Here is a 57372-nt window from a genome sequence, read left to right on the forward strand (position 1 = left end):
GCTTCACGAGCAGCTCCAGCACCGCCGTCGCCTCCGCCTTCACCCGCGCGGCTGCACCTGCAGGCGCTGGAGCGGATTGAAGAGGGCAACGTGGCCGGGGCGACGGCGGTGCTGGAGCTGCTCGTGAAGCAGGCGCCGGACTACCTGCCGGGCCTGTTGGAGCTGGCGTTGTTGCGCGAGCGCGCGGGGGCCCGGGACGCGGCCTTCCCGCTGATGCGCGCCTTGCGCACGCGGGCGGGGCAATTGCCGCCGGACACACTGGTGGATGGACCGGAGGCGCTGCCCGCGCGCTTCTATCTGGCGTCCGCTGACGCCTACCTGAATCTGGGGGCGCTGGAATGAAGGGGACGCCGCGGATGGTGGACGAGGCCCTGGAGGAGGAGACGCGTGAGCTGCTCGCGCGCCGGGCCGCGCGCCTGCGCGAGCAGGGCGAGTCCACCGTGGAGGAGGCGGTCCACTGGATCGCCGAGTTCCCGCTGGGCGAGGAGCGCTACGCGCTGCCGCTGGAGTCGCTGCGCGCGGCGCTGCCTTTGCGCATGGTGACGCCGGTGCCGCTGTCGGCGCCCGCGGTGATTGGCGTGCTGCGCTTCCAGGGGCAGGTGCTGTCCGCGCTGAGCCTGGCGTCGCTGTTGGGTGGCCACGGGTGGCGGCAGGACCCGGCCGTGCTGCTGGTGGTGGACCGGGGCGACGGCGAGCTGTGCGCGCTCGACTGTGAAGCGATTCCGCGCCCCACCACGCTGCCGCTCGCGTTCGTGGAGGCCGCGCGCGCGCGGGCGGAAGGGCCGGTGGTGGAGGTGTTCACCCAGGACCGGCAGCTCATCCACCTCATCGACCCACGGCGCCTGTTCGCCCAGTCCGACGTGGGAGCACGCCATGCCCGTTGATCCGATGTTGCAGCCGCTGGTGGCGGGCTTCGCGGTGGAGGCCCAGGAGGTCATCCAGAAGGTCACCATGGACCTGCTGGAGCTGGAGCGCGAGGGGCTGGAGAACGACGCGCTCGCGAAAATCTATACGCGGCTGGGCCGGCACCTGCACACGCTGAAGGGCAGTGCCTCGTCGCTGGGCCTCCAGGACCTGGGCGACATCGCCCACAAGCTGGAGGACGCGCTGGCGCCGCTCAAGGCGCACACGCAGAAGATGCCGCGCCCGGTGGTGGACGTGCTGCTGCACGGGTTGGACCTGTTCATGCTGCGCGCCCAGGCGCACGCGGACGGGCGCGGGGACCACCTGCCGGACCCCGCCGCCGCGCTGGCCCAGCTGGTCGCCGCCGCCCCTCCGCCGGAGGAATCCGCCGTGCTGCCGGGGGGCGCCTTCGCGCAGGTGCCGCCCACCGTGGCCAGCCCTCCGCCCGTGTCCACCAGCGCCGCGCCTGAAGTGCTGCCTTCACTGGAGCCCGCGGGCGAGTCCTCAGACGCCGGGTGGCGGGTGAGCGCCAACCAGGTGACGTCGCTGATGCGCGAGGTGGAGCGCCTGCGCGAGGTGCGCCTGCGGGTGGAGGAGCGCAGCCGCGAATTGGAGCGGGTGTCCACGCTGCTCGCGAAGCAGGGCCTGCTGGCGGAGACGGCGGAGGCTCGCACGCTCCTGTCCGGCACGGGCCGCTCGCTGCGCACCGACGGCGAGGAGACGAGCGACGTCGTGGACGCGCTGGAGGAAGGCCTCAAGGCCATCACCACGCGCCCCACGCGCACCATCCTGGATCCGCTGCAGCGCATGGTGCGCGACCTGTCGCGCCAGCTGGGCAAGGAGGCGCGGCTGTCGGTGGTGGGCGCGGAGGTGTCGCTGGACCGGCGCCTGCTGGAGAAGCTCCAGGGCGCGCTCGTGCACATCCTGCGCAACGCGGTGGACCACGGCCTGGAGATGCCCACCGAGCGCGAGAAGGCCGGCAAGCACCACGAGGGCGCGCTCACGCTGCGCGTGGAGCAGCAGGGCAACCTCCTGTACCTGGAGGCGAGCGACGACGGGCGCGGCATCGACCTCAACCAGGTGCGCAAGGCCGCGGAGAAGCGCGGGCTGGTGACGGCGGAGGAGGCGGCGCGGCTCAACGACAACCAGGTGCGCGACCTCATCTTCAGCGCGGGCTTCAGCACGCGCTCGGACGTGACGGACACCTCCGGGCGCGGCGTGGGCCTGGACGCGGTGCGCGCCACGGTGGAGTCCCTGCAGGGCCGCATTGAAGTCTCGAGCACGCGCGGGCAGGGCACGCGCTTCGTGCTGACCCTGCCGGTGGACCTGGGCAGCTCTCCGGTGCTGATGGTGCGCGCGCTGGAGCAGTTCGTGGGCCTGCCCATGCTGGCGGTGGAGTCCACGCAGCTGGCGCGCCCGGACATGCTGCGCGTGGGCAAGCGCCGGGCGCACCTGGAATACCAGGGGCAGCTGCTGCCGGTGGTGGACCTGGGCGCGCGGCTGGGGCTGCGCGCGTCGTCTCCGCCCGCGGAGGGGCAGCCGCTGCTCATCGTGCAGAGCGGCGGCAAGCGCGTGGCGCTGGGCGTGGACGCGGTGGTGGGGGACCGGGACCTGGTCATCCGCCCGCTGCCGTCGGAGGTGCGCGACGTGGCGTCCTGGCAGGGCGCGGCGACGCTCAGCCGCGGCGAGCTCCTGCTCATCCTCCGGCCGGACTGGGTGGTGACGGACACGGAGAAGGTGACGGTGTCCGCGGTGAGCCGGCGGGCGCTGGTGGTGGATGACTCGCTCACCGCGCGCGCGCTGCACCGGGCCATGCTGGAGGCGGGTGGCTTCCAGGTGCACCTGGCGGCCAGCGGGGCGAGGGCCCTGGAGCGGCTGCAAGCGGACACCTACGACGTCGTCATCTGCGACCTGGACATGGAAGAGATGGACGGCATCGAACTCATCGCGCGGGTGCGCGAGCGCAAGGACACGCGCACGCTGCCCGTCATCCTGGTCTCCGCGCACGACAGCGCCGTGGCGCGTGAGCGCGGCCTGTCGTCCGGGGCGGACGGCTTCCTCAGCAAGCGCGAGTGCGCCGCGGGCCGGCTGCTCGCGGAAGTGCTGGACGTGATGAGCCGCCGCGGGAGCCGCGCTTGAGTTCGAAGAAGTCCATTCGCGTGCTCGTGGTGGATGACTCGCCCACCATGGCCAACACCCTCACCGCGCTGCTCACGGAAGAGCCGCGCATCGAGGTCGTGGGCCGGGCGGGAGACGGCAACCGCGCCGTGCAGCTGGCGCGCCTGCTGCGTCCGGACGTCATCACCATGGACCTGCTGCTGCCCGGCCTGGACGGTCCGGCGGCCATCGGGCACATCATGTCCCAGGCGCCCGCGCGCATCCTGGTGGTGAGCGCGGTGGCGGAGCAGCGCGGCGTGGACCTGGGCTTCCAGGCGATGAGCGCCGGAGCGCTGGAGCTCATCGGCAAGCCCAACGTCACCAACGCGGAGGAGCTGCGCCGCTGGGGCCGGGAGCTGGCCCACTCCGTGTGCCTGATGGCGGAGGTGCCCGTCATCTCCCGCCGCCCGCGCGCCGTCGCGCCGCCGCCCATGCCCAGCGGGGCGCGGGTGGACGTGTTCGGCCTGGTGGCCTCCACCGGTGGGCCGCCCGCGCTGGCGGAGGTGCTGTCCAAGCTGCCCCGCGACCTGCCGGTGCCCATGCTGGTCGCGCAGCACATCACCGTGGGCTTCACGCAGGGGATGGTGCGCTGGCTGTCCCAGGTGTGCGAGCTGCAGGTGGGCATGGCGCGCGACGGCGAGCGGCTGGAGCCGGGCCGCGTGTACTTCCCGCTGGATGGCCATGACCTGCTGGTGGACAGCATCGGGCTGGCCCGTCTGCAGCGCAGCACCGGTGGGCCGTGCCCCAACGGGGACGTGCTCCTGAGCTCGCTGGCCATGGCGTACGGCCGGCGCAGCGGCGGCGGCGTCCTCACCGGCATGGGCGAGGACGGCGCGCGGGGCCTGCTGGCCATCCGTCAGGCCGGGGGCGTCACCCTGGCCCAGGACGAGGCCTCCAGCGTCGTCTACGGCATGCCGCGCGCCGCCGTGGAGTTGAAGGCCACCGACGGGGGCACGCCCCTGGCGCTGGTGGCGGACCTCATCCTTCAGAGCTGTCAGCGACCGTCGTTCCGACCGACTCGTGGCCCGGAGGGGGGGGCCCGGTGAGCCGTTTCCCACCAACAAACCGCAGCCGCCTGCGTTGTCCCTGGCGTCGGATGGCCGACGGTCGGCCGCCCGAGGACGCCACCCCGGGAGTGTTCCCTTGAAGCCCTCCGCCACGCTCCCTGTCTCCTTCCTGCGTGGGCTCGGGCTCGCGCCGAAGTTCGTGCTCGTCACGGCGCTCATCAGCGCCTCCGTGGCCCTCCTCCTCACCCTCATCGCCACCCGCCAGCTGGAGTCCAACCTGGAGGAGCGCCACGCCAGCGAGGGCGAGGCCGTGGCGCTGAGCCTGGCCATCGCGGCGGAGCAGGGCGTGTCCGCGGGCATGAGCTCGCTCCAGCCGCTGCTGGAGACGTTCCGCGAGCGCGAGGACCTGGCCTACATCTTCATCCAGGACCCCACCGGCTTCGTGCTGGTGCACTCGTTCCAGGGGGGCTTCCCGGAGAACCTGAAGGCCGCGCTCGACGCGCAGCCCGCCGTGGGCACGGGCCGCACCCGCGTGGTGCCGGAGGTCCGGCTGTCGCGCGGTGGCAGGACGCTGCGCGCGCTGGACGTGTCCGCGGCCGTGGCGGAGAAGGGGCGGCTGGGCACCGTGCACGTGGGCATGGCGCGCGAGTTCATCGACGCGAAGGTGGATACGCTGCGCTGGGCCATGCTGCGCTTCGCGCTCCTGCTGGTGGCGGGCGGCGTGGTGCTGGCGGCGCTGTTCGGCCGGAGCATCGTGCGGCCCCTGGCGGAGCTCACGTCCGTGGCGGGCGACATCGTGTCGTCCGGCGACCTCACCCGCACCATCCGGGCGCGGGGCAATGACGAGGTGGGGCGGCTGTCCAACTCGTTCTCGCTGATGGTGGGCAAGCTGCGCGAGGTGACGGTCAACCTCCAGCACGCCGCCTCCGCGCTCACCCAGTCCACCGACCACCTCAACGCGTCCTCCACCGAGCAGGCGCAGACCATCTCCCGGCAGGCCGCCGCGCTGCAGGAGACGCAGGTGACGGCGCAGGAGATCAAACAGACCTCCACGCTGGCCGCCCAGAAGGCGGAGAGCGTGCTCAGCGTCGCCGAGCGCGCGGACACCCTGGCCAAGGCGGGCGAGGCCTCCATCGAGCAGACGATGGCGGGCCTCAACGACATCCGCGCGCAGGTGGGGGAGATCGCGGAGAAGATTTTGGAGCTGGGCGAGCGCACCCGTCAGATTGGCGGCATCACCCAGACGGTGAAGGACCTGGCGGACCAGTCCAACATGCTCGCGCTCAACGCGGCCATCGAAGCCGTGCGCTCCGGCGAGCACGGCAAGGGCTTCAGCGTGGTGGCGCGCGAAATCCGGGCCCTGGCGGACCAGTCCATCCAGGCGACCACGCGGGTGCGGGAGCTGCTGGACGACATCGCCAGCTCCGTCACCGCCGCGGTGCGCATCACCGAGCGCGGCGCGGAGCGGATGGAGGCGGGCCTGGCGCAGGTGCGAGACAGCGGGCAGAACCTGCGCGAGCTGTCCTCCATCGTCCAGGACAACGCCGCCGCCGTCCGGCAGATCGCCGCCGCGGTGAACCAGCAGAACGTGGGCATCAATCAGATCACCCTGGCGGTGAACGATTTGTCCAAGATGATGGACGACACCGTGGCCCGCATCGGGTCCACGGGCGAGGCGGCCACCACGCTTCAAATCATCTCCGAGCAGCTCGCCAGCGCCGTGGGCGCGTACAAGGTCGTGGCCAAGCCGGAGTAGGAAACACGAAGGCCCCAGGTCCCCATGAAGGGGGCCCGGGGCCTCGGGTGTTTCAAACCGTCGCCGTGCCTACGCCGGCACGGCCTCGGTGGGCTCGGACTGGAGCTTCAGCGCGTCGTCCACGACGTCGAAGCGGGCCACGCCTCCGCTCTTGAGGGAGCCGAACAGCAGCGCCTCCGCGAGCGGCTTCTTGAGGACGTTGTCCACGAGCCGCGCCATGGGGCGCGCGCCGAAGGCCGGGTCGTAGCCGTGCTCCGCGAGCCACGCGCGGGCGGCGGGCGTGAGCGACAGGGTGACCTTCTTCTCGTCGAGCACCTTCTGGAGCAGGCGCACTTCCTTGTCCACGACCTTGAGGATGACCTCGGGGGGCAGGCCGGAGAAGAGAATCCACCCGTCCAGCCGGTTGCGGAACTCCGGCGTGAAGGTGCGCTCGATGGCCTTCTTCGCCCGCGAGCCATCCACCACCACCTGGGTGTCACCGAAGCCCATGGCCTTGGTGCTCATCTCCTGCGCACCCGCGTTGGTGGTCAGGATGAGGATGATGTTGCGGAAGTCCGCCTTGCGGCCGTTGTTGTCCGTGAGCGTCGCGTGGTCCATCACCTGGAGCAGGATGTTGAAGAGGTCCGGGTGGGCCTTCTCAATCTCATCCAGCACCAGCACCGCGTACGGGTGCTTGCGCACGGCGTCCGTGAGCAGGCCGCCCTGGTCGAAGCCCACGTAGCCCGGAGGCGCGCCAATGAGGCGGCTCACCGTGTGCTTCTCGGAGTACTCGCTCATGTCGAAGCGCAGGAACTCCACGCCCAGGCTCTGCGCCAGCTGCTTCGCCAGCTCCGTCTTGCCCACGCCCGTGGGGCCGGAGAAGAGGAAGCTGCCAATGGGCTTCTCCGGCGCGCGCAGGCCGGAGCGCGACAGCTTGATGGCGCCCACCATCTCTTCAATGGCCTTGTCCTGCCCGTAGATGACGCCCTTGAGCTCCTTGTCCAGGTTTTGAATCTGGACGCCTTCGCTCGCGGACACGCTCTTGGCCGGAATCTTGGCCATCTTGGAGACGACCTGCTCCACGTCGTGCGCGCTGACGACGCCCGTGCGCACGCCCTCCGGCTTGAGCCGCTCCGCGGCGCCGGCCTCGTCGATGACGTCGATGGCCTTGTCCGGCAGGAACCGGTCGTTGATGTGCTTGGCAGCCAGCTCCGCCGCCGCCTGGAGCGCACCCTCGCCGTACTTCACGTGGTGGTGGTCCTCGTAGCGGCTGCGCAGGCCCTCCAGCACCTTGACGGTGTCCTCCACGCTGGGCTCGTCCACTTCAATCTTCTGGAAGCGGCGGGACAGCGCGCGGTCGCGCTCGAACGACGCCTTGAACTCCTGGAACGTCGTGGAGCCGATGCAGCGCAGCCGGCCCGACGCCAGCGCGGGCTTGAGCAGGTTGGACGCGTCCATGGACCCGCCGCTCGTGGCCCCCGCACCGACGATGGTGTGGATCTCGTCGATGAAGAGGATGGCGTCCGGCAGCTCCTGCAGCGCCTTGAGCACGCCCTTCAGGCGCTCCTCGAACTGGCCGCGGAACTTGGTGCCCGCGAGCAGCGCGCCCATGTCCAGCGAGTAGACGACCGCGTCCTTGAGCGCGGCCGGCACGCGGCCCTCGGTGATGTGGAGCGCCAGGCCTTCCGCGATGGCCGTCTTGCCCACGCCGGCCTCACCCACGTAGAGCGGGTTGTTCTTGCGGCGGCGGCAGAGCACCTGGATGGTGCGCTCCAGCTCCTTGTCACGGCCGATGAGCGGGTCGATGCGGCCCGCCTTGGCCTCGACGTTGAGCTGCACGGCGTACGCCTCCAGCGGGCTCTTCTTCTGCGACTCGCCGTCGTCGTCGTCACCGGCGGGCGTGGGGCGCGACTCGCCCTCCGACTCGCCGTCCTTGCTGACGCCGTGGGAGATGAAGTTGAGCAGGTCCAGGCGGGTGACACCCTCCTGCTGCAACAGGTAGAGCGCGTGGCTCTCCTCTTCCCGGAACATGGCGACCAGCACGTCGCCACCGTCGATGTACTTCTGCTCCGCGGACAGCGCGTGCATGGCGGCGCGGTGGAGCACGCGCTCCACGCCGATGGTCTGCTGCGGCTCGGCGTCCACGTCGTCGGGCAGCCGCTCGACCGTCTCCTCCAGGAAGGAGGTCAGGTTCTCCTGCAGGCGCTTGACGTTCGCGCCGCAGGCCTTGAGCACCTCGCGGGTGCGCGACTCACGGGTGAGGGCCAGGAGCAGGTGCTCCAGCGTCAGGTACTCGTGACGCATCTTCCGCGCCTCGTCGAGCGCGGTGCGGAAGCTGGCCTGCAATTCTTTGGCAATCGATGGTCCCGCCACGGTTCAGCCTTCCTCGGGTTCCATGGACAGCCGCAGGGGGAACCCGTTGTCCCTCGCCGCGGCCTCCACTGTCTTGAGCTTCGTCTCGGCGACGTCGTAGGTATAAACGCCCGCCACACCGATGCCGTTGTAATGAACGTGCATCATGATCTGCACGGCATCCGTCTCCGACTTGTGGAAGATCTCCTTGAGCACGGCCACCACGAACTCCCGCGTGGTGTAGTTGTCGTTGTGCAGGAGGACCTTGTAGAGCGTCGGCCTCTTCAGCTTCTGCTTGGGGACGGCCTCCGTGACGACCTGGCCGTCATCGTGTTGGTGCTTCTGCGCCATGGGCTTGCGGACTCCCTTGCCTTCGCTTCGCGAACCTCTGGCGGGCCTGCGTGAAACCGCTCAGACCCGCTCCTTGAAACCCGTCTCCGCCCACCACAGTGGCAGGCCGCTCTCGACGGCTGCCCGCTCGTGCGCCAGGAAGCCGCGCACCGCCCGGTCCAGGCCGGGGTGGAGGAACAAATGCGCACTGTACGTGAGGTGCGGCTCGAAACCCCGGGTGAGCTTGTGCTCGCCACCCGCTCCCGGCTCGAAGCGCTCGCGGCCCTGCGCGATGCAGTCCTCCACCGGGTGGTAGAGGCACACGTTGAAGTGCAGGAACGGATGGTCCTCCAGCGCTCCCCAATAACGGCCGTACAGCGTGCTCGGCCCGGTGAAGTTGAACGCGCCGGCCACCCTGCGGCCTTCCCGCCGGGCCTCCACGAACTCACACCGGTGGCGGAAGCCAGCGAGCAGGCGGGCGAAGAAGTCCTGCGTCAGCGACCGCACACCCCACGGGTAGCGGTCCACGGTGGAGACGTAGAGCTGGTGGGCCCAGGCCGCGTCCACCTCCTCCAACGCGTCGCCCCGGAGCGTCCGCAGGGTGATGCCCTGGGGCTCCAACGCACGGCGCTCGCGCTGGAGCTGGTGCCGGCGCTTGGAGCGGAAGCGGTCGAGGAAGTCCTCGAACGTCCGGTAGCCCGCGTTGCGCCACAGGTACTGCACGCCCAGGCGCAAGGCATAGCCCTGCGCCTCCAGCACCGGCAGCTCCTCCGGAGTGGGGAAGAGGACGTGGACGCTGGAGAGCCCCTCCGCGCGCGCGTACTCCAGCGCGGCGTTGTAGAGCTCCGTCTCGCGGCAGGGGAGGTCCTCGCCGGGGGCCACCAGCACGCGGCGGCCGGTGGCGGGGGTGAAGGGCACGCCCAGGACGAGCTTGGGGTAGTAGCGCAGGCCCGCGCGCTCGGCGGCGGTGGCCCAGGCGGCGTCGAAGACGAACTCGCCGTGGCTGTCGTCCTTGAGGTACGCGGGCGCGGCGGCGATGAGGCGCGAGCCCCGCCACAGGGTGAGGTGGCGCGGGTGCCAGCCGCGCTCGGGCACCACGCAGCCGCTCTCCTCCAGGGCGGCGAGGAAGCCCCACTCCAGGAACGGCGCCGACGCCGGGTCCACGAGCGCGTCCCAGGCCGACGCGGGAACGTCGGTGATGGACGTGAGCAGGCGCAGCGTGGTGGGGAGCGGGGCGGACATGGACGTGGCGAGCGCCAGCCTATAACGGCGCGTGGCGGCTGCCGCCACGGCAGCCAGGACGCCGTCTACTTGCCGCGCGTCAGCTCCTGGGCCAGGAAGCCGGCCACTTCCGTGAGCCCCGCGGCGGCGCGCTTGCGGCCCTCGTCGGACTCCATGACGCGGCGGGCGGCGTCGCTGGCGGTGCCCACCTCCAGGTCCACCAGGACGAGGAAGGCGCTCCAGCCGGGCGTCACGTTGGCGACCTTGCCCGGCCGCTGGGGCCGGTCGCTCAGGGTGGCGGCCACCTTCTCCAGGAGGCCTTCTTCCTTGAGACGTTTCGTGCTCCCGAGCATCTGGGTCCAGGTGGCCTCCAGCAGGGAGGTCAGCAGGCGGCCGGAGAGGGCGGTGGAGAGGCGCTGGGCGGCCTCCTCGGTGTCCACGCGGTGGGCGTCCGCGTAGGTGGGGCCCAGCTTGGCCACCACCACGGCCTTCGTGGCGAGGTGGGCGAGGCGCGGCGGGAAGGGCATGGGGGAGGGTCCTCGCCAGCAGGGCAGGCAAATGGGGGGCCCGGGCCGGAATTGGACGGGGCCCCATGTCTTACATCGGTGACGGGCCGGGCTCCATCCGGAGTGAATGAACGGCGCGGGGCGTTTGCCTGACAGCCGGACAGGTTGCTATGGGGCCCGGCGCCCTTTAGAGGAAGCGGACTTTCGTAGGGAGAACAGAATGTCAGTGAACATCCAGCTCGAGTGGACCCCCAACCCCAGCACGTTGAAGTACGTGGTGGACCGCAAGCTGCTGGGCGGTGGCGCGGTGAACTTCACCAACCGGGACGAAGCGCAGGCCAAGTCGCCCCTGGCGCTCCGGCTCATGGACATCCAGGGCGTGACGGCGGTGATGCTGGGCACGAACTTCGTCACCGTGACGAAGGGCGAGTCCGGTGAATGGGACGAGCTCAACGACTCCGTGATGTCCACGCTGGACACGCACCTGTCGGAAAACCTGCCGGTGGTGGACGAGGCGGCGGTCGCGGCGGCGCGTCAGGCGACGAGCGCGGACGGCACGGTGGAGCAGCGCATCCAGTTCATCCTGGACGAGGAGATCCGCCCGGCCGTGGCGCAGGACGGCGGTGACATCACGCTGGACCGCTTCGAGGACGGCATCGTGTACCTGCACATGAAGGGTTCGTGCGCGGGCTGCCCGTCGTCCACGGCGACGCTGAAGATGGGCATCGAAGGCCGGCTCCGGGAGATGATCCCGGAGGTCACCGAAGTGGTGTCCGTCTGAGACGCAACGTCAAGGCGCCGCAGGTCCGCAAGGAGCTCTTGCCGGACCAGTCCCAAGCGCTCCTGCGTGAGCTGCACCTGCTCACGCGCGAGGGCCACCTCAACGCGGATGCGCTGCGCAAGCTCAAGCAGGTGAACCACCTGGTGGGCCTGTTGCGCCCCGCCATGGAGGACGTGCAGTCGCGCCACGCGAACCCGCTGGTGGTGGACGCGGGCAGCGGCAACGCGTACCTGGGCTTCGTCGTCTACGAGCTGTTCCTCAAGGACGCGGCGGGCGGCGAGCTGTTGTCCATCGAAGGGCGGCCGGAGCTGACGGAGCGCGCGAAGGGCCGCGCCGAGCGGCTGCACTTCGACCGGATGCGCTTCCAGACGGCGCACATCGACGCGGCGGAGTACCCGGAGCGCATCCACGTGCTCATGGCGCTGCACGCGTGCGACACGGCCACGGACGACGCGCTGGTGGCGGCCATCAAGCACGGCGCGGACCACGTGGCGGTGGTGCCGTGCTGCCAGGCGGAGGTGGCCGCGCAGCTGAAGGAGAAGAAGGCGAAGGCGGCGGGCTCCATGTCGCTGCTCTTCCAGCACCCGTGGCACCGGCGCGAGTTCGGCTCGCACCTGACGAACGTCATCCGCGCGCTGACGCTGGAGGCGTTCGGCTATCAGGTGACGGTGACGGAGCTGACCGGGTGGGAGCACTCGTTGAAGAACGAGCTCATCCTCGGGCGGCGGGTGCATGGGGACAACCGGCGCGCGCGGCTCCAGCTCCAGGCGCTGCTGGCGGAGACGGGCGTGCAGCCCCGGCTGACGCGGCTCCTGGGCATCACGCCCGCGGGCGCGGACAGCGCGAAGTCCACGGCGGCGCCGGAGCCCGCGACGGAAGCGGAGCCCACGCCGGACGCAGCGCCCGCGCCGGAGTCCTGAGCGCAATCCGGGCTTCGCCGCACCGTAGGGCCGGGCAGGCGACCTCACGGGCGGGGGACACGTGTCCCCCGTACCGGGGAGGCCGTGGCCCCGGCCGTGCGCGGCGGCCGGGCAGGCGTTACATGCCGGGCGGCCGTGCGATGCGCACGGGACGACACTCCAGGGGGCTGAATCCCTTGAGGGCGCGCCTTCGCGCGTGTCGGAGGACGTGGGCACGTCAGGGGTCCCGGTCAGGATGACGTCGATGCGGGAGGTCGGGCTCGACGAGGGGACCCAGGACGGCGTTCGCGGTGTCTGAATGCCGGGGTACGGAGTTTCGTCCCGGGTTGGGGCCGGCTCCGGTGGCCGTCAGGGCACCGGATGCGTGTGGGGCGAGCCGTGAAGGGCCTCCGCCGTGACGCGGTGGGAGTGTCGATGGGAAGGGGCATGGCCTTGGAGCTGGATGACTGGGGCGGAAGCGGGCCACTGCTGCACTTCGCCTGCGCGAACGGTTTCCCTCCGGAGACGTACCGGAAGCTCTTCACGCGGCTGGCGACGCGCTACCACGTGGTGTCGCTGCGCACGCGGCCGCTGACGCCGGACCAGGACCCGAAGGCGCTCACGACGTGGACGCAGCTGGGCGAGGACCTCGCGCGCGAACTGAAGGCGCGGGGGCGCTCCGGCGTGCTGGGCGTGGGGCACAGCGTGGGCGGCACGAGCACGTTGATGGCGTCCGCCGCGAACCCGGGGCTGTTCCGCGCGGTGGTGGCGTTGGATCCGGTGCTCGTCACCGGGTCCCGGTTGTGGGCGCTGCGCCTGTTGAAGCTGCTGGGCCGCATGGACCGCACCGCCATCGTGAGGGGCGCGCTGCGGCGGCGGGACCGGTGGACGACGCGCGAGGATGCCGCCGCCGCGTACCGTCCGCGCAAGCTGTTCAAGGACTGGGACGCGGACTGCTTCAGCGACTACGTCACGCACGGGCTGGTGCCCACGGACGAAGGCGACTTCAAGCTGCGCTTCCCTCGCGAGTGGGAGGCCCGCATCTTCGAGACGTTCCCCGCGGATCCGTGGACGCTCATCCGCGCCAACGCGGCGCCCACGCTGGTGCTGCGGGGCGAGCGCTCCGACACGCTCTTGCCGGACGCGCTGGCGCGGGCGGAGCAGGAGATGAAGCGCACGCGGGTGGAGACGCTGCCGCTCGCCTCGCACCTGTTCCCGATGGAGAAGCCCCGCGAGACGGCCGATCGGGTGTTGACGTTCCTGGACCAGCTGCCGCCCGTGGACGTCACCGGCTCCACGCCCTGAGCGGCGGTCCCGCGTCAGCCGTACGCCTCGCGCTTGATGCGTTTGTCCGGAATGCCCATCTCGTGCAGGTGGCCGAGCACCGCCTCCATGAAGCGCGGCGTGGCGGGCGTGCGCGTCTCCAGCGCCTTGCGCCGGTCCCACGGGGTGATGGCGGGTCCGCACACGTAGACGAGGCAGGTGTCGCGGTCCGGGAGCAGCTCGTGCAACAGCGCCTCCGCGACGCGGCCCTTGCGCACCCGCGGGCCGTACTTCGCTTCATCCGTCTCGCGCGTGAGCGTGTGCACCACCCGCACGCGGTCCGGCGCCGCCCGCTCCAGCGCGGCCAGCTCCTCGCGGTAGAGGACGTCCCCCCAGGTCTTGTTGGACGCGAGGAACGTGTGGCGCAGCTTCAGCCCCCGGTGCAGCGCGTCCTTCACGATGGCGAAGTTGGGCACCGCGCCGGAGCCCGCCACCACGTGCAGCACGTGGTCCGTCCGCTCCGTCACGTCGTCCGGCAGCACGTACGGCCCCATGAAGCCCGTCACCTTCAGCTTCGCCCCCACCAGCCGACCGTGCACCAGCAGCGGCGACAGCAGCGGCGGATAGCGGGTGACGCCGGAGATGAACTCCTCGTCCTTCACCGTGATGGCCACGTGCCGCTCATGCGGCGCGGAGGCGAGCGAGTACGAGCGCGGCGGCTCCTTGCGCCCCTTCTGTTCCTGGAGGTACGCGCACTGGTGCGCGAGCGCCCGGAACTGGTGCGGGTCGATGTTGATGAACTGGCCGGCCTTGTAGTCGAGCGGCGCGGCCCCTGAATCCAGCTCCAGCAGGAGGGTCGCCGTGTCGTGCGTCTCCATCCGCAGGTCGGTGACGGTGGCCTCGTACTCGACGGGCCGCTTCGCTCGGGAGGGCGTGGCTTCGGCGCTCATGCGCTTCCCCATAACACGCAGGGTGCGGGGCCGCGCGGACCGGCTCGCCCCCTTCCGCTCCCCGGGCCGGGACCCCAGGGCAGGCACATCGTTGGCTGGATGACGGAAGGGCAGGCGGGCGGCCCATCGCTCCAGGAGGGCCGCTGACCCGCCCCACCGGGCAGGACTACATCTTCCAGGAGGACGTCCAGCCATCGCACCCCCTGTTGTCCAGGGGCATCCGGAAAGGACGTGGGCCGGCCCGTGCTTCGAATTCTCTTCGCCTTGATGTCACTGCTCCCCCGAGGGCTCCGCCGCCACGTCGTGCGCGGGCTGATGCACGGCGTGTGGGGCCGGCTGTCCCACGCGAGGGTGTACGGCCTGAAGGACCTGCCGGCCGGCCCCTGCCTCTTCATCTGCAACCACCTGTCCAACGCGGACGGCTTCACGCTCTACCGGGCGCTCCGTCCACGGCACGTCGTCTTCCTCGCGGGCGTGAAGCTGCACGGCACCGTGATGACGCGGCTGGCGGCGGAGACGATGGACACCATCGACATCACGCCCAACTCGCCGGACATCGAAGCGCTGCGCCGCTGCGTGGAGCTGCTCAAGGGCGGCCAGTCCGTCCTCATCTTCCCGGAGGGCGGCCGCAGCCGTGCCGCGGGCCTGCTCCAGGCGAAGAAGGGCGTGGGGCTCATCGCCAAGCGCGCCGGGGTGCCCATCGTGCCGGTGGCGCTGACGGGCACGGAGAAGCTCATGCCCATCAACGACTCCGACATGGGCGGCGAGCGGCTCTTCCACGCCGACGTCACCGTGACCTTCGGGCCCGCCTTCCGCATGGAGGACCTGGAGCCGGAGGTGGCGGGGGCTTCCGACGCGCGGCAGGCGCTGGTGGACGCGATGATGCGCCGGGTGGCCGCGCTGCTGCCGCCGGCCTACCAGGGCGTCTACGCCGGAGGGCTCGACCCGGTGGCTCCCGCCGCGCCGCCCTCCGCCGTGCCGCCTTCCGCGTAGCGGCCGGCAGGCCCCGCGAACGAAAACGGCCGCGCGGGCATGTGCCCACGCGGCCGTTTCCCTTCAGGCGGTCCCGGTTACTGGAGGAACGCCTTCTTGACCTCGGTGAGGAGCGGGTTGGCGCCCGTCGCGGGGTCGGTGCAGCCCTGGTTGATGGTCCAGATGATGGTGCCGCCGTAGCCGTTCGCCTTGGCGTACTGCCCCTTGGCCTGGATGGCCTCCGGACCGTCGTACGTAATCCAGCGCACCGTGCCGTCCTCCACCGGCGTGCTGAAGGTGACGTAGTTGGCCTGCGCCGCCGCGTCCCACTGGAGCGTGCCCGTCTTGGAGAGCGCGAGGATCTTCTTGTACGTGAAGGAGTTGTCCCCGCCCACGTAGTCGGACCAGTCCGTGAAGGGCTGGCGCGGGCCGGTGATGTGCCGCCACGCGAGGCCGTAGAACGGGATGCCCATGCCCAGCTTCTGCTTGGGGATGCCCGCGCTCACCCAGGCATTGAGGCTGGACTCCACGGAGGTCGGGTGGGTGCCGGACTCGCCCTTGAGCGCGGACGTGAACCACGAATCCCATCCGCCCCAGACGCCAATCATCTCGTAGGACATGACGTTCACCTGGTCCAGGTACTGGGCCAGCTGCGGGTACCACTTGAGCGCCGCGTCGGTGCTGAAGTTGTTGTTCACCCAGCCAATGGGGAAGGTGAGCAGCATGTTGGGCCGCGCCTGACGCAGGCGCTGCACCAGCGCGAGCAGGTTCGGCTTGTCCACCTCCTCCACCGGCTCCCAGTCGATGTCGAGCCCGTCGTAGCCGTGGTCGTCCATCGTCTTGAGCAGGTTCTGCACGAACTTCTCGCGGTTCGCGGAGGTGGCCGCGCCCACCCAGTTCTCGTGCTCGCCCGCGCCGCCCACCATGATGATGGCCTTGCGCCCCGCCGCGTGCGCGCGCGTGGAGAGCGTCTTCGCCATGGCGGAGCCGTTCGAGTTGTCGAAGATGGCGTCCACCGTGCCGTCCGTGTTCGGCGTCACGCGGCCCACGATGATGTGCGTGAGCGCGCTGAAGTCCACCTTCTCCGGCGGGTAGTCATCCGCGTTCCAGCCCGTGTAGTAGCCGGACACCCACTTGTTGGTGCTGCCCACCGGGCCCGTCACCACGACGTCCGCCGTGGCCTTCTTCGTCGCGTCCGCGCTGCTCGTGGCCACGACGTGGTACGTGCCCGCCGTCCGGGGCGCGGTGTACGTGCCGCTGGACGTCACGGTGCCGCCGGTGGCGCCCTCCAGGACGCTCCAGGTGACGGCCGTGTTGCTGCTGCCCGTCACCAGCGCGGTGAAGGTCTGCACGCCGCCCAGGGACAGCGTCGCGCTGACAGGGGTGACGCTCACGCTCACGGTGGTGGAGGAGGTCCGCTTGCCGGACACCGCGGAGGACTTCGCGCTCTCACCGGCCGCGTTCAGCGCGGTGACGGCGTACCAGTACGTCGTGCCCACGACGGCGCTGGTGTCCTTGTAGGACGCGGCGGTGAGCGCCGTGGAGGTGAGCCGCGTGTACGTGCCCGTCTGCGTCGTGGCGCGGTAGACGTGGTAGCCCGTGGCGCCCGTCACCGTGCCCCAGGTGAGGGCGACGTCCGTCGCGGAGCCCGTGGCCGTCAGGGCCGTGGGCGCGGAAGGGGCGGTGGTGCTCGCCGCCAGCCGCACGTTGTCGAAGTACATCACGGGCAGCGTGCGGCCCGCGTTCTCCATCACCACCAGCCCGTCCAGCGTGGCGTTCGCCGCGCCCAGCGTGGCCAGCGGCATGCGGCACAGCGTCCACGCATTGGCCTTCAGCGTGCCGCCCGCGCAGGTGGGGTTGAGCGCCACGGGCGACTTCGCCACGCCGCCCACGCTCGCGTAGAGCGCGATCGCCGGGTTGGCCGTCGCGCCGGGATTCACCTGCAACTCCACGAAGCCATAGCCCGTGGTGGGCACGCCCGCGTGGTGGAAGTACAGACCCTTCCAGGGGCCGAACGTCGCGGAGATGGAACGGGTGCCCGCGTACACGGGCTTCGTCGCGGTGAGGCTGTGCGTCGCCCAGGACCAGTCCTGCCAGCCCGAGCCGAGCGCATCGTCATACATCGTGGTCGCGCTCGCGAGCGCGTCTCCGGTCGTCGCCAGCGAGTCCTCGTCGCCCGCGGTGGAGGTGAAGTCCGGTGCGCCACCACAGCCGGTGTGCATCGCGCCCAACGCCACGAGGAACCCAATGAGCTGCCTTCTCAAAGTTCGCTCCTGCGGCCAGGTGAAAGGAGGCGCCGGGGGTACCGCCTTCCCTCCGCCCGCGGCGCGTGGCGGAGGTCCCCCGGTCGCCCTGTCGCCGCGCCTGGATTGGCGGGCGTGCAAAGGGGGACCTGGCAAATCGCAGGCAGACAAACACCGCGATCCGCCGTCAGCGTTCAAGGCATGGGGTGGGGTATTTCGGCACGCCGCGAGGACGCCAGGCCGCTGTGTCGGCGGGGCTGCGGGCGTCTGGCTTCAGAGGGAAACGCGCCTGGTGACGGCAGGGACGGGCGGGCCCTTTCCACGCCTGGAGGCACCACGGGGGCGCCTCCAGGGGAAAGGCAACCACGCTGTTACACGTCTTGTTTCAATGATTCAAAGGCAATGAATCCCGGACTCAATTCCTGACGGACGACGTGAGGAAGTTCCACGCGCTTTTCTTCCCGCCCAGGTACGTCTGGAAGTGGTTTTCGCCAGGACGGTAGAGGTCCGTCTGCTTGTGGTGGTGCGACGCCTCGTGCACCAGGCTGCGGAGGGCCGGGGGGTGGCTTCCTCCCCCAGCCGTTGCAGGACCAAGGATTGCCTGGGGAGGGCAGTGTTGAGTGGTGCCCAGAAGGCCCCCTTCCGAGGGGCCTGGCATGCGGGAAGACGGTGCGCCCGGGCCTTTTGACCAGTGTGTTGAGGGTGTTCTCCGTACACTGGACCGGTACGCCCTTTCCGCGTCCCGCGGCGGCCCCCCTGGAAAGGCGGGGAGGTTCCAGACCTCCCCGATGAGTGGATGCAGGCACCCTTCGACTTCCGGAAGCTCTTCGAGCTGTCGCCCAACCCCTACATGCTGCTGGACCGGGAGCTGCGGTACGTGACCGCGAACTCGGCCTACCTGCGGGTGACCGCCAGCCGGTTGGAAGACCTGGTCGGACGCAACGTCTTCGAGGCGTTCCCGCATGACCCGGACGACCCGGCCAATGCCAGTGTGAGGATGTTGCGCGACTCGTTCCTCCGCGTGTTGGCGGAGCGGGCGCTGGACACGCTGGCGCTCATCCCCTACCGGGTGCCGCGTCAGACGGAGCTGGGCGTGGTGGTGGAGGACCGCTACTGGAGCGCCACGCACACGCCCCTGCTGGACGAGCGGGGCGAGGTGGCCTTCATCCTCCAGCACACGATGGACGTGACGGAGCTGCAGCAGCTCAAGCAGGCTGTGCGCGACGCGGAGGCCTCGCTGGAGGAGGGCTCGCCCCGGAACCAGCTGATGGGTGGCGTGTTCGCGCGCGCCCAGGCGGTGCAGGAGGCCAACCGCACGTTGGACGACGAGCGCCGGCACCTGCGGCGTCTGTTCGAACAGGCCCCGGGCTTCATGTGCTCGTTGAAGGGCCCCGAGCACGTGTTCGAGCTGGCCAACCGCGCCTACCTCCAGCTCGTGGGCCACCGGGACCTGTTGGGCAAGCCCGTGCGGGAAGCGCTGCCGGAGGTGGCTGGACAGGGCTTCTTCGAACTGCTGGACCGGGTGTTCTCGACCGGCGAGCCCTTCGTGGGGCACAACATGGGATTGCAGCTGCAACGCGAGCCCGGGGGACCGCTGGTGGAGGCCTTCCTGGACTTCGTCTACCAGCCCATCGTGGAGGCGGACGGAAGCGTCTCCGGCATCTTCGTCCAGGGCCACGACATGACGGCGCAGAAGCGGGCCGAGGACGAACTGGCGCGCCACCGCGAGCACCTGGAGGAGCTGGTGCTCGAGCGCACGCGGGCGCTGGAGGAGAGCGAGGCGGAGCGCCGCCAGGCCGAGGCCGCGCTGCTCCAGGCGCAGAAGATGGAGGCGGTGGGCAAGCTCACGGGCGGCGTGGCGCACGACTTCAACAACCTGCTCCAGGTGGTGAGCGGCAACCTGCAACTGCTCCAGCGCGACACGGTGGGAGACACGCGCGCGCAGCGGCGCCTGGAGACGGCGCTGGGCGCGGTGGAGCGCGGGGCGCGGCTGGCCTCCCAGTTGCTCGCGTTCGCCCGCAGGCAGCCGCTGGCGCCCACGGCGCTCAACCTGGGCCGGCTGGTGCGCGACATGGACGACCTGCTCCGCCGCGCGCTGGGCGAGGACGTGGAGGTGGAGACGGTCATCGCGGGCGGGCTGTGGAACACGTCCGTGGACCGCAACCAGCTGGAGAACGTCATCCTCAACCTGGCCATCAACGCGCGCGACGCCATGGACGGCCGGGGCAAGCTGACCATCGAAGCGGGCAACGCGATGCTGGATGACCACTACGCGATGCTGCACCCGGAGGTGACGGCGGGGCAGTACGTGCTGCTGGCCATCTCCGACACGGGTTCGGGCATGACGCCGGCGGTGATGGAGCGCGCGTTCGAACCGTTCTTCACCACGAAGCCGGAAGGGCGCGGCACGGGCCTGGGGCTGAGCATGGTGTACGGCTTCGTGAAGCAGTCCGGCGGCCACGTGAAGATCTACAGCGAGCTGGGGCACGGCACCTCCATCAAGATCTACCTGCCGCGCACCTTCCAGGCGGCGGTGCAGCCGGCGGAGAGCGGCCCGGGACAGGTGGAGGGCGGCACGGAGACCATCCTCGTCGTGGAGGACGACCCGGCGGTGCGGGCCACGGTGGTGGAGGTGCTCACGGAGCTGGGCTACCGCGTGCTCAAGGCCCACGACGGCCAGAGCGCGCTCGCGGTCATCCAGAGCGGCCTGCCGGTGGACCTGCTCTTCACCGACGTGGTGATGCCGGGGCCGGTGAGGAGCCCGGAGCTGGCGCGGCAGGCGAAGGCGCACCTGCCGGACCTGGAGGTGCTCTTCACGTCCGGCTACACGGAGAACGCCATCGTGCACGGCGGCCGGCTGGACCCGGGCGTGAGCCTCCTGTCCAAGCCGTACCGGCGCGAGGACCTGGCGCGGAAGATCCGCGCGATGCTGCGCGGGCGCGAACAGCGGATGGCGGCGAAGCCCATCCGCCCGCCCGTGCCCCCGGAGCCGCAGGCGAAGGGCACGCTGCGCATCCTGCTGGTGGAGGATGACGCGGACATCCGCGAGTCCGCGTCGGAGTTGATGTCGGACCTGGGGCACACCGTGCGCGCGGTGGAGAGCGCGGAGGCGGCGAGCGAGCTGCTGGCGAAGGAGCCCTTCGACCTGCTCTTCACGGACGTGACGCTGCCGGGAAAATCCGGCGTGTTGCTGGCGCGCGAGGCCGTGGGGCGCTATCCCGCCCTGCGCATCATCATCGCGTCGGGGGATTCGCGCGCGGTGGCGGCGGAGGATGGCAAGGTGCTGGAGCGTGTGGTGTTGCTGCCCAAGCCGTATGACCTGAACCAGATGGAGCGCGCGTTGGAGCAAGCCGCCATGGATGCTGGCCCTGCCGCCCGGACGCGGCCCGCGTGACGGACGCACGGGGCCTGAAGGGCGAGACCATCTACGTATCCACGCTCCCGGGCGTGGAGCCCGCGCTGGAGGCGGAGGCGCGCGAGCGGGGGCTGTCGTTCCGGCGCGCGGAGGGCGGCATCGAGTGCGAGGGCCCGCCCGGCCTGCACCAGACGGCGAACCTGCACCTGCGCACCGCGAGCCGCGTGCTGCTGCGCCTGGGCACCTTCATGGCGCCCACGGCGGACGCGCTGGTGCAGGGGCTGCAAGCGCTGCCCATGGCGGACGTCTGGGACGGCAAGGTGCCGCTGCGGCTGTCGGTGACCCTGCACCGCTCCGTGGCCCCGGGGCCGGCCGTGGTGCTGGAGTCCGCGTCCGTGGCCTGGGATCCGTGCGAGGTGACGGTCGCGGGACACCTGGACGAGGAGGGCGGGGGGCCGGAGCTCACGCTGCTGGTGCGCGGCGAAGGAGAGCGCTGGACGGTGAGCGTGGACACGTCCGGAGCGCCCCTGTACCAGCGCGGCTACCGGCAGGAGGTGGGGCGCGCGCCCCTGCGCGAGACGCTGGCCTCGGGCATCCTGCGGCTCGCGGGCTACGCGGGGGACGTGCCGCTGGTGGATCCGATGTGCGGCTCGGGCACGTTCCTGGTGGAGGGCGCGTGGCTGTCCCAGCGCCGGCCGCCGGGCCTGCTGCGCACGTTCGCGTTCCAGTCCTTCCCGTCCTTCGACCAGGCGGTCTGGGCACGCCGCCGCGCGGAGGCGGAAGGCGAGGCGCTGGCGGAGCCTCGCGCGCCCATGCGCGGGTACGACCTCAACGCGGGCGCGCTGGGCACGGCGCGGCGCAACGCCAGGCGCGCGGGCGTGACGCTCACGCTGGAGCGGCATGACCTGCGCACGCTGAAGGCCCCTCCGGACGCCCCCGGGCTGGTGGTGGCCAACCCGCCCTACGGCAAGCGCGTGGGCGAGGCGGAGGACCTGCCGGACCTCTACCGCGCGCTGGGCGCGACGTTGAACGGCGCGTTCCGCGAATGGCGCAAGGCGCTCATCGTCCCCGAGGAGCCGAAGCTGGTGGCGACGCTGGGGCTGAAGGGCGCGCGGCAGCTCCCCGTGAAGAACGGCGGGCTGCGCTGTCTGTTGGTGCTGGCGGGCCCGTCCTAGCTAGAGCGGCAGCACCAGCTCGAAGCGCGCGCCGCCCTCGGGACGCGCGCCCGCGCGCACCCTGCCTCCGTGCGCCAGCACCACGCGCCGCACGATGGCCAGGCCCAGCCCGCGGCCGTTGGCCCGCGTGAGGAAGAAGGGCTCGAAGACGCGCTGCGGATCCAATCCGGCGATGCCCGGGCCCTCGTCCTCCACGCTCAGCGACACGCCGTCCGGCACGCGGCGTATCTCCACGCGCACCGTGCCCCCGGGCGGCGAGGCCTGGATGGCGTTGCGCATCAGGTGCGTGACGGCCAGCTGCAACAGCGTCTCGTCGCCGGGCAGGTCCGGCACGTCCGGCGCCTCGTCGAACGCCACGCGGGGCCTGGGCAGCTCCTCGCGGCCGAGGAGCAGCTGCCCGAGCGCGCGGTGCACCAGTTCGCCCAGCGAGACGGGACGCGGCCGGGGCTCCAGCGGGCGCACCGCGTCCAGCAGGTCGCGCACGATGTCCTCCAGCCGGATGGCCTCCTCCTCCAGCATCTCCACCGCGGAGGCGCCCGCGGGCCCCAGGCGGGGTTCACGCTTGAGCACCGCCACGGTGTTGAGGATGGCGCCCAGGGGATTGCGCACCTCGTGGGCCACGACGCCCGCCGCCTCGCCCAGCACCGTCAGCCGCTCGCTGGCGATGAGCTCGCTCTGCAGGCGGGACACCTCCGCGAGCCGCGCATCCGCCGCACGGTGGTGCCGCACGTTCTCCAGCGCGCCACCAATGAGCTGCGCGAACAGCTCCAGCGCCCCCGCGTTCGCGGGCGTCAGCGTGGTGGACTGCACCGCCAGCACGCCGAAGGGCTCGTCCCCCACGAAGATGGGCGCGTCCAGCGCGCGCGAGCCCGGCGGGTAGATGCGCTGGATGTTGGCCGCCACCTCCGGCAGGTGCAGCCGCCGCACCATGCTGAACGCGTCCGGATGGAACGCCGCCCGGCGGCTCGTGAGCACCTCCTCCAGGTGCGGCATCCCCGAACGGTGGAAGCGCACCTCGTGCACGTCCTGCCCGTACAGCCGCGCCGCCCCGGCCACGCTCTCCGCCTCCTGGCGCATGGGCCCGTGGCGCAGGTAGTCGCCCTCCAGCAACATCACGGAGACGTAGAAGCCCTGCCGGTGCACCGCGTCCACCGCCAGCTCCAGCACCGCGCTTTCGTCGCGGCAGCGCAAGAGCTCCGCCGCGGTGGACACCAGCATGGTGGACAGCCTGCGCACCGCGTCCCCGCCCTCCGCGTCCAGCAGCAGCACGAGCTGCTCCTCCGGCACGCGGCCCGGCGCGGTGACGGGGGAGAGCAGGTGCTGGCGTCCGTCCGCGTCGCGCACGCGCACCCACGCGGGCTGCACCGGCGTGGGCTGCTCGCCGCGCGCCAGCGCTTCGCACAGGGGTTCCACCCACGCGCGCTCCTCTGGACCGAAGCGGGCGGTGAGCTCCAGCAGCGACGGCAGCTCGTCGTCGCGCAGGCCCAGCAGCTTCCGCAGCGCGGCGTTGGTGAAGATCAGCCGGTCGCCCCGGATCACGAACAGGGGCACCGGCAGCGCGGGCAGCAGGCCGTCCAGTGTGCCGGGCGGAATGGGGTCGCTCATCGTCGCACCTTCCTCGTCATCCACCGTGCGACGCCGTCCGCTCCCCTGACCGCACGCCCCTTCGTTCCAGGTGGACGGGAGCCCGGAGGCAATCGCCGCGCGGGTGCGCCGTAAGGAAGGGTGAAGGCGTTGATCACTGGAGAAGACACCATGAACTTCGCGAACGAGTTGGACCGCAGGGACCTGGAATTGAAGTCCGTCATGGCCGTGTGGGTGGCCTTCGTGGCGATGAGCGCGGTCTTCCTGGGCCAGTTGCTCTAGTCCGGGCGGAAGCACACGGTCCGCCCGGGAGCCCGGCCTGCAACCTATCAGGGCTTCTTGGGGCGGCGGACGTACTGCTGGATGAAGTCCCGCTCCTCCGCGCGCAATGAGCTGAGGCGCAACCCGTAGCCCCGGGGGTTCTTCCCGTCCTCCAGGGAGTTCTCCCAGATGACGGAGCTGCGCAGGGTCATCACCCGCTCCGGATCATCGAAGCGCAACGTCAGCTCCACCTGCGTCCCCAACCGCAGCGGCCGGTCGGTGCCGATGAACAGGCCCCCCGACGACAGGTTGATGATGCGGTGGTCGGTGAAGATGCCCGTGTTCTTCATCGTCACCTTCACGTCCGCGTGGAGCCGGTCATCCGACCGGCGCTCCAGGCCCACGAACTCGGCGCTCGAATACGAGGGCGTGGGGGCGGCGGCCACGGGGCGCCGGACGGGCGCGGGCGGAGGCGGCGCGGGAGCTGGCGCGGGCGGAGGCGGCGCCACGGGCCGCGCCGTGGGCGTCATCACCGGCGGAGGCCGGGGCGGCGCGGGCGGAGGCACGGGCCGCGTCATGGAGCCCGGCACGGGCGTCGGTGGAATGGCGGCGGCCGGCGGTCGCGTCAGGCTGCCCGGAACCGGCGTCGGTGGAATGACGACGGGCGGCGGCCGCGTCAGGCTGCCCGGAACCGGCGTCGGTGGAATGGCGGCGGCCTGCGGACGCGTCAGGGAGCCTGGAACGGGCGTCGGTGGAATGACGACGGGCGGCGGCCGTGCGGCCACTGGCGAGCCACTCATGGGCAGCGGCGCGGCGGGCAGCGCGCCGCTCATGTCCAGCCGGGGCGGCGGGGCCGCGGGCGGATGCAGCGCGCCCTGGAGGAAGAGCGTCTCCGCCTCGCGGATCCGCCGCGAGAGGAAGTCGAAGATTTCAACGGAGACCTTGCGCAGCTCCGGATGCAGATCCGGCGACAGGTGCTCCGGTGAGAAGCGCTTCGCCATGCGGAAGAAGGCGAGGCGGAACTCGTCGAGCGACGCCTGCGGCTTGAGCCCGAACACCTCGTGCGGCGGCAGGTGCAGCAGGCCGCGCAGCTGGCTGCGCAGGCGCTCTGCCTGCTGGCTCTCCAGGGTGGACGTGGGCGCCGCGGTGGTGAACAGGTCGCGCACCTCCGGGAGGTCCTGGAGCGCGATCCAGTTCGTTCCGTCGCGCGACGCGCGCACGGCCGTCTTCAGGCGACCCGAGGCGATGAGGTCGCGGAATGCTTGCAGCTGGAGGGGGCCCAGCACGCGGCCGAGCGAGTCTCCCACCCAGTAACCGACAGCGGATGACGACACGGGGACCTCGAGGAATCAGGACGCGAGCGCTTGGCGCACGGCGGCGGCGATCTCCAGGGGATGGAAGGGTTTGCCCACGAAGCCCATGGCCCCCGCGGCGATGGCCTGCTCCACCACCGGCTCCGCGTCCATGCTGCTGATGACCAGCACGCGCGTGTCCGGCGACACGCTCTTGATGGCACCCAGCACCTCCAGCCCGCTCTTCTTCGGCATGAAGAGGTCCAGGAACATCACCGCCGGCTGCTCCTTCTCCGCCAGCGCCAGCCCTTCTTCCCCGTCCGCGGCCTCCAGCAGCCGCAGGTCGATACCCGTGTCCGCGATGACGTCCTTGAGGATGCGACGCACGAAGCTGTCGTCATCCACCAACAGCAGGGTCGGTAGTCCAGGCATGGGCGGCAGGATACATAAGACGCGCGACGTTTGGGCGCGCGCATCCCACGTGCCTGCTCGCCTTTTGAGTTAAGGGGTGGGCATGTCCACCGACCCCGCGCTGTCCCATTTCGAGTCCCACAAGGCCGCGTACCTGGAGGACCTCAAGGCCCTCGTACGCATACCCAGTGTGTCCTTTCCCGGATTCGACGCGGCCCTCGTGCGCAAGAGCGCGGAGGCCACCGCGGCCCTCCTGAAGGACCGTGGTTTTGAAAACGTGCAGCTGCTCGAAATTGAAGGCGCGCACCCGTATGTCTATGGCGAGGTGCTCAAGGCGCCGGGCCGCCCCACGCTTCTCCTCTACGCGCACCACGACGTGCAGCCCGCGGGAGACGAAACCGCGTGGAAGAGCCCGCCCTTCGAGCCGGAGCTGCGCGACGGCCGCCTGTACGGACGCGGCGCGGCGGACGACAAGGCCGGCATCGTCGTGCACACCTCCGCCGTGGACGCGTGGCTCAAGAGCACGGGCCAACTCCCACTCAACGTGAAGGTCATCATCGAGGGTGAGGAGGAGGCAGGCAGTGACCACCTGGGTGCATTTCTCCAGAAGCACGCGAAGTTGGTAGCGGCGGACGCCATCGTGTTGACGGACACGACGAACTTCGACACGGGGCTGCCGTCCATCACCACGGCGCTGCGCGGGCTGGTGACGGTGGACGTGGAGGTGCGGGGACTTCAGCAGGCGGTGCACTCCGGCATGTGGGGCGGGCCCATTCCGGATCCGGCGATGGCGCTGTGCCGGATGCTGGCGTCGCTGACGCACGCGGATGGCTCCATCGCGATTGAAGGCGTGATGGAGCAGGTGAAGCCGCTGACGGCCGCGGAGCGCCAGAGCATCCAGGCGCTGCCCGGTGACGAGGCCACGTTCCGCGAGCAGGCGGGCATCCGCGAAGGCGTTCAGCTGTTGGGCGGCGGCCGTCACCCGTGGGAGACGAACTGGCGCCAGCCGAGCCTGGCCATCAACGCCATCCAGGCCAGCAGCCGCAAGGACGCGCGCAATATCATCGTGGAGTCCGCGTGGGCGCGCGTGGGCATCCGCGTGGTGCCGGACATGGATCCGGAGGACGTGCAGCGCCGGCTGGTGGCGCACCTGAAGAAGGTGTGCCCGTGGGGCCTGGAGCTGGAGATCCGCGAGGACCAGGCGTCCGGCTGGTGGTACACGGATTCGTCGCACCCGGCCTTCCAGGCGGCGTTCCGCGCGCTGGAGAAGGGCTACGCGAAGAAGCCGGTCACCATCGGGTGCGGTGGATCCATCCCGTTCGTGGAGCCGTTCGCGAAGGAGCTGGGCGGGGTGCCCGCGCTGCTCATCGGCGTGGAGGATCCGTACACGTATGCCCACTCGGAGAACGAGAGCCTGCACCTGGGTGACTGGGAGAAGGCCATCCGCTCCGCCATCCACCTCTACGAGGAGCTGGCGAAGTCGCTGACCCCTCGCGGCTGAGCGCGGAATGGGGTGGAGTGCGTGCCCCATGAACGCACTCCGTCCCGCCTGGAGCGTCCTCGCCGTCCTGTCCTGTGTCCTGTCCTCCACGGGGGCCCTGGGGGCGGAAGCGCCCTGGGCCGTCGTGCTGGGGCAGGACGCGATGGCGCCCGCGCTGTCCACGAAGCTGGCCGCGCTGAAGAAGGACCGCGCGTTCGCGTGGGTGAAGCCGGCGAAGGGCTTCCCCAAGGTGATGGCCGCCAAGGCGCTTCCGGGGCTCCCCGCGGAGCAGCAGTTCGCGGTGCTGGGCGTGTGCGGCACGAAGGAGGAGGCCGAAGGCGCGGTGGCCCTGGTGCGGCCCTGGGCCCAGGACGCGTCCGTGCAGCAGCTGACCGGCACCGCCGCGCTGTCGTGCCCCACGCCCAACGCGCTGAAGTCGCCGCTCAAGGCGGACGCGAAGGCGCAGGCCACGCATCCGTTCCCGGACGCGCCGGGGCTGGTGCTCACCGAGCACCGGTTGAACCCGCGCACGGTGATGGAGTGCAAGTCCTCGGACCTGCTGCTGCGCGTGGCTCAGGGGCCGGCCGTGCTGGCGGAGGTCCTGATGAAGGGGCGGTGCGTGGGACCGTGCACGCCGGAGGCGCAGGCCCAGGCGAAGGAGCGCGTCCTGGCGCTTCAGGCCCAGGCGAAGCAGGGCAGCACGACGGCGGAGCTGCTCCTCAAGGACAGCGCCACGAGCTGCATGGCCCGGGATGCACACGTGAAGAAGGTGCTGACCGACCTGGGGATGCCCATGGCGGTGGTGGCCATCGGCTCGCCCATCGTGAGCCAGAAGAAGCCGGACGGCGTCCTGATGGCGCCGGGCTGCGGGAAGCTGGTGGAGTCGCCCTATCTGACGGAGCCCGGGTCGGGCGACCTGACGCTGATGGAGGTCGTGGCGGATCAGCCGGGACCGGAGGCGTGGAGGCGCTTCAACGTCTCCACGGCGGGCCAGCACATGGCCCACCTCGCGTGGAACGCCCGCAAGTGCGAGTGGGAGCAGGACGACGCGGAGCCCGAAGGCCAGGACATGTGAGGTCCCGGCCCGCGCTCGCGTGTTCTACAGGCCGCGGAAGCGGTCCGTGGCCTCGATGAGGGCGGACGTGTTGCCGGGCTCGTTGGCGGAGTGGCCCGCGTCCGGCACCAGCACGAACTGGGCTTCCGGCCACGCGCGGTGCAGGGCCCACGCGCTCTCCGGCGGACACACGACGTCGTAGCGGCCCTGCACGATGACGGCGGGGATGTGGCGGATGCGGTGCACGTCGTCCAGCAGCTGGGTGTCGCTGCGCATCCAGCCCTTGTTGACGAAGTAGTGGCACTCGATGCGCGCGAAGGCGATGGCGAAGGCGTCGCCCGCGTTGCGCGCGACGAGCTCCGCGTTGGGGTACAGGCAGCTCGTGCGGCCCTCCCACATGCTCCACGCCTTCGCGGCCTCCTGCTGCGTGTGCTTGTCGTCGCCCATCAGCCGCTTCGCGTACGCGTGGAGCAGGTCGCCGCGCTCCTCCTCCGGGATGGGCGCGAGGTAGTGCTCCCACGCATCCGGGAACATGGCGTCCGCGCCGCGCTGGTAGAACCAGTCGATCTCCTGCTTGCGCAACAGGAAGATGCCGCGCAGCACCAGCTCCGTGACGCGCTCCGGGTGAGCCTCCGCGTACGCGAGCGACAGGGTGCTGCCCCATGAGCCGCCGAAGAGCATCCAGCGCTCCAGGCCCAGGTGCTCGCGCAGCCGCTCCATGTCCGCCACCAGGTCCCAGGTGGTGTTCTCTTCCAGGCTGGCGTGCGGGGTGCTGCGGCCACAGCCGCGCTGATCAAACAGGATGATGCGGTACACGCTGGGGTCGAAGAAGCGGCGCTGCTTCGGGTCGGTGCCGCCGCCCGGGCCGCCGTGCACGAACACCACGGGCTTGCCCTTCGGATTGCCGCTCTCCTCGAAGTACAGCGAGTGGCCACCGGTGACCTTCAGTTGGCCGGTGCGGTAGGGCTCGAGGGGGGGATAGAGCGTACGCAGCGGCGTGGTTGCGGGCACGGGGTTCCTTCCTTGGGAATGAGGGGCCGCGCAACCTAACAACAGGTGGCGCCCACGGTGCGAGCCGTTCAGGAAAACCACGTCAGCCTGGCGACGACCCTCGGCCGCCAGGCCTCGCCCGCTTCAGGGCTTCGCGGGCGGGACGGGCGCCGCGGGCTCGCGCGGGGCTTCCGGCGGCTTGGGCGCGGGAGGCACGCCGCGTCCGGCCTGGGCCACCATGCGCACCTCGGCGTTCTCACCGAGCGCGAAGCCGTCGCCCTTCGTCTCCAGGTCCGTCGCCTCGATGACGTCGCCGCGCTGGAGGTGGAAGAACTTCTCGTTCTTCTCCGAGCGGTGGCGCTCCTGCATCGCCAGGCCCACGCGCCCCTCCGGTCCGCAGCCGATGTAGCGCTGGCGGCCCTTGCCCTCCAGCGACTCGCTGACGATGCGGAACAGGCGGCCCGGCGGCGGCTCCGGCCAGGGCTCGCCCTTGGGCGCCACCAGCAGGTAGCTCATCTTGAGCGACTCCTTGTGGAAGCCCGCCACGCGCGCCAGCTCCTCCACCACACGAGGCATGGGCCACGCGCGCTCGGCGTGGCACCAGTCCGTCTCCTTCACCAGCGCGGGGCACGCGCCCCGGTACATGCACGGCGCGCGGATGGCGTAGCCGCGCTCCACCAGCAGGTCGCGCACCTTGAGCAGGTTGCGGCTCGTCTCACGCAGCGCGGGCTCCATCACCAGCAGGCTGCCGCCCTTCTTCACCTTGGTGAGCACCGACTCCAGCAGCGCCGCGCGCGGCTTGAGCGCTTCGTCCGTCGCGCCGTACAGCTCGTTGACGACGTGCCCCATCGTGATGAGGTCGTACTGGCCTTCCGGCAGCGTGGCGTTCTTCTTCAGCGGATCCCACTCGCGCGTGGCCAGGGCCTCGCCGGCCTCCGTGGCCAGCTCGCGCGCCAGGTTCAGCGCGGGCTTGCTGCGGTCCGCCGCGGTGACCTCACTGGCGCCCGCGTCCATGGCCGCGAAGGCCACCGGGCCCGGCCCGCTGCCCAGGTCCAGCACGTGGCGGGGACGGTTCGGCAGCTCGCCCAGCACCTGGCGCGCCTGGGCGTAGGACACCGGCCAGTAGAAGAGGAGGTACGCACCCAAGAGGCGCGGGTCGTCCATGTACCGGGCGCCGGCCAGCTGCCGCTCCCGGGTGAGGCCGAGCGACAGCTGCTTCACGCCCGCGCCCACCTCCTTGACCTCCTGCGGCGTGAGGCGTCCTTCCGGCCCGTCCTCCCGGCCCCGGGACGCGCGCCACACGGAGATGAGCCGGGGCAGCCATCGCTCCAGGTCCTTGCTGTATGCGTTGCTCATCGTTGCCTTCACATCAGGGGTCGCCACCCGGAGGCGACCGCGTTAAACCCATCCCGCCATGATTTCCGTCCGCGGACTGCGCAAGCACTATCAGGTCCACAAACGCCCGCCTGGCCTGAAGGCGGCCCTGCGCTCGCTCGTCCACCGCGACTACACGACCGTCAAGGCCGTGGACGGCATCTCCTTCGACATCCAGCCCGGAGAGCGCGTGGGCTTCCTGGGCCCCAACGGCGCGGGCAAGACGACGACGCTCAAGGTGCTCGCCGGCCTGCTCCACCCGTCCGAAGGGGAAGTCACCGTGGACGGCCACGTGCCCCGGCTGCGCGAAGAGGCGTTCCTCAAGAAGATCATGCTGGTGATGGGGCAGAAGCAGCAGCTCCTGTGGGACCTGCCGCCGTCGGAGACGTTCGAACTCAACCGCGCCATCTACGACGTGCCCCGCCTCCAGTACAAGCAGACGCTGGACGAACTGGTGTCGCTGCTGGAGCTGGAGGACCTCATCGGCAAGCCCACCCGGCAGCTCAGCCTGGGGGAACGGATGAAGTGCGAGCTGGCCGCGGCCCTCATCCACCGCCCCCGGGTGCTCTTCCTGGACGAGCCCACCATCGGCCTGGACGTGTCCATGCAGGTGACGATGCGCGCGTTCATCAAGGCATACAACGAGAAGACGGGCGCCACGCTCATCCTGACCAGCCACTACATGGACGACGTGGCTGCGCTCTGTCCGCGCGTCATCGTCATCGACAAGGGGCAGCTGTCCTACGACGGCAGCCTGGAGGCGCTGGTGCAGCGCGTGCGCCCGGAGAAGCGCGTGGTGCTGCGGCTGGGCCAGCCGGTGGACCCGGGCCTGCTGACGCCGCTGGGCAAGGTGGTGTCGCACGAGCCGGGTTCAGCGGTGCTCCAGGTCCAGCAGGACGCGGTGAACGCCACGGTGGGCCGCGCGCTGTCCACGCTGCCGGTGACGGACCTGACGGTGGAGAACGCGCCCCTGGAAGAGGTGATGAGCGAGCTGTTCCAGGAGGGCAAGGCGCGCCGGGCGGAGGCCGCCCGGGAGGCGGTGACGGCGTGAGCCTGCGCACGTCACTCAAGGCGCTGCCCACGATGCTGCGCATCGGCTTCTCCGAGGCGGTAGCCTACCGCGCGGAGATGATCATCTGGGTGCTGGCCACCACCATGCCGCTCATCATGCTGGCGCTGTGGTCGGCGGTGGCGCGCGGCGGGCCGGTGGGCCGCTTCGGGCAGGCGGAGTTCACGGGCTACTTCCTCGCGGCCTTCTGCGTGCGGCAGCTCACCAGCTCCTGGGTGGCGTGGCTGCTCAGCTACGAGGTGAAGCAGGGCACGCTGGCGATGCGGCTCCTGCGGCCCATCTCCCCGCTGCTGTCGTACGCGACGGAGGTGCTGGCGGGCATCCCGCTGCGCGTCGCCGTGGTGCTGCCCGTGCTGGGCATCAGCCTGTGGGCGGCGGGCGCCGAGCGGGCGGTGCCCACGTCGCTGGGAGGCTGGGGGCTGTTCGCGCTGGGCATCGTGGGCGCGTGGCTCATCACGTTCTACCTGAACGTGCTGCTGGGCACGCTGAGCCTGTACCTGGAGAGCAGCCAGAAGCTGATGGAAGTCTACATGGTGCTGTTCTTCGTCTGCTCCGGGTACATGTTCCCGGTGGAGTTCTTCCCGCCCGGCGTGCGCACGGTCATGGAGTGGCTGCCGTTCCGCTACCAGATGGGCCTGCCGGTGGAGCTGATGACGGGCGCGCACGCGGCGAAGGAGGCGTGGTCGCTGCTGGCGGCGCAGTGGACGTGGGTGGCGGGCCTGGGCGTGGTGTCCATGGCTGTCTGGCGGCGGGGCCTGGCGCGCTTCGCGGCGTTCGGAGGGTAGGGTGGTGAACGCGAAGCGCTACCTGCGCCTCCTGGGCGTGCAAGTGAAGGCCTCCGGGCTGCTGGCGTTGCAGTACCGCGCGGACTTCCTGGCGGAGGGGCTCACGTCGCTGGCGTGGACCTTCACCGCGCTGGCGCCGCTGTTCGTCGTCTTCAACGCGCGGCCCAGCATCGAGGGGTGGACGTTCCAGGAGTCGCTGCTCGTGGTGGGCTGGTTCACGCTGCTCCAGGGCGTGCTGGAGGGCGCCATCAGCCCCAGCCTCACGGGCATGGTGGAGCACATCCGCAAGGGCACGCTGGACTTCGTGCTGCTCAAGCCCGCGGACGCGCAGTTCCTGGTGTCCACGCAGCGCTTCCTGCCGTGGCGCGCGGTGAACGTGCTGTCCGGCGTGGGGCTGTTCGTCTACGCGTTCGTATCGCTGGGGCGCTGGCCGTCGCTGCCGGGCATCTTCGCGTCGCTCTTGTTGCTGGCGACGAGCATGCTCATCCTCTACTCGATGTGGATCCTCGTGGTGAGCGCGGCCTTCTTCGTGGTGAAGGTGGACAACCTCACGTACCTGTTCACGTCCATCTTCGACGCGGCCCGGTGGCCGTCCTCGGTGTTCCGGGGTTCGCTGGCGTGGGTGTTCACGTTCATCATCCCGCTGGCGCTGATGACCACCTTCCCCGCGCTCGCCCTGCTGGGCCGGCTGCCGTGGACGTGGCTGGTGGGCGCGGTGGTGGGCTCGGTGGCGTTCGCGGCGGTGGCCCGGTGGGTGTGGTTGATGTCCATCCGCCACTACACGTCCGCGAGCAGCTGAAGCCTCAGGGCCGCCGGGGCGCCTGCCGGGCCCACTCCGCGCGCACCAGGTGCGGCAGGAGCCTGGCGTAGGCATGGCCGGGGTAGCGCTCTTTCAGCTTCGCCTCCACCGCCGCGAGCGGATCGCTGCTGGGATGCTCCGTGTGGCGTTCGCGAGTGACCTCCTCGCGCACGGCCTGGACATAGGCGGTCTGCGCGTCCAGCAGCTCCGGACCGCCGGGCAGGCCGCGCCCCGGGTGGATCCACTTCGGCTTCAGGGCGCGCAGCTCTTCCAGCCGCTGGAGCCACTCGGTGGTGTCGCCGCCTTCGAACCAGTTGTGCGTGTCGCGGGCCACGAGGTCGCCGGTGAAGAGGTGGCCCTCCCATTCCACGACGACGTGGGCCGCGCTGGAGCCGGCGCCCAAAACGTGGGCCTTCAGCGTGAGGCCGGCCGCGCTCAGCTCACGGGTGCTGTCACCGAAGCTGTCCGCGAGCACGAGCTCCCGGGGATAGCGGCCGTTCCAGTACTGCTTGAAGAGGTCGGGCGCCCACTTCTCGTGGACGGCGGGGATGCGGGCGCGGACCGGGCCCGAGGTGACGACCGGGACTCCCAGCTCCGTGAGGAGGGCCGTGCCGTTGAAGCTCTCCGGGTTCGCGTGGAGGACGATGGCGAGCTTCGCCTCCTTGCCAGTGACGTCCTTCGCGAACTTCAGTTCCTTGCGCAGCGCGGAGGGCAGCAATTGCGTGTCGATGAGGACCAGGCCCTCCGGTCCTTCAATCCAGTACGACGCGGTCTGGAGTGACCACTCGGAGGAGAGGAATCCTCCAATCCGCAGGTCGCCCTGCTCCTGGAGGGAGTGGGAGCGGTAGTGGGTCGGGACCACGGGTTGGGCCGCGCCGCAGCCCCAAAGGACAGTGGCCAGCGCGGCGGCGAGAAACGTTCTCATGCATACCGATTCTACCGGTGGGGTCGGGCTGAGAGGAATTCCGCTGTGGTGTCTTGCCTCTGTTTGGGTTAAGGGGCCGCCCCCCTGCGGCGAAAGCCGCATCCCCCATGAAGTGAAGGACCTTCCCCTCGATGACCCGTATCCGTTTTCACGGCCTGCTGGCCGCGCTCGCGCTTGCGTGCGCTTCAGCCTGTGCCCCCGAAGCACCGTCTTCCATTGACGCTCCCACCAGCTCCGCCGCGCGCCTCGACACGTCCTCCTGGAGCAGCGCCGGCACCATGGCCTCCGTGCGCGTGGACGCCACCGCCACGCTCTTGCGCAATGGCTATGTGCTTGTCGCGGGCGGAGGGACGTCCGCCGCGGAGCTGTATGATCCGCGCACCGGCCGCTGGTTCTCATTGAGCGCCATGGCCACGAGCCGCCAGCGCCACACCGCGACGCTGCTGACCTCCGGCAAGGTGCTGGTGGTGGGCGGCGGCACCTCCGTGCTGGCCGCGGGCGGCGCGGAGCTGTTCGACCCGGACACCAACAGCTGGTCCGCCGTGACGGGACTGGACGTGCCCCGCTCGCAGCACACCGCGACGCTGCTGCCGGATGGCCGGGTGCTGGTGGTGGGCGGCGACAGCGGCGCCGGTAATGCGCTGGCCACTTCTCTCCTGTTCACCCCCGCGACCAACACGTGGGCAGTCACCGGGCGGATGGTCGCGGCCCGCCTGGGCCACTCGGCGACGCTGCTGCCGGATGGTCAGGTGCTGGTGGTGGGCGGCCGGGACAGCGCCAACGGGAACGTGCTCGCGACGGCGGAGCGTTATGACCCCATGACGGGCGAGTGGACGGCGGTGGGCAACATGACCACGCAGCGCAACGGGCACACGGCGACGCTGCTCCTGTCCGGACAGGTGCTGGTGTCAGGCGGCTTCTCGGGCAGCCTCGCCACGGACACCACGGAGCTGTTCGACCCGGGCACCGGCACCTGGACGTCCCAGGGTTTGTTGCCGTTCCTTTGCGTCTTCCACACCGCGACGCTGCTCACCTCCGGGCAGGTGCTGGTGACGGGGGGATCCACGGGCGGACAGCCGTACCTGGACCGCGCCGCGCTCTACAGTCCGGCCACCGGCGTCTGGACGGAGACGGCGGCCATGGCCACGCGCCGCATCAGCCACGCCGCCGCGCTGCTGCCTTCGGGCGACGTGCTCGTGCTGGGCGGCGTGCCCCAGGCGGGCTCGCGCAATGCGTCCGCGGAGCGCTACCGGCCGTCCCTCCTGCCGTGGAGCCCGGCCGCGAGCCTCGTCACCGCGCGCTCGCAGCTCAGCGCCACCCGGCTGAACACGGGCGACGTGCTGGTGGCGGGCGGTGCGTCCTCCTCCGGGACCGCGCTGTCGAGCGCGGTGCTGTACGACGAGGTGACGAACACCTGGCGGGACACCGCCGCGCTGGGCACCGCGCGCTTCCTGCACGGCGCCACGACGCTGACGGACGGCCGCGTGCTGGTGAGCGGCGGGCAGCAGGATGCCTCCACCTGGCTGTCCGCCACGGAGGTGTACGCGCCCGCCACGGGGACCTGGACGCCGGTGGGCGCCTTGGGGACGGGGCGGTCCCGTCACACCGCGACGGTGCTGAGCTCCGGCAAGGTGCTGGTGACGGGCGGCGCGTCGGGCGCGAGCACCTCCGCCACGCTCGCGAGCGCGGAGCTGTTCAATCCGGCCACGGGCACCTGGAGCCCCACGGGCGCCATGGGGCACGCGCGCACGTACCACGCGGCGGTGCCGCTGCCTTCGGGCGAGGTGCTGGTGATGGGCGGCAGCTCCACCGGGACGGACGCCGTCACCACGAGCGCGGAGCTGTATGACCCGGCCACGGGCACGTGGCGGCCCACGGCGTCCATGGCGGTGGCGCGCTACGGCCACATCGCGGTGCCGCTGGGCAATGGCAGCCAGGTGCTGGTGGCGGGCGGCTGGGGCGTGGATGGACCGCTGCGCTCGGCGGAGCTCTACGACGTGGCGCGCGGCACCTGGAAGACCGTGGCGTCCATGAACATGCCGCGCTACCTGGCGCACGCCACGGTGCTGTCCACGGGCCGCGTGCTGGTGGTGACGGGAGAGGGCGGCACGGGGCTGGGCGTGCTCGATTCGGCGGAGGTGTATGACGCCGCGATGAACGCGTGGACGTCCGCGGGCATCCTGTCCACGCGCAACACGCACCACGGGCTGGCCCTGCTGCCTTCCGGGCGCGTGCTCGTCGCGGGCGGCAGCGGAAGCGGCGGCGCGCGCGTGGCCGCCGACCTGTACTCACCAGCGCCTTGAGCCCCTGAGCCGGCGACCGGCACGGGACGGGCCCATGCACCGCCTGCCCCGTGTCGCGCCGTCCGGCTCCGGACTCAGGCCCCCGCGTGCGGCGCTTCGTGCCCCGCGTCTTCGCGGGCGTAGTACGCGAGGCATTCATCCTCGCGCCCGCGCACCACGCGTCTGCCATTGAGCGGCCCGGCGTGGGCGGTCACCACGGTGTACTGGCCTTCGACGTCGTCCTGGTCGAAGTAGATGACCACCCAGTCGTCCGTGGCCTCCTGCTGGTGCGCCAGCGCCGTGTTGGAGAACAGCGCGCGGAAGTTCCAGTCGTTCACGTGCTCGCGCATCACCGGCAGCCACGCCTCGCCGGATGGGTTGAAGCGCTTGGGTGCGATGCGGCGCAGTTCTCCTGCGTCCGCCCTCCGCCGGTAGTCCGCGTCCACCCGCAGCAGCAGCGCCACCGAAGGCCGCGGCCCGTCCTCGCCCCCGTGCGTTCGCGCCCGCTCGCGCTCCCGCCGGTTGCGCCCCAGCCGTGCCGCCAGCACCTCGCGCACCTGCTCCGCGCGCCGGGGCCCGAAGCCCTCCACCCGCTCCAGGCGCCCGTCATGCGCGGCCAGCTCCAGCGCCTCCAGCGTCGTGATGTCCAGCGCCGCGTGGATGCGCTTCGCCAGCTCCTCGCCAATGCCGGGCACGCTGGCGAGCAGGCCCTCGGGGGATGATTCACCCTCCAGCCGCTCGAGCAGCGCCATCCTTCCCGTGCGCACCAGCTCCGCGACCGCCGCCGCGATGCTCTTGCCCACGCCGGGCAGCTCCCTCAAGCCCGCCTCGCCCTCCGCCACCAGCACCTGCGCCACGGAGTCCGGCCAGTTCGCGATGGTCGCCGCCGCCTTGCGGTAGGCCCCCACGCGGAAGGGCATCGCGTCCTGCGTGTCCAGCAGGTCCGCCACCCGTTCCAGCGCGTCCGCGATGTCGATGTTGCTCTTCCATTCGACGCCCATGATACCTGGAAGGTAGGGGCTCCCCGGGAGGACGGCCACCCCGTGGGCCGACACCCGCGCACATGGCGTCACGCGCGGAGAAAAATTCCCCGCCCCGCAACCACGCCGCGCCCGCCGGGTTGGAATGGACAGCAGGCAGTCACGCGAACCTTTCGACCTGGAGAATGACGATGCGCTGGAACAAGACGTTGGCGGTGGGTGCGGCCCTGGTGCTTTCGACGGCGTGCGGCGGGGTGGATGATCAGGAGGCCGTGGAGTCCCTGCCGGACTTCGCGGGCACGTCGCTGGAGCTCAACACGGACGCGCCCGCGCAGGACGGCGCCGCGCTCGTGGCCCAGGACCTGATGCAGGTGGAGGCCTCGCTCGACGGCCAGGGCGCCGCGATGCTGGAGGGCGCCCGCATGGAGGTGAAGGCGCTCAACGACGCGCTCCGGCAGGCGCTGGTGCCCCTCGCGGACCTGGTGAAGAAGGCCGCCGCCGAGCAGCCCGGCGACGTGCTGGTGTACGGCCCCGCTGACCGCGCCAACGCCACCTTCAAGCTCGCCATCCGCAAGGGCGTGGGCCAGCGCTACCAGTGGAAGCTGGAGGCCCGTCCGCTGAACAGCACCGACGACGTGGCCTACAAGCTCGTCGCCGCGGGCGCGCTCAAGCGCGACGGCGAGGCGCACCGCGGCCGGGGCACGCTGGTCCTCTCCCTGGACAACCTGAAGGCGGTGGCCCCGTCCTTCGCGGGCCAGGGCAAGCTGATGATGTCGTTCGCCCACTTCGGGCAGGGCAGCAAGTCGCTGGCGTACCGGCTGGCGAACTTCACCCCGAACCCCGCCACGCACGAGGCCGTCACCGGCGCCTTCGTGGGCCACAAGATCCAGGCCACCGGCGTCACCCGCGCGCGCGTGCTCGGCCCGTACAACCTCCCCGGCACCGCGACGTCCGCGAAGGAGAAGGTCCTCTCCTCCGTGCGCCACATCCCCGGCACCGGCGGCCGCGTGGACATCCTCGCGTGGGGCGGCGACATCGCGGCGAACACGTCCTACGTGGGCAGCGCCTGCTGGGACGCGCAGGAGAAGGAGGTCTACCGCGTGCTGCTCCAGTGCTCGGACGCGCGCCGCCCGGCGACCTGCACGGAGGTGGACGGCAGCCGCGTGGGCACCTTCCAGGCCTGCCCCGCGGTGGAGCTGCGCGGCGACGTGACGCCCCCCGAAGGCACCGGCGACGCCGTGACGCCCGAGCCCGGCAACCCCGGCGCGCCGGACGACGTGCCCTCGGACGTCACCGCCGACTTCTAGCCCGGAGCGGACGCCACCACCGCGTCCGCTTCAATCTCCACCAGCATCCGCGGGTCGATGAGCGCCTTCACCTCCACCATGGAGGTGGCGGGGCGGATGGCCGCGAACACCTCGCCGTGCGCGCGGCCCACCTCCTCCCAGCGGGAGATGTCGGTGACGTACATGCGCGTGCGCACCACGTCCTCCAGCCGGGCGCCCACCGCCTCCAGCGCGGAGCGGATGTTGGCCAGCGCCTGGGCGGCCTGCCGGTACGCGTCCCCTTCACCCACGAGCTGGCCGTCCACGCCCGTGGCGGTGGTGCCGGAGACGGACACGAAGGGCCCCACGCGCACCGCCCGCGAGTAGCCCACCCGGGGCTCCCAGGGGGTGCCGGTGGCATGGAGGATGCGCTGCATGGCGTGGCTCCGGTGTGGGCGTGAGGGAGGGGTGCCCCGGAGGGCCGGAGCCCGGCCGGACCTCCAGGCGCTGCTTGCGAAGCTGCAAGGAACGACCGCCCGTGATAGTTGGCCTCGGATCATGGTCAATGAGCTCGAGAGGGAGGTCGCCCGGCGACGGACCTTCGCCATCATCTCCCACCCCGACGCGGGAAAGACAACCCTGACGGAGAAGCTGCTGCTCTACGGCGGCGCCATCCATCTGGCCGGCAGCGTGAAGGCCAAGCGGGCGCGGCGGCACGCGACCAGCGACTGGATGGAGCTGGAGAAGGAGCGCGGCATCTCCGTCACGTCGTCCGTGCTCCAGTTCGTCTACCGCGACCACGCGGTCAACCTGCTGGACACCCCGGGCCACCAGGACTTCTCCGAGGACACCTACCGCACGCTCTCCGCGGCGGACGCGGCGGTGATGCTCATCGACGCGGCGAAGGGCGTCGAGCCGCAGACCAAGAAGCTCTTCAAGGTCTGCCGCATGCGCGGCATCCCCATCTTCACCTTCGTCAACAAGCTGGACCGCTACGGCCGCGAACCGCTGGAGCTGATGAACGAGCTGGAGCAGGTGCTCGGCATCCGCTCGTACCCCATGAACTGGCCCATTGGCATGGGGCCGGAGTTCCGGGGCGTCTACGACCGGCAGGCGCGCGTGGTGCACGTGTTCTCCGCGGAGGGCTCGCACGGCGAGTCGGAAGTGGCGGAGCGCTCGGTGTCCATCGACTCGCCCGAAATCAAATCGGTGCTCACCGACTCGGAGCTGGAGAAGCTCAACGAGGACATCGAGCTGCTCGACATTGGCGGCGATGCCTTCACGCGTGAGAAGTCCGACAGCGGGCAGCTGACGCCCATGTTCTTCGGCAGCGCGATGACGAACTTCGGCGTGCGGCCCTTCCTGGACGCGTTCCTGGACCTGGCGCCCGCGCCCACGTCGCGCCCCACCACGCAGGGCACGCGCGAGCCGACCAACCCCAAGTTCGCGGGCTTCGTCTTCAAGATCCAGGCGAACATGGACCCCGCGCACCGCGACCGCATCGCGTTCATGCGCGTGGTGAGCGGCCGCTACGTCAAGGGCATGAACGCGTTCCACTCGCGGCTGGGCAAGGAGGTGCGGCTCGCGAAGCCCAGCCAGTTCCTCGCCGCCGAGCGCACGTCCATCGAAGACGCGTGGCCGGGGGACGTCATCGGCCTGTTCGACCCGGGGCAGTACCGCATCGGTGACTCGCTGGCGGAGGGCTCCCAGGAGGTGCTCTTCGAGGGCGTGCCGCGCTTCAGCCCGGAGTTCTTCGCGGTGGTCCGCTCGCGCGACCCGCTGCGCCGCAAGCAGATGGAGAAGGGGCTGGAGCAGCTGTCCGAAGAGGGCACCGTGCAGATCTTCCAGCAGCTCTCCATGGGCATGAAGGACCCCATCGTCGGCGTGGTGGGCGCGCTCCAGTTCGAAGTGCTCCAGTACCGCCTGGAACACGAGTACGGCGCGAAGATCGCCCTGGACCGGCTGCCCTTCAGCCACGCCCGCTGGGTGGTGGGCCCGAACTTCGAGCCGAAGTCCTTCGACTGGGAAGGCAACCGTCAGACAGTGCAGGACCGCGACGGGCTGCCCCTGGTGCTCTTCCGCGACGACTGGGCGCTCCAGCACGCCGAGGAGAAGCACCCGGACCTGAAGTTCCTCTCGGAGGCTCCGCTGCTGCGGCAGGGAGCCTCCAGCGCCACGGGTAGTTAGCCCCAGGGGCTGTCCCGGCCGGGGGGGCCCGCGATTGTATTCAGGAGCGCAGGGATGACCGAGTCAGCAGGGGGCAGCACACCTTCGCCGCGAGGGCGGAGTCTGCCTGTGGGTGGGCTCGCGGGAATCGCGTTCATCGCGGCGCTCGCGCTCTGGCCGTTGTTCAAGTACCAGGTGGGCCCTCCCGCGGAGCTGCGGCTGCGCTACGCCAAGGTGTCGTGGCCGCAGACGGGCAACGTCACCTTCCAGCGCGAGGGCCACGGGCCCCAGGCGCTGGCGCTCACGGCGGAGGCCCTCACCCAGGTCCTGGGGGACGGGGTCCCGGAGGGGATGCAGGAGGCGCGCATCCCGCTGCCCCGCCGCACGGTGTCCGCGGAGGTGTCGCTGACGGACATGTCCGAGCGCTCCGTGTCGCAGGTGACGTGGGTGGGGACGCGGGCGCCGCTGCTCTTCGGGCAGCCGCCACTGCTCGCATTCGAGCAACACGCGGACGCGAACGGCGTCCTCACCGTCACCGTCCCCGCGCTGCGGCCGGGCTTCTGGGCGCCGGACGCCGCGGACCCGGGGATGGTGCTGGGGACGTGGCTCGTGCTGTGGCTCCTGCTGGAGGCCCGCTTCGGGACGGGGACGGCGGCCGCGTTCGCCCGGAGCCGCGCGGGCTGGGCGAAGTACGCGCTGCCGCTCGCGCTGGCGTGGGGCTTCCTGTGGGTGCTCTATTTCCCGGGGCTCGTGGGGTTTGATCCGCTGGTGCAGTGGGAGCAGGTGCTGAAGCGCCAGTTCCTCAACTGGCACCCGCCGTTCCACACGTGGTGGCTGTGGCTCATCGCGGGGCCGTTCGACTCCATGGCGGCGGTGAGCGGCCTCCAGGTGCTGCTGTTCGCCGCGCTGCTGGGCAAGGTGCTGGAGGAACTGGAGCACTGGAAGGCGCCGCGCTGGGCCCGGTGGGCCGTGGTGGCGTGGGCCGCGCTGTCCCCGGCGCTGGGCACCAACGTCATCGCCGTGTGGAAGGACGCGCCCTTCACGCTGATGTGCCTGTGGGTGGTGCTCATCATCCTGCGCGCGGAGCGCACCGGCGTCTTCACGGTGAAGGCCGCGGCGCAGCTGGGCCTGTGCATCGCGTGCATCAGCCTGCTGCGCCACAACGGCCCGCTGCTGGCGTTCCCGCTGCTGGTGAGCGCGCTGTGGCGCTACAAGGGACAGCGGCAGCGCGGCACGCTGGCCATCCTGGGCGTGGGCCTGACGCTGCTGGTGCGCGGGCCGGTGTACATCGCGGCGGGGGTGAAGCCGTCGCCGCCGCTGCTCACGCAGGTGCTGAGCGTCCACCGGCTGGCCACCGCGTCCCTGTACGCGGAGTCCCTGCCCCCGGAGGACGTGCGCACGCTCACGTCGCTGATGCCGCTGGAGGACTGGCGCCGGCTCTACGACTGCGAGGCCGTGGGGCGCCTCATCTGGCCCGGCTCCCCGCTGTTCGATCACCCGGAGCGGCTGGAGGGCCGCGCGCTGGAGATGGCGGGCGTGGTGGGGCGCTTCGCGAAGAGCCACCCGGAAGCCGTCTTCGACCAGTGGGTGTGCGTCACCCGCTACCTGTGGGCGCTGGACTCGAAGCTCTACATCGGCCCGTTCAGCGCGGACGGCAGCGCGGTGGACCGGAACTACTTCGGCTGGAAGACGCGTTCCTGGTTCCCCACGCTGGGACGGGACTACACGCAGCTGCTGCTCAAGGCCTCCATTGGCGAGCGCTGGGTGCGGGTCGCCGTGTGGCAGCCCTCGCCGTCGCTGTACCTGCTGCTCGCGGCGCTGGGCGTGGTGCTGTGGCGGCAGCGGAGCATCGGCGTGCTGCTGGCCATGCAGTGCGCGCTCACCAACACCGCCGCGTGGCTGGTGCTGTCGCCCAACCCGGACCTGCGCTTCCAGTTCCCGGCGATGCTGTTCGCGCCGCTGGCGCTGGCCCTGACATTGGCGCCCCGGCTCGTGCGCACCCAGGCCCGGGCGGAACCCGGGGCCCAGGCCGCCGTGGACGTGGCGGCGGCGCGGGGCCAGGACACCGCCGCCTGAGGCACTCCGCTACTTGTGCGGCACCACGGTGCCGCCGCGGAAGGCGGAGTCGCGCAGCACCAGGCCCTCCTTGGAGAGGCGCGCGGCGCGGTTGCCCACGAAGAAGTCCTTCGGGTCGCCCCGGCGGAAGGTCTTCTTCACGAACTCCTCCACCTCCAGGTACAGGCGGCGGAACTTGTCCGGGGCCGCGTCGCGGCGGCCCGTCTGGGACGTCACCTCCAGCTCCACCCACATCTTGCCGCTGAGCAGCTCGCCCTCCTCGTTGCGGCGCGAGCGCTCGATGAAGATGACGGGCGAGCGCACCTCGTCGATGCGCCAGAAGCCCTTGTCCGGGCCGCGCTTCACCTTGTCCACCATGGCGGGGCCAATCTCACTGGCCACCAGGTAGAGGTCCTCCTCCGGCAGGCGCGGGATGTTGTCCGGGTTGGCCCGGAAGGGCACCCAGTCCGGCGGTACGCGCCGGGGGTAGACCTCCAGGACGTGACGCTCCAGGTGACGGAAGAAGGCGACCTCGTCGTCGGGTGCCATGAAGAATTGGAGGATGTTGGCCATCGCGGCGTCCTCATACCCTGGAAGCGCGCTAGAAACACAGCCATGGACTCCTGGCTGCGCTCGCGGATGCACGAGCTGAACGACCTGAACAGCGTCATCAACCTGGCTTCCTGGGACAGGGAAGTCTACCTGCCCGCCCGCGCCGCCTCCGGCCGCGCCCAGCAGCTGGCCACCGTCCAAGCCATCCACCACGAGCGCCTGGTGGATCCGCGCCTGGGAGAGGCCCTGGCCCGCGCAGGGGAGGGAGGCCCGGACGCCGCGGCCCTGACGCCCGACGAGCGCGCCATGGTGCGCGTCCTCACCCGTGAGCGCGACCGCGCGGTGCGGCTGCCCGCCCGGCTGGTGACCGCGCTGGCGGAGGCGCAGGGGGAGGGCATCCAGGCGTGGCGCGAGGCGCGCGAGACGAAGCGCTTCGCCCGCTTCCAGCCCGCGCTGGAGGCGCTGCTCGCCCTGCGCCGCGAACAGGCGGACGCGCAGGGCCACGACGGCGAGCGCTACGACGCGCTGCTCGAAGGCTTCGAGCCCGGCATGCGCGTGAAGCGCCTGACGCCGGTGCTCACCGCGCTGCGCGATTCTCTCATCCCCATGGTGGCCGCGCTGGGCGAGCAGAAGCGCCCCTTCCCCGCGTTCCTCTCCGGCCGCACCTACGACACCGCCCGGCAGTGGCAGTTCACGATGCGGCTCTTGAAGGCCGTGGGCTTCGACCTGGAGGCGGGCCGCCAGGACGTCAGCATCCACCCCTTCACCAACAGCGTGCACGCGCAGGACGTGCGCCTCACCACGCGCCTGGACGCGACGTGGCCGCCGGCCGCCGTCTTCGGCACGCTCCACGAGGCGGGCCACGGCCTGTACGAACAGGGCTTCTCCCCGGAGCACCACCGCACGCCGCTGGCGTCGGTGCCCTCCATGGGCCTGCACGAGTCCCAGTCCCGGCTGTGGGAGAACCTGGTGGGCCGGGGCCGCGCCTTCTGGGTGCACCACTTCCCCGCGCTGAAGGAGGCCTTCCCGGAGGCGCTGGCGGACGTGGAGCTGGACGGCTTCCACGCGGGCATCAACCACGTGGTGCCGTCGCTCATCCGCGTGGAGGCGGACGAGGTGACGTACAACCTGCACATCGCCCTGCGCTACGAGCTGGAGCTGGCGATGCTGCGCGACGAGCTGCCCGTGTCGGAGCTGCCGGCCGCGTGGAACGAGCGCACGCGGCGCTACCTGGGCATCACGCCCCCGGACGACACCCAGGGCGTGCTCCAGGACATCCACTGGGCCTGGGGCGAACTGGGCTACTTCCCCACGTACTCGCTGGGCAACCTCTACGCGGCGTCGCTGTACGCCGCCGCGAACCGGGCGCTGCCGTCGCTGGACGCGGACCTCACCCGGGGCGACACGTCGTCGCTGCTGGGGTGGCTGCGCGCGAACCTGCACTCGCACGGCTTCCGGCTGCCCGCGGAGGAGCGCGTGCGCGCCATCACCGGCGAGGGACTCACGGACCGGGACTTCCTTCAGTACCTGCGCACGAAGTACGGCGCGCTGTACGGCATCAAGCTCTAGCGCCCTCTAGGCCGCGAACACCAGCGGACGGCACGCGCGCGCCAGGTGCAGCGCGTCCCTCGCGAGCGCGTGCGAGGCCGGGTCCTGCGCCTCCAGCCACGCGGCGCGGGCCACCTGGCTTCCCAGTTCGAAGCACAGGCTGGCGGTGCGGCGCGACAGGCGGCTCTCCTTCTGGAGCGCGCGCACGTTCAGCTCGCACAGCTCCGCGCACTGGCGCAGCAGGCGCACCGCGTCGTCGTCCGCCGCGACGCCCTGGGCTGTCAGGCGCGCCATGCCCGCCTCGCAGGCCGTCTGGCACTGCAGGCTCGCGGCGATGCACCGGGAGACCTCTGTCCGCGCCCCGCCTGTCCTGGCTCCCAACATGACCACGCCCTCCCTTTGTGCGGCGTCAAAGGTACGCACTGGCGCCGTTCTCGCAACCGGCACCGGAGGCCCAGATGGGGCTTGAACACCTGCGTTCCGGGGTCATGGACAACGCGCGCGCGAAGAGATGCGCTGCCGCCCCGAGCGATGCAGCCAAATCATACCCGGACTGCCTCGCCGTCGCGGGCGAACGTCAGCTTCCCAGCACCGGAAAGGGCTTGAGCAGCGTCACCAGCTTGTCGCCGTACAACTTGATCCGCTTTTCCCCGAAGTAGGGCAGTTGCGTCAGCTCCGACACGTCCGCGGGCGGCTTCGACGCGAGCGCGTCCATGAGCGGATTGGTGAGCACCACGCTGGGCGTCACCTTGCGCAGCGTGGCCTGTTCGACACGGAAGGCCTTGAGCGCGTCCTCGCGCTTGCGCCGGTGGGGGTCGCGCGGACCCTTGGGCTCACGGTCCAGGTCCAGTTCGCCCCGGGTGGCCTTCTGCTGCAGTTCGCGGATGAGGGCGAGGATGGCGTCGCCGTGCGCGCGCACCACCGCGCCCCGCACGCCGGCCGCGCGCGCCAGGTCCTTGTGCGTGTCCGGCTGCTTCAGGGCCAGGTCGGTGATGGCCATGTTGGACAGCATGCGGCCCATGGGCACGTTGTCCTTCTCCGCCCACTCCAGCCGCTGCTTGTGCAGCCCCTGCGCGATGGCGTGCGCGAGCGCGTACTGCGTCGGAGACAGGCCGCTCTTCGACAGCTTGGGCTTGTACTCGGCGCCCACCTCCGGACGGGCCTCGGCCTCCGCGCACATGCGATCGCAGTCCAGCAGCACCTCTTCCAGGATGTCCGCCTCGCTGCACGCCTGGCGCACCTGGCGGCCCAGCTCGCACAGGTAGCGCACGTCGTTGGCGATGTAGTCGCGCATGCCGGGGGGCAGGGGACGCAGGGAGAAGTCGGACTGCTGGTGCTCCTTCGGCAGCTCCACGCCCAGCCGCTCGCGCGCCAGGTCCGCCAGGCCCACCTTGGGCCACCCCAGGAGCGTCACGGCGCGGTGCGTGTCGAAGAGGCCGCGCACGCGCACGCCCGCCTCCGCGAGGAACTGCAGGTCGCCCTGCGCTGCGTGGAAGTACTTGGTGCGCCCGGGGTCCTCCATCATGGGAGAGAGCAGGCGCGGATCCACGCCCGGCTGGAGCGTGTCGAAGAGGAAGATGTCCGTGTCGGTGCCCAGCTGGAGGAAGCACAGGCGGGCGCGGAAGGCGTGCATGGCGTCCGCCTCCAGGTCCACCGCCAGCTCGGGCGAGGCCTCCAGCATGCGCGTGGCGGCCTCGGCGCCCACGCGGTCCACCACATCCACGGCACCCTGAGGAAAGGTCGGCATCGCGGGGAGCAGGCTAGCGGACCGGCCCGCCCCTTTGACGTGTTTTTTCCCGAACCGCCGCTAGGATGGCCCCGCCGATGAACGACGCCCAACGTCTTGAAAAGAGCCTGCTTGGCCACATGGGCCGGGCCATCGCGGACTTCCGCCTCATCGAGGCCGGGGACCGCATCATGGTGGGCGTGTCGGGAGGCAAGGACTCCTACACGATGCTCCACCTCCTGCGGGAGCTGCAGCGCCGGGCTCCCGTGAAGTTCGACCTGCTGGCCGTGAACCTGGACCAGGGCCACCCGGGATTCCCGGGCCACGTGCTGGAGGGCTACTTCCAGCGCGAGGGCTACGCCTACAAGATGCTGAAGGAGGACACCTACAGCATCGTCCTGGAGAAGACCCCGCCCGGGAAGACGCAGTGCTCGGTGTGCTCGCGCCTGCGCCGGGGCATCCTCTACAACGCCGCCGTGCACCTGGGCTGCAACAAGATCGCCCTGGGCCACCACCGCGACGACCTCATCCACACGATGCTCCTGAACATGTTCTTCGCCGGGAGCCTCAAGGCGATGCCGCCGCTCCTGAAGAGCGACGACGGCCGCAACGTGGTCATCCGGCCGCTGTGCTACGCGCCGGAGAAGGAGATCATCCAGTTCGCGGAGGCGAAGCAGTTCCCCATCATCCCCTGCGACCTGTGCGGGTCGCAGGAGAACCTGCAGCGCAAGCGGATGCAGAAGCTGGTGGAGGACCTGGGCAAGGAGATCCCCAACGTCCGCCAGAGTCTGCTCAACGCGATGTCGAACGTGCGGCCCACGCACCTCTTGGACAAGACGCTGAACCCGGACCCGCTGAACGCGACGGAAGACGGGCCCGCGGTCACCCCCCCCACCACCGACACGCAAGGGAGCGCCAGTCCATGGCTCGAGAGCAGGCAGTAAAGGCGCGCAAGGAGCGCAACGCGGCGCTGGTGGAGGCCATGTTGTTGGCCGCGATGGCGGACGGCGCCGTGTCCCAGCGGGAGATGCAGACGCTGCTGGCGCGCGTGCTGGAGCGCCCGGAGTTCGAGGGCACGCAGTCCGGTGAGCTGAACCTGCTGGTGGAGTCCAGCGCGGTGCGGCTGGCGGAGGCGCGCAACCTGGAGGAGGTCCTCTCCTCGCTGCGCCGGCGGCTGCCGGACCACAAGAACCGGATGCTGGCCTTCGGGCTGGCGGCGGCGGTGGCGCTGGCGGATCAGCGGGCCACGCGCTCGGAGCTGGGGCTGCTCAAGACGTTCCAGGCGGCCCTGGGCATCTCCGAGGACGAGGTGGCGCAGATCATCGACGTCATCGAGCAGGGGGGCAGCCTGTCGGAGGCGCTGGGCGAGCCCCTGGAGCGGCTGTTCGCGGAGGTGATGGTGCTGGTGCTGGCGGCGGATGGCCAGCTCAAGGAAGCGGAGGCCCGGGCGATGGTGGAGAGCTTCGCGGCGGATCCGCTCTTCCAGAACGTGAGCCCGGAGCGGGCGCAGGGCTTCGTCAGCGAGTCGGTGGCGGCGCTGGCGTCGGACGGGCTGCCGCAGCGACTGCATGTGCTGGCGCACGGGCTGGCCACGCACTCGCAGCGGGTGAAGGCGTACCAGCTGGCCACGAAGATCGCCCATGCGTCCGGGCGGACGAGCACCGCGGAGCAGCGCATCCTGGATCTGCTCCAGGCGACGTTCGGTCTGGCCGACGATGAAGTGGCGCGGTTGGACCAGCAAGGGTAAGCAGGGAGTGGCATGACCCCGCAAGTCCCCTCCGGTCCGCGGCACTCCTTCCGTTTCGGCCTGCCGCCGTCCCTGGGCAGCGAGACGGCGCGCGAGCGCGCGGAGCGGCTCGCGTCGTTCCTGCAACGCGCGCTGGGCAAGCTGGTGGAGGTGAGCGTCGCCACCAGCTACGAGACCCTGGCCAAGGACCTGCTGTCCGGGCGCGCGGACGCGGCCTGGGCGCCGCCCTTCGTGTGCGCGCGCATGGAGGCCATGGGTGTGCGCGTGCTGGCGCGAGGGGTGCGCCGGGGCATGTCCAGCTATCGCTCCGCGCTGGTGGGGCGGGCGGGCTCCGGGCTGACGCTGGAGAAGCTGAAGGGCGCCACGGCGGCGTGGGTGGACCGCGATTCGGTGGCGGGCTACCTGCTGCCCAGCGCGTACCTCAAGACGCAGGGGCTGGAGCCTTCGCGGGCGTTCGTGTCGCAGCAGTTCACGGGCTCGTACCAGGGCGCGCTGGAGGCGGTGCTGGAGGGCAGGGCGCAGGTGACCAGCGTCTTCTGTCCGCCGGCCTCCACGGGCCTCACGTTCACCACGGGCGTGGAGGACGTGCTGGGGCCCGGCATGGGCGCGAAGTTCGAGCTCCTGGCGTACACGGACGAGGCCCCCAATGACGGCGTGCCGGTGGCCATGGGGCTGCCCGCGCCGCTGGTGACGGCGCTGGAGGCGGCGCTCCTGGGGTTGCCGGCCACGCCGGACGGGCAGGCGCTGCTGCGCGACATCTTCAACGCGGACCGGTTCGAAGTGGCGCCGCGCATGGGCTACCGCGCGCTGTACCGCGTGGCCCTGGCGAGCCTGTAGGCCGCACGGCCTTCCGGCGCGCACGGTTCCGCCGGAAGCCCGAGCCTACTTGTCGGAATCGGGACCGCTACCGCGAGCAGGGCGGCGCGCGGAGGACACGGAGCCTTCCGTGGCACGGCCCGGCTTCGCGGGCGCCTTGCCTCCGACGGAGTCCTCCGGTGCACGCACGGCCTTCGCCGCGGAACGGCTCCCGGTCGAATCCCCTGAGGCCTTCACGGCCTTCGCTGCGGAACGGCTGGTGGAGCCCTCCGGCGTACGGGCCGGCTTCGAGGCGTCCTCGCGCACGGCTCCGAACTTCGCGGTGGATGAACGGCCCGCCTCCGCGTCGGCGCGCACGGCCTCGTGCTTCGCGGTGGACGCGCGAGCCTTGTCCGCGTCACCCCGCACGGCTTCGTGCTTCGCGGTGGGGCGGCTCGCGTCCTCGTCCGGCAGGGGGCGGGTGTCCGCGAGGCTCACGCCGGTGTTCTCCCGCGTCCTCACGGGCCGGGCCTCCGGGCGGCTCAGTCCGGAGTTCTCCTTCGTGCGCGGCGGCCGCTCCGGCGGATGCCCCACGCTGGAGTCCTCTGGCGACGCGGCGGCCTTCGTCGACGACTGGCTCACCGACGGCTCCGGCGCACGGGGCGGCGTCTTCGCCGGGGCCTGCTGCGCCTTGCTCGAGGACGACGTCGTCCCGGGGGCGGGTGCCTTCGCGGGAGCCGCGCCACCCGGCCGGGCCATCAGGCGCGGGTCGAAGTAGATCATCGTCGGCTCGGCCGCGAAGCGCTCCTCCTCAAGTTCGTCCGCGTACACGTCCCGCATGAACGCGGCCAGGTGCGCGCTGGTGCCGTGCAGCTTCTCCTGCTGGAGGAACTCCTCCAGCGCCAGCTGCAGCTCGCCCGCCGTGGTGAACCGGTCGTCGCGCTTGCGCGCCAGCGCCTTGAAGACGATGGGATCCAACGACTTCGGGATCCCCGGCACCGCCTCCGAGGGGGGAACAATCTTGTGCCCCACGACGGCCTTCAGCGTGGCCATCTCCGTCTCGCGCTTGAACAGGCGCCCGTTCGTCAGCAGCTCGTAGAACACCGTCCCCAGCCCGAACACGTCCGAGCGCGCATCCAGCGGCTCGCCCCGCGCCTGCTCCGGGGACATGTACGCGTGCTTGCCCTTGATGGTGCCCACCACCGTCTGCGACAGCTTCCCCTGCGCCTTCGCCACCCCGAAGTCGATGAGCTTCACGCCGCCGTTGAAGCCCACCAGCACGTTCTGCGGCGACACGTCCCGGTGGATGAGCGACAGCTTCCGGCCGGACGGACTGCGCGCGTTGTGCGCCGCGTCCAGCCCCGCCGCCGCCTCCGCGATGATCCGGCAGCGCAAGCCCAGCGGAAACCCGCCCGGGTGCGCTGACGCGCGCGGCACCAGCGACCCCAATGGCTCGCCGTGCACGTACTCCATCGCGATGTAGTACTGCCCGTCCACGTCCCCCATCTCGTAGATCTGCGCGATGTTGGGGTGGTTGAGCAGCGCCGCGATGCGCGCCTCGTCCAGGAACATCTGGAGGAACTCGTCGTCCTCCGACAGGTGGGGCAACAGCCGCTTCACCACCAGCAGCTTCTGGAAGCCCACCGGCCCCTTCTGCCGGGCAAGGTAGACGGCCCCCATGCCGCCGGTGGCCAGCTTGCGCAGCAATTCATAGCGGCCGAACGTTTCCACTCCGGCCGTGACGATAGCCGCGTCAGCGCGGATCTCAAAAGCCCGAGCACCCCCAAAAACGCGAACCGGGCCGGCCCCGCTCTGGGACCGGCCCGGCCGCGCTGCGTCACGAATCCTTCAGGCTACGGCGTGGGAGCGCAGACGCTGCGGTAGCGGATCTCCACGGCCTGCCCCGGGGTGGGCACCGAGCCCTGCGCGAAGATGATCGCGTTGCGGCCCGCGTCGTAGGTCCACTGATCCGCACCCAGGGTGCGGCCGTTCACGCGCACGCTCATCTCCGCGGTGCCGTCCGGCGTCGCGGTGAGGGGGAAGTCCGCCTGCGGCTCCCCGGCCTGCTGGATGATGGGGTCCAGGAACCCGCGGTAGTCACCCTCGCAGATGGAGCCCACGGAGCCGCCCGTGCCCTTGGCCACCGCGGCGAAGCGGTCCGCGCTGGTGCTCGCGGTGGAGCAGGAGCCGTTGGGGATGAGCGCGTGCAGGTTGCTGCGCTGGGACATGCCCGTGCCCTTCAGCGTCTGGAGGAACTGGATGTAGCTGTCGGGCTCGAAGCCGGAGTGGTCGTCCTCGTCCGCCAGCACCACCACCGCCATGCGGGCCGCGGCGCGGGTGAAGCCCAGGTTGCCGTCGTTGGGCTGCGGGGTGCGGACGTCGTCGGCCTGCTCGGACAGCGGGGCGGACAGGCCCTGGCGCATCGTCTCCAGGCCCTGCACCAGGTTGTGGCACAGGCCCACGTCCAGGTTGGCCTGGATGGTGGCCGCGGCGTTGGTGCTGCCGCCGGACACCACGCGGGCGCGGCTGCCGTCCACCGGGAAGAGCCGGCCGGCCTCACCGCCGTTGGCGCCGCCGCCGCACACCCCCGGGCGCTGCACCAGGCCCGTACTGGTGACACCCACGCGCACGTCCACGTTCAGCTCCTTGGCGCGCTGGAGCCACCCGGGAATCGCGCTGCGCAGGCGCTGCTGGTAGGTGTCCATGGTGGTGGTGTTGGAGACCACGAAGAGCACGTCCAGCTGGCTGTCGGTGCCCTGCGTGAAGCGGTCCACCTGGATGCCCTCGTGGTTGGTCTCCGCCAGCAGCGGGACGAGGAAGCGGTTCGCCTCCGTGTCCGTCTGGAAGTACAGCGGGCTGTAGTGCTGGCCCAGCACGTTGCGGGCGTAGTCCACCTCCATCTCGAAGCCCTCGCCGGGCTGGAGCGTGATGGGCGCCGTCACCGGCGTGATCAGCGAGAACTGCTTCGACGTGCCGTTGCCGATGGTGGCGTCCGCCACGGTGAGCGGCTCGCTGCAGCGGTTGGACAGGAACGTCTTGCGAGGCTTCGCCGGGCAGTCGTAGCGGATGGGCCCGAAGTCCACGAAGGACGGCGTGGCCACCAGGCAGGACGGGTTGGACACCGCGTGGATGGGCAGCGTCACCGTGGGGTAGGCCGGGTTGTTGACGGTGAGCATCAGCTCGCCGTTGAACTCGCCGCCCGTGGTGGGCGCGCGGAAGGCAATCATGGAGCTGAAGGCCGTGTCGTAGAGCACCACGCCGCCGGTGATGGGACCGCCGGGCATGGTGAACACGCCGCCGCCGTCATTGGACAGGTGCACGTTCTTGATGGCGCACTCGGCCCGGCCCGGGTTGCGGAAGTAGAAGCCCAGCACCGCGCCGCGGCCCGGCACCACGTTGGCGAACTCCAGCTTCGGCTGCGGCAGCAGTTCGTAGACGCAGGGACCGGAGGCACGGGCGCGGGCCGTCAGGGTGATGGCGCGCTCGGGCGTGAACAGGTCGTTGGACTGCACGTAGAGCGTCGCGGTGAAGGTGCCCTCGTTCTTGGGCTCGAAGTAGACCTTCAGCTCCAGCGCGTCGTCGCCCGGCTGGATCTGCAGGCCGTTGGCCTCCAGCGCGGGCCAGGTGCCGCCCTTCCAGGTGTAGTTCTGCGTGCCGCGCGTGGGCGTGCCCACGTCGAACTGGACCGCGTCGCCGTCGGCGCGCACGCCGGTGAAGGTGAGGGGGCCGTTGCTGCCCGCGTTGGTGATGCGGATGACCTGCTCCACCTTGCCGCCCACCGGCAGCTCGCCGAAGTCCAGCGCCACCGGGGCCACGGCCAGCGTGGGCCGGCCACCGCGCGCGTCCAGCATCACGCGGGACTCACGCGCCTTGTCGGACGCGTACGCCACCGTGAGGTTGCCCACGTTGGGGCCGGAGAAGCGCGCGGCGAACTCCATGCGCATCTCCACCACCTCGTTCGGCTGCACCGTGGCGCCTTCCGGCTTGGACAGCGGCGAGAAGGCCCGGTCGCTGGTGGCCAGCGTGGAGATGGTCACCGGGCGCCAGGTGATGTTGCGCGCGCGGGTGAAGGACTCGGTGCGCTCGTGCACCGGAATCTCGTCGAAGGGCACGGGCGCCGGGTCGAACACGAAGGCGCTCGCCACGGAGTTGCCCTTCAGGTCCACCACGGACGGGGTGCACGTCTCGCAGGAGACGACCTCCAGCCGGGCGCCCATCTGCCCCAGCGCGCGGGGCAGGTACTTCGTCTTCACCACCTGCGTGCTGTTGGGCGGCACGGTGATGGTGTCCGCCGTGAAGGGGTCCGCCTGGTCGCCCGACACCTTCAGCGTCAGCGGCAGGTCCACCGGGTTGGTGACGGTGACCTCCAGCGTGCGGTCGCTGTCCACCTCCAGCGTCTCGTAGTCCAGCGCCGGCGGGTTCACGCCAATGCGCGTGGGCGTGCCCATGCCCTGCACGGGCAGCTGCTGCAGGGCGCCCACGTTGGCGTCCGTCGTCACGCGCAGCGTCTCCTCCACGGGCCCTTCCTTCAGGGGGTGGAAGCGCACCTTGACGACGTGCGACTCGCCCGGCGGCACGCGTCCGCCACCTTCCGTCAGCTCCACCTGGTACGACGGGTTGTTGCCAATTCCCAGCGCCTCCAGCGCGGAGAAGGGCACGTAGCCGACGTTGCGGATGCGGACCTCCCTCTCACGCCACTCGCCCACCGGCACCTCGCCGAAGTCGAGCGCGTCCATGTCCAGCACCGCCGTGGCCTGTACCCCGCGCGTCTGGTCCTCCTCGTGACACGCCATCGTCCCCGCCACCAAAGACGCCAGCAGGACGACCCGACCCCTCCACCCCATCACCATTGTCCGCTCCCCACCCTTCCCCACCACACGCACACGGATGCCCGGGACACGTGATCCATCTCGGGCTTCCCCTAATCAAGACCCGTGCCGCCTGGGGCTGTCGACCCGTGGGCACCTGAAATCAGGGACTTGGCGGACAGTTCGGCGGCCAAGTGAGCGCTGGAGGGAACCGGGGTGCCCTGGAGGGTGAAAGGTTTTTCCTGACCTTTTGCCAACCTGCACCCCCAACTTTTCAGGTCATGAACCGGACGCTTCCCGATCCGAGCGGGCGTTTCTGGCGACGAACGCCGCGATCGCGTCCGCCACGGCCGCTGGCTGCTCCAGGTGCACATGGTGGCCACCGTCGAAGAAGCGGGGCGGACCGGCCAGCGTGCGCAGGGCGGCCAGCCGCGCCTCCAGGAGCTCCGGGGCGGGGGACAGGCCTTCGGTGCCGCGCAGCAGCTGCACGGGGCACGTGACGGCCGCTTCCAGCGCCAGCCACTGGGCCTCGTCGTAGCCCTGGCCGAAGCGGCGGCGGTGGCGGGGGTCGAAGGTGAAGGCGAAGTCGCCCTCCGCCGTGCGGCGGGTGCCGTGGCTCGCGAAGAGGAGCGCCGCGTCCGGGGAGAGGGTGGGGTTGGCCTGACGCAGGCGCTCCGCGGCGGCCTCCACCGTGGGGTAGCGCTTGCGGTTGGGCGGCCGGCGCGCGTCGTCCAGGAAGCCGCGCAGCCGCTGCACGGCGCCCGCGGCCGGGCCACCGGAGGGGCCCAGGCTCTCGATGAGGGTCAGGCTCAGGACGCGCTCCGGGCGCGCGGCGGCGTACGCGAGCGCGACGATGCCGCCCAGCGAGTGCCCCACCAGGTGCACCGGCGGCAGGGCCAGCCCGTCCAGGGTGGCGTCCACGTCCAGCAGGTGGTCGCTGAAGTGATACGTGGCGCCGGGGCCCGCGTGGCCGCTCTCGCCCATGCCGCGAAAGTCGAGCAGCACCGTGCGCCAGGCTTCGGGCAGGTGCTCACAGAGCGGATCAAAGCTGTGGGAGTGGTCCAGCCAGCCATGCAGGAACAGCACGGCGGGGACACCCTGGGGGCCGCGCTGCCGCACGTGCAGCGGCAGTCCTTCGGCGTCGACGGTGAGGGATTCGAATGCGGCGGCGGGCACGGGTGCCTCCTCGTGCCTTCACGCCTTACTCCGTCCCCCCGGGTGCTGGCGACCCTACGCGACGCTGCTGGACGAAGACGCCGCCGGGCGCGGAGGGCCGCCGGTGTCCGGCTTGCCGAGCACCATGGCCAACTGCCGGGCCTGGCTCTCCGTGGCGCAGCGGTACTCCTGGGTCTTGCCGTTGGGCCGGTCGATCCGAATCACCCAGACGTCATTCTCCTTGGTCACCACAGGCGCTTGAGACATGCATTCCCTCCGTGTTCAGAAAGAGAAGCATCCTTCGTGCCGACGTCTTGGATGGGGCCAAATGCCTGATTTCCGGCCGTCTTCCGAAGCAGGCAACCAGGCAGGTGACAAAATTCGTTCAGCGATGCGACAAATTTCGCGCGCCTGGGTCGCACTCCTTGCGTAGTCCCCAAGGGCAGTCCGCAGTTGTTGGGATGACAATCATGGGTCCGCCGGGTCAGGCCACTCCCAGGCGGAGCGGTAGCCGCCGTCCGTCTGGGTGCCTTCGATGAAGCGCGCGTAGAAGGGGTGGCTGCTGAGGGTGGCGGAGTCGCCCACGACGAACAAGTGCCGGCGGGCGCGGGTGAGGGCCACGTTCATGCGGCGCAGGTCGTTGAGGAAGCCCAGCTGCCCCTCGCTGTTGGAGCGGGTCAGGCTCACCAGGATGGCGTCCTTCTCCCGGCCCTGGAACGCGTCCACGGTGTCCACCTCCACCTCCGGGTGCACGGCCTCCAGCGCCTCGCGCAGGTGGCGGGCCTGGGCGCTGTACGGGGCGATGACGGCGACCTCGCGCGGGGACAGGCCCAGCGCCAGCAGCTGCCGCACGCGGGCGATGACGTAGGTGGCCTCGCCGGGGTTGAGGAGGCTGTGCGTGGTGGGCTCCTCTTCTTCGTCGAAGCCCTTGCCCGCGGTGTCCAGGTAGAGCACGGGCGGGGCGTCCACCTCCGCGCCGGGGTTGAGCACGCTGTTCAGCGTGCGCTCCGCCACGGACGGGTGGGCGCGCAGCTCGCCGCCGTACATCTCCTTGGAGGGGAAGGCCATGATGGCGGCGTTCATCCGGTACTGCTCGCGCAGCATGCGCTTCACGTCGTCGCCGTGGTCCTTCATCAGGCGCTCGAAGAGGCTGACACCCAGGCCCGCCTTCGATGCCTCCTGTGACAGCACGGTGGGCGGCAGCTGCTGCGGGTCTCCGGCGAGCACCACCTTGGGCGCGCGCAGGAAGCCCAGCAGGGCCAGCGGTTCGGTGGCCTGGGTGGCTTCGTCCAGGAGGGCGCGGTCGAACTCCTCGCCCGCGAGCACGCCGGAGCCCAGGCTCGCGAGCGTCACGCACACCACGTCCGCGCGGGCGAGCACGGCCTTCACGGCCTTCTTCTCCAGCTTGCGCGCCTCGTCCATCAGGTCCTTGGCCTCGGCCGTGGAGGAGCGCGCGTTGGAGAAGCGCTCGCGGCTGCGGCCCTGGTTGCGCTGGCGTCGCGCGTAGCCGAAGAGGTCGAAGGCTTCATCGAACAGGTCGCGGCTGACGACGCGGTCCGGGTGCTCCTCCACCACGATGTCCAGCGTGTGCTCCTGCAGGCGGGCGGCGACGCGCGCGGGGTGGCCCACGCGGATGGCGCGCAGGCCCTGCTCCAGGCACAGCTCCAGCAGGTGATCCACCGCGGCGTTGCTGGCCGCGGTGCAGAGCAGGCGCTCTCCGCGCGCGACGGCCTGGGCCGCGACCTCCGCCAGCACGGTGGACTTGCCGGTGCCGGGCGGGCCGTGGACCAGGAAGAAGTCCTCCGCGGCGAGCGCGCGCTTCGCGGCGTCCTGCTGCTCCGGGTTGAGCGGGCGGGTGGGGGTGAAGTCCTTGGTGTTGTCGAAGCGCGGGGGCTCGTTGCCCAGCAGCACCTCGCGCTTGTGCCGCTCCTGGCCCTTGTCCAGGGCCTTCACGCGCTGGAGGCCCGCGCGCACGCGCTCGTAGGTGACGTCGTTGGGGACGACATCCAGGCGCAGCAGGCCTTCGGAGATGTACGCGGGCGGCTCGCGGTCGAAGGCGAGCTGGATGCGGGTGGAGGTGGCGCGCGACACGAGCGCCTTCGCCGGATCCTTCACCTCCGCGCGGCGGGGCAGCACCGCCACGAAGTCGCCGTTGGACAGGCGCGTGGGCAGCTTCCCCCGGTCCGCGCGGGCGAGCGTGAGGAGGATGCGGCCGCCCAGGCCCACCTCCTCCTCGACGGTCTCCAGGTCCAGCACGGACAGGCCCTGCTCCTCGCGCTCGCGCAGGGAGAGCCCCTGGGCGAACGCGGTCGTGCGGGCCTTCTCGGCCTCGCGCTCCTGGGCGAGGAGCGAGGCGAGCTTGTCGAAGAACGAGACGTCACGGGCCATGGCCCTGGTTCATGCCACCCCAGGGCGCCCGC

The 57372-nt window shown here is 71.0% G+C and carries 45 protein-coding genes and 1 pseudogene; 24 read left to right on the plus strand and 22 right to left on the minus strand.

Annotated elements, in window-relative coordinates; all coding sequences use genetic code 11:
• The 5 genes and pseudogenes from D7X32_RS14215 to D7X32_RS14235 form a co-directional block, all read left to right on the plus strand.
• Positions 1-342, plus strand: a pseudogene (locus tag D7X32_RS14215) (CheR family methyltransferase); the annotation flags it as partial.
• Complete coding sequence (locus D7X32_RS14220) at positions 339-884, plus strand: chemotaxis protein CheW (RefSeq protein WP_120603082.1); 546 nt, start codon at positions 339-341, stop codon at positions 882-884. The pseudogene D7X32_RS14215 and the gene D7X32_RS14220, both read left to right, overlap by 4 nt.
• Positions 874-3042, plus strand: coding sequence for a hybrid sensor histidine kinase/response regulator (locus tag D7X32_RS14225; protein ID WP_120603083.1), 2169 nt, complete (start codon positions 874-876; stop codon positions 3040-3042). Before D7X32_RS14220 ends, D7X32_RS14225 begins: the two co-directional genes overlap by 11 nt.
• Positions 3039-4106 carry a chemotaxis protein CheB gene (locus D7X32_RS14230; protein WP_120603084.1) on the plus strand — a complete coding sequence of 356 codons (1068 nt, stop codon included), beginning with the start codon at positions 3039-3041 and terminating at the stop codon, positions 4104-4106. Before D7X32_RS14225 ends, D7X32_RS14230 begins: the two co-directional genes overlap by 4 nt.
• A 97-nt stretch (positions 4107-4203) precedes the next feature.
• Positions 4204-5823: a methyl-accepting chemotaxis protein gene (locus D7X32_RS14235; RefSeq protein ID WP_120603085.1), complete on the plus strand. Its 1620-nt coding sequence runs from the start codon at positions 4204-4206 to the stop codon at positions 5821-5823.
• Between the two features lie 69 nt (positions 5824-5892).
• Here D7X32_RS14235 and clpA read toward each other — a convergent pair whose 3' ends face one another.
• The 4 genes from clpA to D7X32_RS14255 form a co-directional block, all read right to left on the minus strand.
• Complete coding sequence (gene clpA / locus D7X32_RS14240; protein WP_120603086.1) at positions 5893-8175, minus strand: ATP-dependent Clp protease ATP-binding subunit ClpA; 2283 nt, start codon at positions 8173-8175, stop codon at positions 5893-5895.
• Positions 8176-8178: 3 nt separating this feature from the next.
• Positions 8179-8505 (minus strand): ATP-dependent Clp protease adaptor ClpS, encoded by a 327-nt coding sequence (locus tag D7X32_RS14245; RefSeq protein ID WP_014399347.1) that lies wholly within the window; start codon positions 8503-8505, stop codon positions 8179-8181.
• A 60-nt stretch (positions 8506-8565) separates the two neighbouring features.
• Entirely contained in the window at positions 8566-9726 is a 1161-nt protein-coding gene (locus D7X32_RS14250; RefSeq protein ID WP_120603087.1) for a GNAT family N-acetyltransferase, read from the minus strand.
• A 65-nt stretch (positions 9727-9791) separates the two neighbouring features.
• Positions 9792-10232 (minus strand): hypothetical protein, encoded by a 441-nt coding sequence (locus tag D7X32_RS14255; protein ID WP_120603088.1) that lies wholly within the window; start codon positions 10230-10232, stop codon positions 9792-9794.
• A 199-nt stretch (positions 10233-10431) separates the two neighbouring features.
• Between D7X32_RS14255 and D7X32_RS14260 the strand changes: the two genes are divergently transcribed.
• The 3 genes from D7X32_RS14260 (at position 10432) to D7X32_RS14270 (ending at position 13196) form a co-directional block, all read left to right on the plus strand.
• Positions 10432-10992: a NifU family protein gene (locus D7X32_RS14260; RefSeq protein WP_120603089.1), complete on the plus strand. Its 561-nt coding sequence runs from the start codon at positions 10432-10434 to the stop codon at positions 10990-10992.
• A gap of 164 nt (positions 10993-11156) precedes the next feature.
• Positions 11157-11912: a class I SAM-dependent methyltransferase gene (locus D7X32_RS14265; RefSeq protein ID WP_244239004.1), complete on the plus strand. Its 756-nt coding sequence runs from the start codon at positions 11157-11159 to the stop codon at positions 11910-11912.
• A 426-nt stretch (positions 11913-12338) separates the two neighbouring features.
• A complete protein-coding gene (locus D7X32_RS14270) occupies positions 12339-13196 on the plus strand; it encodes an alpha/beta fold hydrolase (RefSeq protein WP_244239003.1) in 858 nt (285 codons plus the stop codon).
• Positions 13197-13210: 14 nt separating this feature from the next.
• On the opposite strand, the gene D7X32_RS14275 is transcribed toward D7X32_RS14270, so the two are convergent.
• Positions 13211-14104, minus strand: coding sequence for a ferredoxin reductase domain-containing protein (locus D7X32_RS14275; RefSeq protein ID WP_120603090.1), 894 nt, complete (start codon positions 14102-14104; stop codon positions 13211-13213).
• 243 nt (positions 14105-14347) lie between these two features.
• Between D7X32_RS14275 and D7X32_RS14280 the strand changes: the two genes are divergently transcribed.
• A complete protein-coding gene (locus tag D7X32_RS14280) occupies positions 14348-15097 on the plus strand; it encodes a lysophospholipid acyltransferase family protein (RefSeq protein WP_120603120.1) in 750 nt (249 codons plus the stop codon).
• A 77-nt stretch (positions 15098-15174) separates the two neighbouring features.
• Here D7X32_RS14280 and D7X32_RS14285 read toward each other — a convergent pair whose 3' ends face one another.
• Entirely contained in the window at positions 15175-17340 is a 2166-nt protein-coding gene (locus D7X32_RS14285; RefSeq protein WP_120603091.1) for a glycosyl hydrolase family 18 protein, read from the minus strand.
• Between the two features lie 775 nt (positions 17341-18115).
• On the opposite strand from D7X32_RS14285, the gene D7X32_RS14290 reads away from it, so the two are divergent.
• Positions 18116-20713: a response regulator gene (locus tag D7X32_RS14290; RefSeq protein ID WP_120603092.1), complete on the plus strand. Its 2598-nt coding sequence runs from the start codon at positions 18116-18118 to the stop codon at positions 20711-20713.
• Positions 20710-21849: a THUMP domain-containing class I SAM-dependent RNA methyltransferase gene (locus D7X32_RS14295; protein WP_120603093.1), complete on the plus strand. Its 1140-nt coding sequence runs from the start codon at positions 20710-20712 to the stop codon at positions 21847-21849. Before D7X32_RS14290 ends, D7X32_RS14295 begins: the two co-directional genes overlap by 4 nt.
• Here D7X32_RS14295 and D7X32_RS14300 read toward each other — a convergent pair whose 3' ends face one another.
• The 3 genes from D7X32_RS14300 to D7X32_RS14310 form a co-directional block, all read right to left on the minus strand.
• Positions 21850-23454, minus strand: coding sequence for a sensor histidine kinase (locus D7X32_RS14300; protein ID WP_120603094.1), 1605 nt, complete (start codon positions 23452-23454; stop codon positions 21850-21852).
• 308 nt (positions 23455-23762) lie between these two features.
• The gene (locus D7X32_RS47520; protein ID WP_120603095.1) at positions 23763-25028 is read right to left on the minus strand and encodes a TIGR02266 family protein; all 1266 of its coding nucleotides are present in this window, start codon (positions 25026-25028) and stop codon (positions 23763-23765) included.
• Positions 25029-25043: 15 nt separating this feature from the next.
• On the minus strand, positions 25044-25418 hold the full coding sequence (locus D7X32_RS14310) for a response regulator (RefSeq protein ID WP_120560449.1): 375 nt from the start codon (positions 25416-25418) through the stop codon (positions 25044-25046).
• An 82-nt stretch (positions 25419-25500) separates the two neighbouring features.
• On the opposite strand from D7X32_RS14310, the gene D7X32_RS14315 reads away from it, so the two are divergent.
• The gene (locus D7X32_RS14315; RefSeq protein ID WP_208752420.1) at positions 25501-26898 is read left to right on the plus strand and encodes a M20/M25/M40 family metallo-hydrolase; all 1398 of its coding nucleotides are present in this window, start codon (positions 25501-25503) and stop codon (positions 26896-26898) included.
• A 28-nt stretch (positions 26899-26926) separates the two neighbouring features.
• A complete protein-coding gene (locus D7X32_RS14320; RefSeq protein WP_120603097.1) occupies positions 26927-27952 on the plus strand; it encodes a hypothetical protein in 1026 nt (341 codons plus the stop codon).
• Positions 27953-27976: 24 nt separating this feature from the next.
• Here D7X32_RS14320 and pip read toward each other — a convergent pair whose 3' ends face one another.
• Both pip and D7X32_RS14330 read right to left on the minus strand, forming a co-directional pair.
• Positions 27977-28942, minus strand: a complete 966-nt coding sequence (gene pip, locus D7X32_RS14325; protein WP_120603098.1) for a prolyl aminopeptidase — start codon at positions 28940-28942, stop codon at positions 27977-27979.
• 123 nt (positions 28943-29065) lie between these two features.
• Positions 29066-30277: a small ribosomal subunit Rsm22 family protein gene (locus tag D7X32_RS14330; RefSeq protein ID WP_120603099.1), complete on the minus strand. Its 1212-nt coding sequence runs from the start codon at positions 30275-30277 to the stop codon at positions 29066-29068.
• 58 nt (positions 30278-30335) lie between these two features.
• On the opposite strand from D7X32_RS14330, the gene D7X32_RS14335 reads away from it, so the two are divergent.
• Genes D7X32_RS14335 through D7X32_RS14345 form a run of 3 tightly spaced genes read left to right on the plus strand, consistent with a single transcriptional unit; the run spans position 30336 to position 32948 of the window.
• Positions 30336-31346: an ABC transporter ATP-binding protein gene (locus D7X32_RS14335; RefSeq protein WP_120603100.1), complete on the plus strand. Its 1011-nt coding sequence runs from the start codon at positions 30336-30338 to the stop codon at positions 31344-31346.
• A complete protein-coding gene (locus D7X32_RS14340; protein WP_120603101.1) occupies positions 31343-32149 on the plus strand; it encodes an ABC transporter permease in 807 nt (268 codons plus the stop codon). Before D7X32_RS14335 ends, D7X32_RS14340 begins: the two co-directional genes overlap by 4 nt.
• Positions 32150-32153: 4 nt before the next feature.
• The gene (locus D7X32_RS14345; protein ID WP_120603121.1) at positions 32154-32948 is read left to right on the plus strand and encodes an ABC transporter permease; all 795 of its coding nucleotides are present in this window, start codon (positions 32154-32156) and stop codon (positions 32946-32948) included.
• A gap of 4 nt (positions 32949-32952) precedes the next feature.
• Here D7X32_RS14345 and D7X32_RS14350 read toward each other — a convergent pair whose 3' ends face one another.
• Entirely contained in the window at positions 32953-33873 is a 921-nt protein-coding gene (locus tag D7X32_RS14350; protein ID WP_120603102.1) for an MBL fold metallo-hydrolase, read from the minus strand.
• 278 nt (positions 33874-34151) lie between these two features.
• On the opposite strand from D7X32_RS14350, the gene D7X32_RS14355 reads away from it, so the two are divergent.
• On the plus strand, positions 34152-36176 hold the full coding sequence (locus tag D7X32_RS14355; protein WP_120603103.1) for a Kelch repeat-containing protein: 2025 nt from the start codon (positions 34152-34154) through the stop codon (positions 36174-36176).
• A 74-nt stretch (positions 36177-36250) separates the two neighbouring features.
• On the opposite strand, the gene D7X32_RS14360 is transcribed toward D7X32_RS14355, so the two are convergent.
• Positions 36251-37156, minus strand: a complete 906-nt coding sequence (locus tag D7X32_RS14360; protein WP_120603104.1) for a helix-hairpin-helix domain-containing protein — start codon at positions 37154-37156, stop codon at positions 36251-36253.
• A 170-nt stretch (positions 37157-37326) separates the two neighbouring features.
• Between D7X32_RS14360 and D7X32_RS14365 the strand changes: the two genes are divergently transcribed.
• Complete coding sequence (locus D7X32_RS14365; RefSeq protein ID WP_120603105.1) at positions 37327-38442, plus strand: hypothetical protein; 1116 nt, start codon at positions 37327-37329, stop codon at positions 38440-38442.
• Here D7X32_RS14365 and D7X32_RS14370 read toward each other — a convergent pair.
• The gene (locus D7X32_RS14370) at positions 38439-38837 is read right to left on the minus strand and encodes a RidA family protein (protein WP_120603106.1); all 399 of its coding nucleotides are present in this window, start codon (positions 38835-38837) and stop codon (positions 38439-38441) included. The genes D7X32_RS14365 and D7X32_RS14370 overlap by 4 nt on opposite strands.
• Before the next feature lie 121 nt (positions 38838-38958).
• On the opposite strand from D7X32_RS14370, the gene D7X32_RS14375 reads away from it, so the two are divergent.
• Entirely contained in the window at positions 38959-40587 is a 1629-nt protein-coding gene (locus D7X32_RS14375) for a peptide chain release factor 3 (RefSeq protein ID WP_120603107.1), read from the plus strand.
• Positions 40588-40695: 108 nt separating this feature from the next.
• Positions 40696-42642, plus strand: coding sequence for a hypothetical protein (locus tag D7X32_RS14380; RefSeq protein WP_120603108.1), 1947 nt, complete (start codon positions 40696-40698; stop codon positions 42640-42642).
• Positions 42643-42651: 9 nt separating this feature from the next.
• Here the strand turns inward: D7X32_RS14380 and D7X32_RS14385 are convergent, their stop codons facing one another.
• Positions 42652-43194: a hypothetical protein gene (locus D7X32_RS14385; protein ID WP_171446351.1), complete on the minus strand. Its 543-nt coding sequence runs from the start codon at positions 43192-43194 to the stop codon at positions 42652-42654.
• Positions 43195-43236: 42 nt separating this feature from the next.
• On the opposite strand from D7X32_RS14385, the gene D7X32_RS14390 reads away from it, so the two are divergent.
• Positions 43237-44742: a carboxypeptidase M32 gene (locus D7X32_RS14390; protein WP_120603109.1), complete on the plus strand. Its 1506-nt coding sequence runs from the start codon at positions 43237-43239 to the stop codon at positions 44740-44742.
• 6 nt (positions 44743-44748) lie between these two features.
• Here the strand turns inward: D7X32_RS14390 and D7X32_RS14395 are convergent, their stop codons facing one another.
• Together D7X32_RS14395 and D7X32_RS14400 are read right to left on the minus strand one after the other, a co-directional pair.
• On the minus strand, positions 44749-45105 hold the full coding sequence (locus tag D7X32_RS14395) for a four-helix bundle copper-binding protein (protein ID WP_120528543.1): 357 nt from the start codon (positions 45103-45105) through the stop codon (positions 44749-44751).
• A gap of 193 nt (positions 45106-45298) precedes the next feature.
• The gene (locus D7X32_RS14400) at positions 45299-46468 is read right to left on the minus strand and encodes a ribonuclease D (RefSeq protein ID WP_120603110.1); all 1170 of its coding nucleotides are present in this window, start codon (positions 46466-46468) and stop codon (positions 45299-45301) included.
• 65 nt (positions 46469-46533) lie between these two features.
• On the opposite strand from D7X32_RS14400, the gene ttcA reads away from it, so the two are divergent.
• Genes ttcA through D7X32_RS14415 form a run of 3 tightly spaced genes read left to right on the plus strand, consistent with a single transcriptional unit; the run spans position 46534 to position 49031 of the window.
• A complete protein-coding gene (gene ttcA, locus D7X32_RS14405; RefSeq protein ID WP_120528545.1) occupies positions 46534-47391 on the plus strand; it encodes a tRNA 2-thiocytidine(32) synthetase TtcA in 858 nt (285 codons plus the stop codon).
• Positions 47370-48194, plus strand: coding sequence for a tellurite resistance TerB family protein (locus tag D7X32_RS14410; protein ID WP_120603111.1), 825 nt, complete (start codon positions 47370-47372; stop codon positions 48192-48194). The genes ttcA and D7X32_RS14410 overlap by 22 nt, the downstream gene beginning before the upstream one ends.
• 12 nt (positions 48195-48206) lie before the next feature.
• Entirely contained in the window at positions 48207-49031 is an 825-nt protein-coding gene (locus D7X32_RS14415) for a phosphate/phosphite/phosphonate ABC transporter substrate-binding protein (RefSeq protein WP_120603112.1), read from the plus strand.
• 45 nt (positions 49032-49076) lie between these two features.
• On the opposite strand, the gene D7X32_RS47525 is transcribed toward D7X32_RS14415, so the two are convergent.
• The 5 genes from D7X32_RS47525 to D7X32_RS14440 all read right to left on the minus strand — a co-directional run bounded on the left by D7X32_RS47525 (position 49077) and on the right by D7X32_RS14440 (position 57340).
• The gene (locus D7X32_RS47525) at positions 49077-50720 is read right to left on the minus strand and encodes a serine/threonine protein kinase (RefSeq protein ID WP_279635584.1); all 1644 of its coding nucleotides are present in this window, start codon (positions 50718-50720) and stop codon (positions 49077-49079) included.
• A gap of 122 nt (positions 50721-50842) precedes the next feature.
• Positions 50843-53839, minus strand: coding sequence for a choice-of-anchor D domain-containing protein (locus D7X32_RS14425; RefSeq protein WP_120603113.1), 2997 nt, complete (start codon positions 53837-53839; stop codon positions 50843-50845).
• A gap of 237 nt (positions 53840-54076) precedes the next feature.
• On the minus strand, positions 54077-54973 hold the full coding sequence (locus D7X32_RS14430; RefSeq protein WP_120603114.1) for an alpha/beta fold hydrolase: 897 nt from the start codon (positions 54971-54973) through the stop codon (positions 54077-54079).
• Between the two features lie 54 nt (positions 54974-55027).
• Positions 55028-55219, minus strand: a complete 192-nt coding sequence (locus tag D7X32_RS14435; RefSeq protein WP_120603115.1) for a hypothetical protein — start codon at positions 55217-55219, stop codon at positions 55028-55030.
• 201 nt (positions 55220-55420) lie between these two features.
• Complete coding sequence (locus tag D7X32_RS14440) at positions 55421-57340, minus strand: AAA domain-containing protein (RefSeq protein ID WP_120603116.1); 1920 nt, start codon at positions 57338-57340, stop codon at positions 55421-55423.
• Positions 57341-57372: the final 32 nt, after the last annotated feature.

The sequence above is a fragment of the Corallococcus carmarthensis genome, assembly GCF_003611695.1.
In the GTDB taxonomy this organism is placed as follows: domain Bacteria; phylum Myxococcota; class Myxococcia; order Myxococcales; family Myxococcaceae; genus Corallococcus; species Corallococcus carmarthensis.

Bases quoted from the DNA above. Each gene is read 5' to 3' on its own strand.
- D7X32_RS14220 (WP_120603082.1), top strand. From the start codon at position 339: ATGAAGGGGACGCCGCGGATGGTGGACGAGGCCCTGGAGGAGGAGACG.
- D7X32_RS14225 (WP_120603083.1), top strand. From the start codon at position 874: ATGCCCGTTGATCCGATGTTGCAGCCGCTGGTGGCGGGCTTCGCGGTG.
- D7X32_RS14245 (WP_014399347.1), bottom strand. From the start codon at position 8,505: ATGGCGCAGAAGCACCAACACGATGACGGCCAGGTCGTCACGGAGGCC.
- D7X32_RS14250 (WP_120603087.1), bottom strand. From the start codon at position 9,726: ATGTCCGCCCCGCTCCCCACCACGCTGCGCCTGCTCACGTCCATCACC.
- D7X32_RS14255 (WP_120603088.1), bottom strand. From the start codon at position 10,232: ATGCCCTTCCCGCCGCGCCTCGCCCACCTCGCCACGAAGGCCGTGGTG.
- D7X32_RS14260 (WP_120603089.1), top strand. From the start codon at position 10,432: ATGTCAGTGAACATCCAGCTCGAGTGGACCCCCAACCCCAGCACGTTG.
- D7X32_RS14265 (WP_244239004.1), top strand. From the start codon at position 11,157: ATGGAGGACGTGCAGTCGCGCCACGCGAACCCGCTGGTGGTGGACGCG.
- D7X32_RS14270 (WP_244239003.1), top strand. From the start codon at position 12,339: ATGGCCTTGGAGCTGGATGACTGGGGCGGAAGCGGGCCACTGCTGCAC.
- D7X32_RS14275 (WP_120603090.1), bottom strand. From the start codon at position 14,104: ATGAGCGCCGAAGCCACGCCCTCCCGAGCGAAGCGGCCCGTCGAGTAC.
- D7X32_RS14290 (WP_120603092.1), top strand. From the start codon at position 18,116: ATGCAGGCACCCTTCGACTTCCGGAAGCTCTTCGAGCTGTCGCCCAAC.
- D7X32_RS14300 (WP_120603094.1), bottom strand. From the start codon at position 23,454: ATGAGCGACCCCATTCCGCCCGGCACACTGGACGGCCTGCTGCCCGCG.
- D7X32_RS14310 (WP_120560449.1), bottom strand. From the start codon at position 25,418: ATGCCTGGACTACCGACCCTGCTGTTGGTGGATGACGACAGCTTCGTG.
- D7X32_RS14315 (WP_208752420.1), top strand. From the start codon at position 25,501: ATGTCCACCGACCCCGCGCTGTCCCATTTCGAGTCCCACAAGGCCGCG.
- D7X32_RS14320 (WP_120603097.1), top strand. From the start codon at position 26,927: ATGAACGCACTCCGTCCCGCCTGGAGCGTCCTCGCCGTCCTGTCCTGT.
- D7X32_RS14330 (WP_120603099.1), bottom strand. From the start codon at position 30,277: ATGAGCAACGCATACAGCAAGGACCTGGAGCGATGGCTGCCCCGGCTC.
- D7X32_RS14335 (WP_120603100.1), top strand. From the start codon at position 30,336: ATGATTTCCGTCCGCGGACTGCGCAAGCACTATCAGGTCCACAAACGC.
- D7X32_RS14350 (WP_120603102.1), bottom strand. From the start codon at position 33,873: ATGAGAACGTTTCTCGCCGCCGCGCTGGCCACTGTCCTTTGGGGCTGC.
- D7X32_RS14355 (WP_120603103.1), top strand. From the start codon at position 34,152: ATGGCCTCCGTGCGCGTGGACGCCACCGCCACGCTCTTGCGCAATGGC.
- D7X32_RS14360 (WP_120603104.1), bottom strand. From the start codon at position 37,156: ATGGGCGTCGAATGGAAGAGCAACATCGACATCGCGGACGCGCTGGAA.
- D7X32_RS14365 (WP_120603105.1), top strand. From the start codon at position 37,327: ATGCGCTGGAACAAGACGTTGGCGGTGGGTGCGGCCCTGGTGCTTTCG.
- D7X32_RS14370 (WP_120603106.1), bottom strand. From the start codon at position 38,837: ATGCAGCGCATCCTCCATGCCACCGGCACCCCCTGGGAGCCCCGGGTG.
- D7X32_RS14375 (WP_120603107.1), top strand. From the start codon at position 38,959: ATGGTCAATGAGCTCGAGAGGGAGGTCGCCCGGCGACGGACCTTCGCC.
- D7X32_RS14385 (WP_171446351.1), bottom strand. From the start codon at position 43,194: ATGGCCAACATCCTCCAATTCTTCATGGCACCCGACGACGAGGTCGCC.
- D7X32_RS14390 (WP_120603109.1), top strand. From the start codon at position 43,237: ATGGACTCCTGGCTGCGCTCGCGGATGCACGAGCTGAACGACCTGAAC.
- D7X32_RS14395 (WP_120528543.1), bottom strand. From the start codon at position 45,105: ATGTTGGGAGCCAGGACAGGCGGGGCGCGGACAGAGGTCTCCCGGTGC.
- D7X32_RS14400 (WP_120603110.1), bottom strand. From the start codon at position 46,468: ATGCCGACCTTTCCTCAGGGTGCCGTGGATGTGGTGGACCGCGTGGGC.
- ttcA (WP_120528545.1), top strand. From the start codon at position 46,534: ATGGCCCCGCCGATGAACGACGCCCAACGTCTTGAAAAGAGCCTGCTT.
- D7X32_RS14410 (WP_120603111.1), top strand. From the start codon at position 47,370: ATGGCTCGAGAGCAGGCAGTAAAGGCGCGCAAGGAGCGCAACGCGGCG.
- D7X32_RS14415 (WP_120603112.1), top strand. From the start codon at position 48,207: ATGACCCCGCAAGTCCCCTCCGGTCCGCGGCACTCCTTCCGTTTCGGC.
- D7X32_RS14425 (WP_120603113.1), bottom strand. From the start codon at position 53,839: ATGGTGATGGGGTGGAGGGGTCGGGTCGTCCTGCTGGCGTCTTTGGTG.
- D7X32_RS14435 (WP_120603115.1), bottom strand. From the start codon at position 55,219: ATGTCTCAAGCGCCTGTGGTGACCAAGGAGAATGACGTCTGGGTGATT.
- D7X32_RS14440 (WP_120603116.1), bottom strand. From the start codon at position 57,340: ATGGCCCGTGACGTCTCGTTCTTCGACAAGCTCGCCTCGCTCCTCGCC.